General features: G+C 58.6%; 49 protein-coding genes and 1 tRNA gene (1 of these 50 running past the window's edge). 32 read left to right on the top strand and 18 right to left on the bottom strand.

Annotated elements, in window-relative coordinates:
* From AC781_RS04800 to AC781_RS04790, 3 genes are all read right to left on the bottom strand, one after another.
* Positions 1 to 1772, bottom strand: partial view of an autotransporter-associated beta strand repeat-containing protein gene (locus tag AC781_RS04800; protein WP_071133388.1) — the 5' end (the start) only. 4846 nt of this gene lie to the left of the window's left edge; the window shows 1772 of its 6618 coding nt (coding positions 1–1772); its start codon is at positions 1770 to 1772; the stop codon falls past the left edge of the window.
* Positions 1723 to 2352: a S6 family peptidase gene (locus AC781_RS04795; protein WP_067774328.1), complete on the bottom strand. Its 630-nt coding sequence runs from the start codon at positions 2350 to 2352 to the stop codon at positions 1723 to 1725. The genes AC781_RS04800 and AC781_RS04795 overlap by 50 nt, the downstream gene beginning before the upstream one ends.
* 271 nt (positions 2353 to 2623) lie before the next feature.
* Positions 2624 to 3814: a DUF418 domain-containing protein gene (locus AC781_RS04790; protein WP_067774510.1), complete on the bottom strand. Its 1191-nt coding sequence runs from the start codon at positions 3812 to 3814 to the stop codon at positions 2624 to 2626.
* 196 nt (positions 3815 to 4010) lie between these two features.
* Between AC781_RS04790 and AC781_RS04785 the strand changes: the two genes are divergently transcribed.
* The 7 genes from AC781_RS04785 to AC781_RS13655 all read left to right on the top strand — a co-directional run bounded on the left by AC781_RS04785 (position 4011) and on the right by AC781_RS13655 (position 10415).
* Positions 4011 to 6305 (top strand): hypothetical protein, encoded by a 2295-nt coding sequence (locus AC781_RS04785; protein WP_067774325.1) that lies wholly within the window; start codon positions 4011 to 4013, stop codon positions 6303 to 6305.
* 138 nt (positions 6306 to 6443) lie between these two features.
* Positions 6444 to 6899, top strand: a complete 456-nt coding sequence (locus tag AC781_RS04780; RefSeq protein WP_067774322.1) for a hypothetical protein — start codon at positions 6444 to 6446, stop codon at positions 6897 to 6899.
* 13 nt (positions 6900 to 6912) lie between these two features.
* Positions 6913 to 7308 (top strand): hypothetical protein, encoded by a 396-nt coding sequence (locus AC781_RS04775; protein ID WP_067774319.1) that lies wholly within the window; start codon positions 6913 to 6915, stop codon positions 7306 to 7308.
* A 2-nt stretch (positions 7309 to 7310) separates the two neighbouring features.
* The gene (locus AC781_RS04770; RefSeq protein WP_071133389.1) at positions 7311 to 7538 is read left to right on the top strand and encodes a hypothetical protein; all 228 of its coding nucleotides are present in this window, start codon (positions 7311 to 7313) and stop codon (positions 7536 to 7538) included.
* Between the two features lie 30 nt (positions 7539 to 7568).
* A complete protein-coding gene (locus AC781_RS04765) occupies positions 7569 to 8120 on the top strand; it encodes an N-acetylmuramoyl-L-alanine amidase (RefSeq protein WP_067774313.1) in 552 nt (183 codons plus the stop codon).
* The gene (locus tag AC781_RS04760) at positions 8104 to 9414 is read left to right on the top strand and encodes a phage portal protein family protein (RefSeq protein ID WP_083076578.1); all 1311 of its coding nucleotides are present in this window, start codon (positions 8104 to 8106) and stop codon (positions 9412 to 9414) included. The genes AC781_RS04765 and AC781_RS04760 overlap by 17 nt, the downstream gene beginning before the upstream one ends.
* 296 nt (positions 9415 to 9710) lie before the next feature.
* The gene (locus AC781_RS13655) at positions 9711 to 10415 is read left to right on the top strand and encodes a hypothetical protein (RefSeq protein WP_141675754.1); all 705 of its coding nucleotides are present in this window, start codon (positions 9711 to 9713) and stop codon (positions 10413 to 10415) included.
* 83 nt (positions 10416 to 10498) lie between these two features.
* On the opposite strand, the gene AC781_RS04750 is transcribed toward AC781_RS13655, so the two are convergent.
* On the bottom strand, positions 10499 to 10957 hold the full coding sequence (locus AC781_RS04750; RefSeq protein ID WP_067774304.1) for a hypothetical protein: 459 nt from the start codon (positions 10955 to 10957) through the stop codon (positions 10499 to 10501).
* A gap of 176 nt (positions 10958 to 11133) precedes the next feature.
* On the opposite strand from AC781_RS04750, the gene AC781_RS04745 reads away from it, so the two are divergent.
* Positions 11134 to 12690, top strand: coding sequence for a sulfatase-like hydrolase/transferase (locus AC781_RS04745; protein ID WP_218107254.1), 1557 nt, complete (start codon positions 11134 to 11136; stop codon positions 12688 to 12690).
* Between the two features lie 33 nt (positions 12691 to 12723).
* Here AC781_RS04745 and AC781_RS04740 read toward each other — a convergent pair whose 3' ends face one another.
* Positions 12724 to 14814: an alpha-amylase family protein gene (locus tag AC781_RS04740; RefSeq protein WP_141675753.1), complete on the bottom strand. Its 2091-nt coding sequence runs from the start codon at positions 14812 to 14814 to the stop codon at positions 12724 to 12726.
* Between the two features lie 457 nt (positions 14815 to 15271).
* The gene (locus AC781_RS13265) at positions 15272 to 15886 is read right to left on the bottom strand and encodes a heavy metal-binding domain-containing protein (protein ID WP_083076574.1); all 615 of its coding nucleotides are present in this window, start codon (positions 15884 to 15886) and stop codon (positions 15272 to 15274) included.
* Positions 15887 to 16166: 280 nt separating this feature from the next.
* Between AC781_RS13265 and AC781_RS04730 the strand changes: the two genes are divergently transcribed.
* The 6 genes from AC781_RS04730 to AC781_RS04705 all read left to right on the top strand — a co-directional run bounded on the left by AC781_RS04730 (position 16167) and on the right by AC781_RS04705 (position 22443).
* Entirely contained in the window at positions 16167 to 17195 is a 1029-nt protein-coding gene (locus AC781_RS04730) for a tyrosine recombinase XerC (RefSeq protein ID WP_281491759.1), read from the top strand.
* A gap of 119 nt (positions 17196 to 17314) precedes the next feature.
* Complete coding sequence (nadB, locus tag AC781_RS04725) at positions 17315 to 18919, top strand: L-aspartate oxidase (RefSeq protein WP_067774294.1); 1605 nt, start codon at positions 17315 to 17317, stop codon at positions 18917 to 18919.
* A 10-nt stretch (positions 18920 to 18929) separates the two neighbouring features.
* A complete protein-coding gene (locus AC781_RS04720) occupies positions 18930 to 19910 on the top strand; it encodes a hypothetical protein (RefSeq protein WP_067774291.1) in 981 nt (326 codons plus the stop codon).
* A 19-nt stretch (positions 19911 to 19929) separates the two neighbouring features.
* Complete coding sequence (locus AC781_RS04715; protein ID WP_067774288.1) at positions 19930 to 20925, top strand: dihydroneopterin aldolase; 996 nt, start codon at positions 19930 to 19932, stop codon at positions 20923 to 20925.
* Between the two features lie 54 nt (positions 20926 to 20979).
* Positions 20980 to 21759 carry an MBL fold metallo-hydrolase gene (locus AC781_RS04710; protein ID WP_067774285.1) on the top strand — a complete coding sequence of 260 codons (780 nt, stop codon included), beginning with the start codon at positions 20980 to 20982 and terminating at the stop codon, positions 21757 to 21759.
* 30 nt (positions 21760 to 21789) lie between these two features.
* On the top strand, positions 21790 to 22443 hold the full coding sequence (locus AC781_RS04705; protein WP_172801791.1) for a trimeric intracellular cation channel family protein: 654 nt from the start codon (positions 21790 to 21792) through the stop codon (positions 22441 to 22443).
* Between the two features lie 24 nt (positions 22444 to 22467).
* Here AC781_RS04705 and AC781_RS04700 read toward each other — a convergent pair whose 3' ends face one another.
* A complete protein-coding gene (locus AC781_RS04700; protein ID WP_067774279.1) occupies positions 22468 to 23559 on the bottom strand; it encodes a glycosyltransferase family 8 protein in 1092 nt (363 codons plus the stop codon).
* A 177-nt stretch (positions 23560 to 23736) separates the two neighbouring features.
* On the opposite strand from AC781_RS04700, the gene AC781_RS04695 reads away from it, so the two are divergent.
* Genes AC781_RS04695 through AC781_RS04680 form a run of 4 tightly spaced genes read left to right on the top strand, consistent with a single transcriptional unit; the run spans position 23737 to position 29836 of the window.
* Positions 23737 to 25023 (top strand): polysaccharide pyruvyl transferase family protein, encoded by a 1287-nt coding sequence (locus tag AC781_RS04695; protein WP_083076569.1) that lies wholly within the window; start codon positions 23737 to 23739, stop codon positions 25021 to 25023.
* Positions 25024 to 25046: 23 nt separating this feature from the next.
* A complete protein-coding gene (locus AC781_RS04690; RefSeq protein WP_172801792.1) occupies positions 25047 to 26111 on the top strand; it encodes a glycosyltransferase family 2 protein in 1065 nt (354 codons plus the stop codon).
* A 60-nt stretch (positions 26112 to 26171) separates the two neighbouring features.
* Positions 26172 to 27596 carry an adenylosuccinate lyase gene (purB, locus tag AC781_RS04685; protein ID WP_067774270.1) on the top strand — a complete coding sequence of 475 codons (1425 nt, stop codon included), beginning with the start codon at positions 26172 to 26174 and terminating at the stop codon, positions 27594 to 27596.
* A 20-nt stretch (positions 27597 to 27616) separates the two neighbouring features.
* The gene (locus AC781_RS04680) at positions 27617 to 29836 is read left to right on the top strand and encodes an MGH1-like glycoside hydrolase domain-containing protein (protein ID WP_067774267.1); all 2220 of its coding nucleotides are present in this window, start codon (positions 27617 to 27619) and stop codon (positions 29834 to 29836) included.
* 362 nt (positions 29837 to 30198) lie between these two features.
* Here the strand turns inward: AC781_RS04680 and AC781_RS04675 are convergent, their stop codons facing one another.
* On the bottom strand, positions 30199 to 30714 hold the full coding sequence (locus AC781_RS04675; RefSeq protein WP_067774264.1) for a phosphoribosyltransferase: 516 nt from the start codon (positions 30712 to 30714) through the stop codon (positions 30199 to 30201).
* A gap of 125 nt (positions 30715 to 30839) precedes the next feature.
* Between AC781_RS04675 and AC781_RS04670 the strand changes: the two genes are divergently transcribed.
* The 7 genes from AC781_RS04670 (at position 30840) to AC781_RS04640 (ending at position 37659) form a co-directional block, all read left to right on the top strand.
* Positions 30840 to 31562, top strand: a complete 723-nt coding sequence (locus AC781_RS04670; protein ID WP_067774260.1) for a hypothetical protein — start codon at positions 30840 to 30842, stop codon at positions 31560 to 31562.
* Between the two features lie 97 nt (positions 31563 to 31659).
* Positions 31660 to 32619, top strand: coding sequence for a transaldolase (tal, locus tag AC781_RS04665; protein ID WP_067774257.1), 960 nt, complete (start codon positions 31660 to 31662; stop codon positions 32617 to 32619).
* A 23-nt stretch (positions 32620 to 32642) separates the two neighbouring features.
* On the top strand, positions 32643 to 33632 hold the full coding sequence (gene galE / locus AC781_RS04660; RefSeq protein ID WP_067774254.1) for a UDP-glucose 4-epimerase GalE: 990 nt from the start codon (positions 32643 to 32645) through the stop codon (positions 33630 to 33632).
* 160 nt (positions 33633 to 33792) lie between these two features.
* Positions 33793 to 34146, top strand: coding sequence for an arsenate reductase (glutaredoxin) (gene arsC / locus AC781_RS04655; RefSeq protein ID WP_067774251.1), 354 nt, complete (start codon positions 33793 to 33795; stop codon positions 34144 to 34146).
* Between the two features lie 84 nt (positions 34147 to 34230).
* Positions 34231 to 35151: a class A beta-lactamase gene (gene bla / locus AC781_RS04650; RefSeq protein ID WP_067774247.1), complete on the top strand. Its 921-nt coding sequence runs from the start codon at positions 34231 to 34233 to the stop codon at positions 35149 to 35151.
* Positions 35152 to 35409: 258 nt separating this feature from the next.
* Positions 35410 to 36366, top strand: coding sequence for a LamG-like jellyroll fold domain-containing protein (locus AC781_RS04645; RefSeq protein WP_067774244.1), 957 nt, complete (start codon positions 35410 to 35412; stop codon positions 36364 to 36366).
* 372 nt (positions 36367 to 36738) lie between these two features.
* Complete coding sequence (locus AC781_RS04640) at positions 36739 to 37659, top strand: LamG-like jellyroll fold domain-containing protein (RefSeq protein WP_067774241.1); 921 nt, start codon at positions 36739 to 36741, stop codon at positions 37657 to 37659.
* Positions 37660 to 37778: 119 nt separating this feature from the next.
* Here AC781_RS04640 and AC781_RS04635 read toward each other — a convergent pair whose 3' ends face one another.
* Positions 37779 to 38363 carry a hypothetical protein gene (locus AC781_RS04635; RefSeq protein WP_067774238.1) on the bottom strand — a complete coding sequence of 195 codons (585 nt, stop codon included), beginning with the start codon at positions 38361 to 38363 and terminating at the stop codon, positions 37779 to 37781.
* Between the two features lie 42 nt (positions 38364 to 38405).
* Entirely contained in the window at positions 38406 to 39023 is a 618-nt protein-coding gene (locus tag AC781_RS04630) for a hypothetical protein (RefSeq protein WP_067774235.1), read from the bottom strand.
* Between the two features lie 280 nt (positions 39024 to 39303).
* On the opposite strand from AC781_RS04630, the gene AC781_RS04625 reads away from it, so the two are divergent.
* Entirely contained in the window at positions 39304 to 41814 is a 2511-nt protein-coding gene (locus AC781_RS04625) for a glycosyl hydrolase family 95 catalytic domain-containing protein (protein WP_067774232.1), read from the top strand.
* A 124-nt stretch (positions 41815 to 41938) separates the two neighbouring features.
* Here the strand turns inward: AC781_RS04625 and AC781_RS04620 are convergent, their stop codons facing one another.
* The 7 genes from AC781_RS04620 to AC781_RS04590 all read right to left on the bottom strand — a co-directional run bounded on the left by AC781_RS04620 (position 41939) and on the right by AC781_RS04590 (position 49835).
* Positions 41939 to 43942 carry an ATP-dependent helicase gene (locus tag AC781_RS04620; RefSeq protein WP_067774229.1) on the bottom strand — a complete coding sequence of 668 codons (2004 nt, stop codon included), beginning with the start codon at positions 43940 to 43942 and terminating at the stop codon, positions 41939 to 41941.
* A 26-nt stretch (positions 43943 to 43968) separates the two neighbouring features.
* Complete coding sequence (gene fmt / locus AC781_RS04615; RefSeq protein ID WP_067774226.1) at positions 43969 to 44934, bottom strand: methionyl-tRNA formyltransferase; 966 nt, start codon at positions 44932 to 44934, stop codon at positions 43969 to 43971.
* 139 nt (positions 44935 to 45073) lie between these two features.
* Positions 45074 to 45739 carry an outer membrane protein gene (locus AC781_RS04610; RefSeq protein WP_067774223.1) on the bottom strand — a complete coding sequence of 222 codons (666 nt, stop codon included), beginning with the start codon at positions 45737 to 45739 and terminating at the stop codon, positions 45074 to 45076.
* Positions 45740 to 45834: 95 nt separating this feature from the next.
* Entirely contained in the window at positions 45835 to 46113 is a 279-nt protein-coding gene (locus AC781_RS04605) for a DUF167 domain-containing protein (protein ID WP_067774220.1), read from the bottom strand.
* Positions 46110 to 46886: a phosphoribosylformimino-5-aminoimidazole carboxamide ribotide isomerase gene (gene hisA, locus AC781_RS04600; protein WP_067774217.1), complete on the bottom strand. Its 777-nt coding sequence runs from the start codon at positions 46884 to 46886 to the stop codon at positions 46110 to 46112. Before hisA ends, AC781_RS04605 begins: the two co-directional genes overlap by 4 nt.
* Positions 46887 to 46945: 59 nt before the next feature.
* Positions 46946 to 49069, bottom strand: a complete 2124-nt coding sequence (recG, locus tag AC781_RS04595; protein WP_067774214.1) for an ATP-dependent DNA helicase RecG — start codon at positions 49067 to 49069, stop codon at positions 46946 to 46948.
* 85 nt (positions 49070 to 49154) lie between these two features.
* Positions 49155 to 49835, bottom strand: a complete 681-nt coding sequence (locus tag AC781_RS04590) for a peptidoglycan recognition protein family protein (protein ID WP_083076566.1) — start codon at positions 49833 to 49835, stop codon at positions 49155 to 49157.
* A 233-nt stretch (positions 49836 to 50068) separates the two neighbouring features.
* Between AC781_RS04590 and fabG the strand changes: the two genes are divergently transcribed.
* Entirely contained in the window at positions 50069 to 50812 is a 744-nt protein-coding gene (gene fabG, locus AC781_RS04585; RefSeq protein ID WP_067774211.1) for a 3-oxoacyl-[acyl-carrier-protein] reductase, read from the top strand.
* A gap of 20 nt (positions 50813 to 50832) precedes the next feature.
* Positions 50833 to 52035 carry a formylglycine-generating enzyme family protein gene (locus AC781_RS04580; RefSeq protein WP_067774208.1) on the top strand — a complete coding sequence of 401 codons (1203 nt, stop codon included), beginning with the start codon at positions 50833 to 50835 and terminating at the stop codon, positions 52033 to 52035.
* An 88-nt stretch (positions 52036 to 52123) separates the two neighbouring features.
* Here AC781_RS04580 and AC781_RS04575 read toward each other — a convergent pair whose 3' ends face one another.
* Positions 52124 to 53002 (bottom strand): glycosyltransferase family 25 protein, encoded by an 879-nt coding sequence (locus tag AC781_RS04575; RefSeq protein WP_067774205.1) that lies wholly within the window; start codon positions 53000 to 53002, stop codon positions 52124 to 52126.
* A 167-nt stretch (positions 53003 to 53169) separates the two neighbouring features.
* Between AC781_RS04575 and AC781_RS04570 the strand changes: the two genes are divergently transcribed.
* From AC781_RS04570 to AC781_RS04555, 4 genes are all read left to right on the top strand, one after another.
* Positions 53170 to 53254: transfer RNA gene (locus tag AC781_RS04570), tRNA-Leu, on the top strand.
* Positions 53255 to 53595: 341 nt separating this feature from the next.
* On the top strand, positions 53596 to 55635 hold the full coding sequence (locus AC781_RS04565) for a hypothetical protein (protein WP_141675752.1): 2040 nt from the start codon (positions 53596 to 53598) through the stop codon (positions 55633 to 55635).
* Positions 55632 to 56051, top strand: a complete 420-nt coding sequence (locus AC781_RS04560) for a hypothetical protein (RefSeq protein ID WP_067774199.1) — start codon at positions 55632 to 55634, stop codon at positions 56049 to 56051. The genes AC781_RS04565 and AC781_RS04560 overlap by 4 nt, the downstream gene beginning before the upstream one ends.
* Before the next feature lie 229 nt (positions 56052 to 56280).
* Positions 56281 to 57671 (top strand): hypothetical protein (locus AC781_RS04555; protein WP_176712495.1); only part of this gene is annotated, 1391 nt, incomplete at its 3' end.

Below are 57671 nucleotides of genomic sequence, written 5' to 3'. Positions count from 1 at the left end.
TTTCCGGTGAGGGCGACGACGCCTGTGGAGGTGCGGTCGATGATGGGAAGTACGTCTGTGAGGGCTTGCCCGGCTCCGATGTTTTCAACAAGGAGGACGCCTTGTTCCCCTATTTTCCATTTGTTGGTCGAGGTGTCGCCCATGGCGGCGAGGCTGCCGCCGCGGACATAGCCGTTTTCGATTGTTTTGGTGCCGGAGAAGGTGTTGCTGCCCTGCAGGTAGATGCCGGAGCCTCCCGTTTTCAGGAAGTTGCCCTGGCCCGAGATGTTGTTGGCATAGGAGATTTCCGGTGAAGCCGCCGATGTGATGGCGACGTGCATGGTGCTGCCGGAGCCGTTGAGGGTGACGGTGCCCGTGTGGCCGTAGAGGGCGGGGTTGACGGTGCCCGGCTGGCTGCCGTCGACAGATTCTCCGTTTGCGAGGAAGATGCCTTCCGTGAGTTTGAAGGTGCCCTGGTTGACGATGATGTCGGCCGTGACTTTGGCGTGGTCGGCAATGGTGAGGGTGGCTCCGTTGTTGACGGTGATGGTGGAGGTGTCGAGGTTGGCGTAGTGCCAGTCGTTGGGGTTGGTGTAGGTGGTTCCCCCTGCGTGCTGGGTGACGGTGCCGCGGATGGCAAGGGTGCCTCCGTTGACGATGTAGCCGCCGCGGTTGCCGGAGTTGCCCGTGAGGGTCCATGTGGAGTCGGCGCTGCCGGGGTTGTAGATGACGGTGAGGAGGCCGTTGTTCTGCGTTTTGCCATCGAGGAATCCACCTTTATAGGTTTGGTTGCCGCTGCCCGTGAAGGTGAATGCGGTGGAGGAGCTGGTGCCGAAGTTGGCGATGACGGCGCCGTCGTCATGATGGCTGATGCCGTTCCACGCGAGGTTGTGGCCGTTCATGTCGAGGATGCCGCCGCGGAAGCCGAAGGTGAGTGTGCCGCCGATCTGGTTTTCGCCCATGAGGACGAGGGTGGCTGCACCTCCGTTCAGGAGGATGTTTTTGGCGGCATAGCCGTTTTGCCTGTCGAGGATGATCATGCCGGCTCCGCCGAGGTTCAGGTTGGCTTCGTTGTTGCCCGTGCCTGAGATGACGAGTGTGCCGGCACCGATTTTACGCCATTCGTCTCCTGCTTTGCCGGAGAGGCGCGTTTCGACGAGGGCTCCGCGTTCGATGATGAAGCCTGCCGAGTTGAGGGTGAAGGAGGGATCTGCACTGTCGAGGATGTAGTCTCCCTTGAAGGTGAGGGAGCCCGCGCCCATGTCGATGGAGTTTTGCAGGATGATGGTTTGCGGGGACTGGGTGGCGTCGAAGATGAGGTCGCGGGTGGCATTCATCTGGGCGTCGGTGGCGGCTTGCGTGCCGTTGGGGTTCCATCCGATGATGCCGTCGGCAAGGCCGTGGTAGGTCCAGGAGCTGCTGTCCTGCGTGAGGGTGCCGATGCCCTGGCTGTCGGTGGCTTTCCAGAGGATGGCTCCGCCTGTGGGATCGACGGTGATGACCGGGTCTTTGTAGGAGGCGATGGTTTGCATGCTCCATTCCGGCGCTGCCTTGAGGTAGCTGGTTTTTCCGTATCCGGCTCCGGTGCCGCCTCCTGCGGAGTTGGCTGCGAGGTATTCCCATCGGTTCGTTTTTTCATTCCAGGCGAAGACGGGGCTGCCGCTGTCGCCCCCGAGCGTGCCGATTTGAAGGACGTTGTCGGGGTCGATTCCGGGTTCGATGACGAGGGAGAATCCCCAGTTTTTATTGGCATCCATGCCTCCTCCGATGAATTGGATGGTGCCTCCGCACATGACCGTATCCGAGGTAGTCCTGCTGGCCGTATCCGGTGGCAATCGCCGTACCGCCGGCTCCGACGCGAAGGACGAGGCCTTCACCCTTGGCCAGTTTTTGCATGATTTCCGTATCCGTCATGATGGATACCGCTTCCGTTTCCGTGACGATTTTGTTCAGGCGGGTCAGTTTGAAGTCCGTCGAGCTGAATTGGTCGGCGATGCGTCCGTATACGGTGCTGTTGGCATTGCCGATGAAGCGGCCGGAGAATGTCATGTTGTCCGTGTATCCGACATGTCCGGCCGAGGCTGTGAATTGAGGGTCGACGAGGGATGCGAATGCGCCGTCGTTGACGCTGTCGAAGCTCATCATGCGGGGGATATAGCCGAGGATGGAGCCGTCTTTTCCGTATATGGGGACGTTGAGTGCATCGGCTGCGAACTGGCCCCTGTTTTCCGCAAAGTCGCGGTAGGTGACGACGGGTATTTCCGGTTTCATGATGCCGGCGTGGGCATTCGATGAGATGGCAACGAGTCCGGAAGAGGCGATCAGAGACTGCATGAGGCATTTCCGGAGAGGAAGAGGTAAATGGATTTTCATATTAGAGGGATTCTTAATATTGTTGTCCTTGTAAATCTACCCTGAGATGTTGTCAAACTATATAATTACATTTTATCTAATTGTTGGATAGTTGTATACGGGGTTGTTGCCCATTCTTTTTATTACTGAATGGCGTGTGCCGGTTGTTGTGCGGATTGGCGGGTGATATGTCCGCCGTGCTCCGAGATGGAAAAGCCGGACGGCATGAAGTCGTCCGGCTGCAAGAGGGGCAGTGTGCCGCAGGATGGTGTGCGGCGTTTACGGCTGGCGTTTACGGCTGGCGTTTACGGAAGGGTACGTTGAATGTGGTGAAGGTGAGGCATCTCCAGAGCCATTCCAACGGGCCGTAGCTGAAGTGGCGCAGCCAGACGGGTGCGAGCGCCATTTGCAAGCCGAAGAAGAGGATGCCGTACACGAGGCTGAGGGCGACGCCAAGATGGGCATACATGCCGAGGCCGTAGTGGTAGAAGGCGAGGGTGCCGATGATGGATTGGCTGGTGTAGCAGGTGAGGCTCATTTTGCCGACAGGGGCAAGTCTGTTGAGGGCAGGTTGCCAGTGTTTTCCGGCATACAGCAGGATGAATCCGCTGATGAGGACGAGGGTGAAGGCTATGTTGGCGTAGGAGGTGACGATTTTTGTGGCGATGGTGGCGGATGCCTCGGAGAGGCCGAAATCGGGGATGAGGCGGTTGAATTCGAAGAGGGCGGCGAAGGCGAGCAATGAGATGACGATGATTTTCCGGCAGAGGGGAAGGTGGCGTTCGTAATGCTCGAAGAAGCGGGTTCTGCCCAGCAGCATGCCCCAGATGAAGAGGGCGACGATTTGCCATGTGCGGCCGTAGTCGATGTAGAAGAGCCATTTGGCCAGCTGGCCGGACCATGAGTTGTATTGGACGACATCGAGGAAGGAGCCTGTGGAGTAGACCTGGGCTCCGCCGATGAAGAGGTCGATCATCCGGCTTTGGGGCAGCTGGAAGGAAGGATCGGATACGGAGTGGAAGAATTGAGTGATGAAGGGGATTTGCAGCATGCAGGCGGCCGAGAGGGCGAGGAGCCATTTCGTGGGCATGCGGTAGAGGAAGAGGAGGCTGAGGCCGAGGATGGCGAAGACGGTGAGGACGTCTCCGCAGTAGAAGAGGCCGTGGATGTAGCCGAAGCCGAGGAGGATGAGGAGGCGCCAGCCGAAGCGGAGCGTGAAGTCGTTGCCTTTCTGGGCTTGACGGTCCATCTGGATGAAGAAGCTGAGGCCGAACATGAGGGAGAAGATGGCATAGGCTTTTCCGGCAAAGAGGAAGAAGACGGTTTCATAGATGTGTCCGTTCAGGGTGGCGAGCCATGACGGTTCGCCGTTCGGGTACATGTTGAAGTCGAAGTGTTCCAGTGCGTGGACGATGAAGAGGCCGAAGAGAGCGAAGCCTCGCAGGGAGTCGATGATTTGAATGCGGTTGTTGGCGGGAGACATGGTTGCAGGTTGGATGATGTGTCTATTGATACGGCCGAAGGAAGGCGAACCTTTCCACCTGTTTTGCATTGTATGATGGGGGTGGGGTGATTGCGGGAGGAATTAGCCCTCCCGGGCGGTATTGCCTCGCGGAGTGGTGCGTGTCAGGATGGTGTGCATGCGAGGAACTCAATATGATATAGAATCCATATCCGGGATGCGCTACGATTTGCTGGTTACGCTGAAGAGCGATGCCGGCATTCCTCTTGCCGTATCCGATTATGAAATTGCCGGGCATGTCCAGTGTGCGGCCTCACCGCTTGCACTGGATGTGGTGTCTGTGGATGAGGACCGTGTGCGCGTGTCCTTCGGGCCCGTGGAGCAAGGGTATTACCGCTATGATTTGTTTATACGGTACCGCGGTTGCCATGCGGAGTCGCGTCTGCTGTATGGACGCCTGACGGTAGCCGAACGTTTTGGCGACCGGGAGGAGTGTTCCCGCAACGGCGGGGATGAGCTGGAAGTCGTTGTGCAGCGAAGCGGCCAGGTGATCGAATGCAGGCTGATGCAGGTGACGATTGTTTCCGCAGCCGATTGGGCTGCGATACAGGCGTGCGCCGATCGGTCGGAAGAGTCTGCCGAAGAGGCGGAACGTGTGCTGGCTCGGGTCGGCTCGGAGACTGCCGAGGCGGTGCGAACGGTTCAGGAGGCGGCGCAACAGGCGGGTGTATCTGCTGCTGAGAAGGCGAAGGCTGCCATTGCTGCGCAGGCTGAAGAATCCGGCGATACGATTCGCCAAGTAGCCGCGGAGCAAGGTGCATCGGTGTGTCAGTCGCTTGAATCGGCTGCTGCGGTTTTGACTGACGAGTTGCGCCAAACGGAGCAAGAGTCCGTGCAGAGAATTTCCGATCATACGTCCGTGCAGTTGGTGCAGGCCGAGGATATGCTGGCGACCGTCTGCCAACAGGGAGAAGCAACTCTATCTGCGGCAGTGACGAGCGGTACGGGTACGATTCGTGCCGCAGCCGATTCCGGCAAGGTGGCGATTGACGATTATGTGGCTTCTACGCAGGCCGATCTTTCTCGGAAATCGCAGGCCAATATATGGAGCGGTGTGAATACGTTCAATGCACCCGCTGTTTTCAATGCTTCGGTCTCGGTTTCGACGGCGACCCCGCTCGGTGCCGATCCATTCACCGATACGCAACGCCTGACGGGATTGCTCGACGGTCAGCAACTCCAAGCCCTCTACGGCGGCAGGCCGCTCCCCCTCACCTATGAGACGCACGCTACCGATGCCTATTACGATGGTTCCAAGCGTGCCGGGTATGCCTTCATGTTCGGTCGCGCGTCGGCGGTGGGTGCGTGGCGCAGTGCATGGCTCACAAGCCAGCAAGTCATCTCCGGCAACATGTGGGTCAACGTCCCAACCTCCACGGGCGGCACCCGCCGCCAGACGGCCCGCACGGGCACCTATGCCGTCAACATCCTGCCTGCCTCCAGCAACACGGACAACATAACATCCCCTCCCCCCGTCGTCGTCGGGCTCAACACATTCTTCACGGGCCATGCAGCGGGCGACTCCCTGCCGCCCACCAAAAGGCCGTGGGATCCGCATATCATCCAGCAGCCGCATCACGCCAACTGGAATCAGCCCAAGGCTGTGGTATGTTGCGAGGCGCACGGCCACAAAATAGCCACCCTGCACATCTACGTCGGCTATGGCGGCAGCGTCATCGACAAGGACGTAACGCCCGCCTCCATCCGTTACAACTGCATTCCCTGCATCCGGTACAAATCCCCCATTGCCAACGTATCCACCATCACGACCATCTACATTACGGCTGATTCCAATGGGCAGGGCTACCACAACGGCACTACCCGCACCTACATTCAGACCAGCGACGGCCAGCTCGTCTCCGTCATCGGCACGCCGCTGGACCAGCGTTACAACTCCGTGGGAGTCCTCGCCCTCTCCAAGGCAGGCACGCAGGCCGCCGCCTGCATCCGCGACATCGTACACTATCCCAACATACGCCCCGCCAGCTACTACGCTAACTCCGTCCAGTACTACAACCCCGTACACCCCATCGAAACGTGGCTTGAAAGCAACACCACCCACAAAATCCAGCGGCCCGCAAAACCGCTGAAAGAAAAAATATCCATCGCCTACGCCGCCGCCGCCCCGGAAGAATACCCTTGCGACATCCTCAGCGCCAACATAAACGGGGGAGTCATGGACGCCCAGACGCAAGGCAACTACAGCTCGCAACTCCATATCTCCAAGGCCGCGCAGGATATGCAAATCACATGTCCTGCCGGATGGGTTATCGATGTGGATATCTGGTCGGAGGATTGGTGCGTGGCGGAGGGGAATACGCTGCATATTATGCAGAACGATACAGGGGTGGAGCGCTACGTTTCCGTGTGGATTTACGCGCCCAACAATACGAATACGACGGACGGTACGAATGTCGTCTGGGAATACGGTATCAATCAGATGAATAGCTAGGTATGGGCTCACAAAGCGTTTCCGTATTCATGTTTTTCCCTGCATCCGGGCAGCGGTTCCGATCCAGAAGAAATCGTAGCATTCCGGTATGATGCACCTGTATACTTACCCTCGTTTCATTTTCCATTTTTTATTTCGATGAATCCGCAACTTCAAATTACCTGTCCTTCCGGCGATCGGGATGCCGCTCTGATCGTTGCCGCAGGAATTCCGTTCCGCGACAATCTGTTTCAGCCGCGCGGCATCGCGGCCGGCGATTTGCCTCCTGATCTTCTGGAGGTATGGCACGCTTCTTTTTCCCGGCTGGGGGCTCTTGAACCCGGCGAGTGGTTCGCTACTTTCGTGGTGATGGATCCCGGCGAACGGGTGACGGTGGCCTGTGCCCCGAAATCCGTGGCTGTGAAGGAGCCGATTTTGTGCTGTACGGTATCGAGAGCGTATGAAGACGGTTCGCCGTGCGATCCTCTGTCATTCGTTTTGAGCGATGCCGCTTCCTTGCACTTTTTCGAGGTACTGACTTCTCCGGCCTTCTGGGCCGACCGGGGTATTGAGCCGATTCAACAAGGCTACCGCCATTTTCAATTCAACAATTAATATTCAATTTATCATGTCCAATCAACACGAACACGCGCTTGACATCGCCAAAGAGATGTTTTTCAAGTACGCCAAGCTCAAGGGGCTTTCCATCCAATGCTGGGATGACCTCGATTTCAAGGAACAGGCCGCATGGGTAGGCCTGGCGAATTCCGTTCTGCCCATTCTGGTGCGTCATGCGTATGACGATCTCAAGGAGTGTGCCCGCTCCGGCGGCTGGGTCCGGTGGATTCTGGCTGCCGTGAGCGCCGTGCTTGGCGCCGCCGGTACGTTGCTTTTCTCCGGCTGCAGTTCCGTGCCGTCCGGTTCGGTTCAGCAGTGGGACGATGCCCACAGGTTGCTTCACGCAGTGACAGGCACCCGGTGTACTCTGGTACAGCCCGGCCCGGTTACGCAATTTACAAAATGACCATGTGCGACAACGTTAAAACCTATTTTTCCATTCTGCGGGAGTATAAAGCCGAGATTATCATGATGATCGGGTTTGTGCTGACGGTAGGGATTTATCTGGATTTCCGCAATTTCATCGCGGATACGACGAAGATCCAGACGCAGCAGACGGAGGTTCTCCGGACGATCGAGACCCGCCTGACGAACCTCGAACACAGGCAGTCCCAGAAGGATGCTTTCAAACCGTGATTTGACATTTTCAACCAACTACATACGATTATGAATATAGCATTATCCATCGGGCACCATCCGAAGGCCCAGGGAAGCGATTCGGCCGACGGCCTGTTTACGGAGTATTCCTTCTGGAAGGAGCATTTGCCCGAACTCGCGCGAGAGCTGGAGGCGCTGGGCCACACGGCGACGGTGGTGAACCGTTCCGATGCGGGCGGGCGTACCCCATCCTATGCCGCCGCCGCGTGCAACGAGACGTGGGCCGATCTGGCGATCGAGTTTCATTTCAATGCTTCGGAGTCGAAGCATGCATCGGGCACCGAGACGTTTTACTGGTATACGTCCGCACGGGGTAAGATTGCGGCGGAGATGGTGCAGCAGGCGATGGTGGATGTGCTCCATCTGCGCGACCGAGGCATCAAGTCCGTTGCTCGCCCTGCGGAGAACGCCTATGAGTTTTTCCATCGCACGCGAATGCCTGCGATTCTGGTAGAGCCGGCTTTTGCCGGCAGCAATATGGCGGATTGCAACCGCCTTCGCGACAATATCGCTCCCCTTTGCAAGGCTTTGGCCCGGGCGCTCGATGATTTTTCCAACTGAAGCAGCCATGTGGTGGAGCAAAAAAGAGAAGAAGAGCGGTGCGGGGAGCCTTTCCGTGCAGCAGGATGCCGCGTCGAAGCTGAATGATTGGACGGTTTCCGATCTCGGCCCCCGATCTCTGGCCGCATTGAAGGAGTCGACTTCAAGCGGACATGTGGATCAGCTTGAGCAGCTGTTCCGTACGATGTGTGCGGAGTGGGATACGCTGAAGAAGGATCTGAACGATGTGTCGAAAGCCGTTGCCTCTCTTTCATGGAGTGTGGCTCCGTGGGCCGAGTCCGGGCAGGCTCCTTCGGAGGAGGCTCATGAGGCCGCCCGCATGGTGGATGCCGCCTTGTGGCATGCGCCGAGTATTGCACCGGGAGAGTGGAAGCACAATTTCCTCGAATTGGTCGAGTCGGTTGTGTATGCCATGTACCGGGGACAGACGGTGCATGAAATTTTGTGGGAATCTTGCGGAAAGCTCGTGTTCCCGGCGGCCTACGTGCCGATTCTTCCCCAGTTCTTCGGCTGGTCGATCAGCAATGGAGAGCCCGACAGACTGCTTCTGTTCCCGGACGGTATATGGGCGTCCGATTCGGCGCGGCCCTTCGATCGCAACAAGTTTATCGTGGCCATCAATAAATCGGGGATCGACCACCCTTTGTTCAATGCTTCGCTGCGTACGCTTGTTGGCTGGTTCGGTGCGAGCCGCTGGGGGTTGACGTGGCTGATGCAGTATTGCCAGGTGTTCGGTCTGCCTATTCGCCATTTCATTATCGACGATGAAGAGATTCAGCGCAAGCTGGAGGCAGAATTGTCCCGCAAGGGCGCAAGTACGACTATTTTTTCTTCGTCGGCTGCCCGTCTGGAAATCCACGATGCGATGAAGGGTTCCTCTTCGTTGCCGACGGCAACGCTGATTGAGATGGCCGACCGTGCCTGCGATAAGCTCATCCTCGGGCAAACCCTGATCAGCGATACAGGAAAGAGCGGCAGCGGGGCTTATGCCCTGGGCAAGGTGCATCAGGGCATTCGTCTGGAAATCATCACGCATGCCGCCCAGTTCGTGGCGAATGTGCTGAATGCACAGCTTGTGCCGGCGATTGTGGAGCTCAATATGGGCCGCGTATCGTCTCCCTTGCCGGAGATCGTTTTCTCGGTGCCGAATTCCGATATCGACAAGGATAAGCTGGATTTCTACGACGGGATGATCAACCGCCTCGGCATGCGGCTCTCGGAACAGCGAGTGTACGATGCCTTCGGACAACCCATGCCGCAGGAGGGAGAACGGGTTTTCGAACCTCTTCGTTGATATCGTTTCCGTTCGTATGGCGGAATACGGGGGTGCAAATCGGCGTGTGTACGGTTTGCACCCGGATTTTTATGGACGCATGAGATTCATGAAGATAGGTTTAGTGGATGGATATCGGATTTTGAATCCGTTATGCGTGCGTAAAAGATGGAATAACAGCCTCTGCTGAGACTTCCGGAAATTTCATTATGGGCAAAATGTACATTTTCTATTTCAAAAAATAAAAAAAACTTTTAGCGACAATATATTATTCTTTGAAATTGACAACGGATTCAAAATCTGTATGATGCCTGCATATGAGAATCACATTCTTCTCTCTTGCTTGTGTGGCTTCCATGGTTTCCGCGACGGCTTTAGCCGGAACAGTCCAAATATTTTCGCCGCTTGCGACGATAACTGCACGGACTTACGATGCGGGAGGCCGCCTCTGTAATACGAATCTGACGGGCAGCGATGTATCCGGCTGGCTTTCCGGGCAGGCTGATGGATGGTATACCACGACCGGGAATAACGATATACGATGGGGATATGCCAGCATTGATGCAACAGCGCAAAGCCTTTCCCTGCCGAACATGAACGGCACGGCAGGCGTATGCGCCGGGCAGAAGTTGACCGTCAACGGGCTGGATGCCTATACGGATATGACGTTCAGCTTTACCCTGACGCCTCCGGCCAGCACGGGTTCTTCCTATACATGGTCCCTTTGGTACGAGACGACGACGGGTTCGACCGTCCAGCTTGCCAAGGAATCGAAAGGTTCTTTCACGACTCCCTGGAATGTTTCCTATACTGTCGAAGGGACGCAATATGCCGAGATGGCTCAGAACGGTAACGGGAAAATGTATGTCGTGCTCGGAAGCACGGGCGGCCCGAACGGCCCTACGGCTACTATTACCGATCTTTCCCTGATGGCGACGGAAGCCGTCGTGCCGGAACCGGCGGCGGCGACTCTCGGTCTGCTGGGCTTTGCCTCCCTGCTGATGCGCCGCAGGCGTTCCTGAGGCCAGTGCGGCAAAGGATCTTGTTTTCTTTTGCAGATGATGCTTTGCAAGCGACGGTATGCTTCGGGCTGCCGTCGCTTTTCTTATTCCGGATTCAGGGCGGCGGGTTCCCACTGGTCGGCGGTACCGCGGTTTTTGACGTAGCTCGTTTCGGCAGGCAAGCCCTGTATTTCGTAGGATAGGGCTCGGCCCGTTTCATCGAAGAAGATGGAGATGCGGGTTTTGCCTCCCTTCGCCATTTTCATGTCGTAGGTGCGGATGACGGCGTTTTTGGTCGTGCTGCCCAGAATGGAACATCCGGGAAGTTTGGCAAGAATTTCGTGGACGGCGGCTTCGCTCTGGTAGAGAGGCAGGTTTTCCAGAGGTTCCGGCACGAGCTGTTCGAAGGTTTGCCGCTCGTGCAGGTAGTTGGAGAGTACGATGCCGATGGCCAAAATGCCCGTGAGAGCCAAATATCCCCACAGGGAAATGCGTCCCATGGTTTTCAGCCATTGGCGCAGCTTCTCCTTGCCATGCAGGTGGGAAAGGGGGATTTTGTGCATCAGCAATCATGATAGCATGGCTGCCTGTTACTGTCGATGATATAATGCGGCCTTCGCCCATGCTGACGCAATGCATGCATGACGTTGCCGGGCACGGTACCCGGATTGAAAGTTTGACATTTTTTCGATTTGATGTACGTATATCATTCATGCATATTTGTTGTCTTCTTTTTTGTTTGTTGATCGGCCTGCCGTCCCTGGCGGCGCAACCGAGTTCCTTCAGCTCTTCCCGAGGGGCCAAGGACCGGCAACCGAATATCATTCTGATTTATGCGGACGATCTCGGGATGGGATGCCTCGGCTGCTACGGGCAGGAGGTGCTGAAGACGCCCCATATCGATCGTCTGGCGAATCAGGGTATGCTGTTTACCCGCGTTTACAGCAGTCCGTACTGTTGTCCGGCACGGGCGAGCCTGCTGATGGGGGTGCACGATAGCCATTCACGCTCCTATACGCAGACTCCCGGAGGTATGGAGATCGAGATGGACAGGAAGGGTGTTGCGCTGTCCATGCTGGATGAGAATGTGGAAGCCGCCCGCGCCATCAAACCGGGAGCGAACGAGGTTTTCCTGCCGGAGTTGATGAAGAAAGCGGGGTATGTGACAGGACAGTTCGGCAAGCTGGATTGGGGTTTCATGGCGAGTCCGTCGGAATTGAAGCGGCACGGCTGGGATGAATATGTGGGGTATATGGATCATGTGCGTGCGCACGGTTTCTATCCTCCCTATCTTTGGAAGAATGGAAAACCTTTGATTCTGGAGGGCAATACGTTGGCCGATGCGGGCAAGACGCAGGAGCGCTATACGCCGGAGACGACGAAGAAGCGGCGCGGCAACCGTGCGGGCAAGGCGGTCTACGCTCCGGACGTGCTGCTGGAGGAGACGCTGGATTTCATGCAGCGGCACCGGACGCAGCCGATGTTCATTTTCTTTTCGACGAATTTGCCCCACGGCCCGGTCGATGTGCCACCGGCCTATTTGAAGAGTATGGATATGGCTGCCGTGCGGAAGGCCGGGCGTGCCGCCGGAATCCCTGAACCGGAGATCGACGCAGCGGAAGAGTATGCGGCCATGGTGCAGTATCTTGACGATCAGGTCGGCAGTATTGTCGAGAAAGTCAAGGAACTCGGATTGGAGGAGGATACGGTGATCGTTTTCGCCTCGGATAACGGCCATGAATTGTATTACCGCCAGAACAAGGCTCTGGGGCATGCGAACAATTACCATGGCGGCGTGATCGACGGTACAGGAAAGATTTACGATGTCTTTCGCGGCAACCGGGGGACGGTAGGCAAGGGCAGGTCGATGGTGGATTTCGCCAATCTGAAGTGGAGCGATCGCGAAGGAGGCCTGCGCGTGCCGATGATCGTTTGGGCGCCGGGGCGCGTGCGTGCGGGAAGCAGCAGCGATGCGCTGATTGCGAATTACGATCACATGGCAGCTTTCGCCGATCTGGCCGGGGTTCCGTTGCCGGAAGGCAAGGATGCCGTATCGTATGCTCCTTTGCTGGATGGGGGCAATCTGGCTCCGCGGCCCTATGTGGTCGTGAACAAGATGGTGGTCACACAGGACGGATGGAAGCTGATCAAAGAGAAGGGCAAGGAGCTGCTGTTCGATTTGAATGCAGATGCGGGTGAGCGCCGGGATTTGTCCGCCGAAAAGCCGGAAGCGCTGGCCCGCCTGCGTGCCGTTTTCTCGAAGGAAGTAGGCAGCCCCCGCCGGGACAAGGAATGACGGGGGCTGTGCGTGTTTTCTGGGGAAGGCTGTTTACCGGGCCGGTTGGCCGTTCCAGACGAAGACCTCGAAGGGCTCCATCTTCCATGTGACGGGGGTGTCTATGTCGATGGCTTTCCCGGTGATGCCGTCGAGCGGCCGTTGGTCGCCATAGGCATTGTCGAGCCGAAGTTTGCCGTGGACAGTGGCAGGGATGTCCATGATCTCTCTCAATGTGGCTGTGTATGATTGGGGCTCCTTGGAGGAGTTGCGCAGCGTCAGCGTGCTTTTTTCCGGAGTCCAGGCGGCCCATCCGTAGATGTTTCCCGTCTTTTTCTCGCCGTCCCAGGGGTTGCCTCCCACCCAGTGGATGTCGGCAAAGATGCCGATATTGCTCCGGTACCATCGGATGGTCCGGGCGAGTTCATCCCAGAGGATTTCATCTTTTCCGAGCGAGGTCATCAGGGCGTGGTCGATGTATAGTTCCTGAATGCCCGAACCGCAGCCGAAGGCGCAGCGCATTTCGTGTTTGATGCTTTCGATGTCGTTGGGCATGCTTTTGGGAGCCCCACGTTCGGAGAGCATAAGGCCGTGGGTCATGATGGAATTGATGGGGCAGAGCGGGGAGTTTCGAACGAAGGCATTGTAAACGACGCTGTCGCGGTAGGTGATCCATTTTTCCCGCGCGTTGCCTTCTCCGGCCTGTCCATGGTCGCCGCCTTGCCGCCAGATGGAATCTGCATACATGTACCAAAACGGCGAAGCCCATGTGCCGACCGTGCAGTTGATGAAAAGATCGGGCTTTTGCGCCCGCAGAACCTTGGTCAGTTCGAGGATGCCTTCCACATCCTCTTCGCGGCCGGGTGCCGGTTCCTTGGCGCTGGGGTTGGTGCTGATGCCGTCGAACTTGAAGTAGCGCATGTCGTAGTCCTTGACCATTTGGAGGCATCGCCCGCTGAATGCGTCGAAATATTCCTTGTTGGCAAGTTCGAAATTGTTGATTCTGTTTCCGGGGTGCTTGTCGTTCCAGTTTTTGATTCTGGCCGCCTTGGATGCGTAGTATCCTCCGACGGGGCCGAGCCATACGCCTATGCCTGCCTGCTGGCGGCGTGCCAGTTCGTCTGTTTTGCGGAAGCCGTTCGGGAATCCGCCATGGAAGTCCCACAGGCTGTTGAAGTCGTCCCAGCCGTCATCCCAGACGAAGGCGTCGAGGTTGATGCCTCTCTTCCGGTAGAATTTGTCGTGCCATGCGTTCAGTACTTCGACGGTTTGTTCTTCCGTCAAGCGTTTCATGGGGTCCATGTCGTCGTTGCGGAAGATGTTGAGTTCGTACCATGAGTTGTAATGCACGAATGCGCGGTGCGGAACGGCCCGTTCACGCTCGAAGTAGGCAAGGAAGGACCGGCGTTCCTGACCGGGGGCAAGCAACCCGATGACGGACGAGATTTCCCATTTTTGTCCCGGTTGAAGTGTTGCGCGGCGTATCCATTTACCCTCCACGGCCGTTCCTCGATCGGTTTTGCGGAATGCGTTCAGAGCTGCCGGCGTTTCCAGTGCGAAGAACGCATTTTTCCCGATGACGAGGGAACCGCGCGTGTTGCCGGGTACGGAAAGCGATTGTCCATCTGCGGACATGCAGTGCAATGCGGTGATTTCGGCGATTTCTGTCGGCTTCCCGGCGCTGATGGCAAGCTCATGCCGCAGGTAGGAGGAACCGTCTCTCAGGATGGCGCGCCACTGGATGCTCAGGTTACCGTCCGGCGATGTCATCGTGGCGGACAGCGCCTTGCCGGGGTGGCGCAGGGCTGCCTTGGCGGATTGCGGGTCGGCTGGCAGGTCGGAAAATATTGGAGTCGTCGTTTTCATTTCCGAACTGCGGATCGTACGGCCGTTTTTCAATCGCAGGGTGAAAAGGTCGTCGCTGTTCGACACGATTTTATGCTGGCCGGAGGAAACTTCCGTAAGGTGCAGGGCCCCATCGTTGAACACATACGAAGCATGCAGGGTGCTGTTGCCCAAATGGAATTCGTTTTGTGCCGCCATTGTTTCGGCTGTACCTAGCTGGCCGTCCGGATAGGTGATGCCGGAAGCCGAGAGTACGGTTGCTCCAAGAAGCGCGGAGAATATGAGGAGCGATATTTTCATATGGCGTATTTTCATCAGATTATTTATAGTATAAGCGAAAATGAGAAGTATTCTTTCATCTAATGTGATTGCGGGTTGTTTGGTTTCCTGATTTCGAGGGGAAGGGGGGGTGAAAGTGTTCCTGAATGTTCGAGAAAGGCAAGGAGCAGATGCTTTATGCTGGAAGACATGGACAGTTTTTCAACAACAGTGCTCGATGCAGATGGCGGTGCACCTTTATATGCCGTAGTGGTGGCACGAGATTTACGCGACGGTTAACGGCGCGGCGGATGTTCGGAGGATGGAGGTGGATGAATCCTGCGAGGCTTTGTTGCACGCGGATCTGGTGGGGACGCTGGCCGCGTTCCGCACAGGTGCGGCGGCTTGTTCAGGACGAACGCGTCCGGCAGGTGCGGTAGGGTATCTGGAAGGATGATCCCGCCCGCTGGATTGACCTTCTGCAATCCGGGCGACGAAATCAGTCGATGCGCACGGCGGTACCGTAGGCGCATACTTCCGTCACGCTATCGAAAATATCCGCACTCATGAACCGCATGCCAACCACGGCGTCAGCACCTATGGCGCGGGCGCGATCCGTCATACGCTGTAGGGCTTGCGCCTTCGCTTCCTCCTCGAGTCGTGTGTACTCGTCCAGCTCGCCGCCGAGAAGCGACTTCAACCCAGCGATCATGTGTTTGCCCACATGGCGCGTCTTCACGATACTGCCGGAAACGATTCCTAAGACCGCAGAGATCTCACCCTGTGGAAGCGACTCCGTGGTTGTGACGGGGAATTGCCTGCCGGGCGTGGCCGGAATGCCGGCTGGTACCGACGGAGGCCGGGGGACGGAAGGTGCATCATGCGGTACGGAGGGAGGGGCAGGCGGCGCGGGAGGCGGCGGCACCGGAGAAGAGTGCCGAGGAGCCGGTTCAAGCTCGGCGGACAGGGCTTCCCAAGTCGTCCACTCGGTCGCGCCTTCGCGGCAGACCGGCGTTTTCGCGTTGATGGTTCCCTGCTGCACAAGGGCATGGAAAAGCGGAAGCGTATAGGGGCCCATTTGGCGGGCACCATCATAGTAGTAGTAGGTTTGCATGTGCCGTGACACTAAATGGCCGCAGCATTTGAGTCAAGCGAAAACGCGGCAGTTGTTCTTGAAATGTGCGTATCTTCAGACGTGCTACTCGCCGGATGACTGGACCTTTCACGGCCTGACGTGCTGCGCCTGCTCTCGAATCCAGTCGATGGCGAATAATAGAAAGACGAGGATGGAAGGTTTTTTCCATGGAGCCGGAACCGGATGACCGTTGTTATGGAGAGGGCGATGGCAACGGAAAGGTGATGGCGAGTTCGATGTTTGCGGGTGTGTTGCTGGGATGGGTGTTGGTAGGGTGGCCTGTTGCCGTGCTGCCGTGGTTGTGGCTGTGGTGGTGAAGGGGGCATGCCCGGTTTGCGGCTTTACGCGGGGGAGGTTTGAGGTTAAGGTAGCATTGTCGGCTGTTGGGCCGAGTGTCGATATGGATGCGATGGAGCGTTTTTTTGTGTTTTTGACGGCGGAGCGCCAGGCTTCTCCTCATACGACGGCTTCGTACAGGCGGAGTCTGGAGGCGTTCCGGGGGTGGATGGGCGATCGGTTCGAGGGTTGGCATGCTTGCAGCGCGGATGTGTTTCGCGAGTGGCTTTTTGTGTTGTTGAAGGAGGAGCTGGCGGCTTCGTCGATTCGTCAGCGGTTTGCCGCACTGAGGTGTTTTTACGGGTTTTTGATGAAGCGGGAGGGTTTGGGCGTGAATCCTTTGGCTGAGGTGGCCTTGCCGAAGGCGGGCAAGCCGCTGCCTGTGTTTTTGAATGTGGAGCAGATGCTGGGGTTGCTGGAGGTGCCGTTCAAGGTGAAGCTTGATAAGAGGATGCCGGTTTGGCTGCCGTTTCGCGATGCGGCTATTCTGGAGCTTTTTTATTCCTGCGGTTTGCGGTTGAGCGAGCTGGCTGCACTCGATGCGGGGGCGTTCCGAGGGGATGTGGAGTGTTTGCGTATCAAGGGGAAGGGGCGGAAGGTGCGGCTGGTGCCGGTGGGGCGTGCGGCGGTGAAGGCGGTGCGGGAGTATGTGGAGATGGCGGGTTTGCCGGAGGATGGGCCGCTGTTTATTTCGAGGCTGCGGAGGAGGATGACGGGGAGGAGTATCGAGCAGATGCTGGATAAGTATTTGAGGTTTTCGGATGTGCCTTTTCATATTTCTCCTCATAAGCTGCGGCATTCGTTCGCGACTCATTTGCTGGAGGCGGGGGCGGATTTGCGGGCGGTGCAGGAGTTGCTCGGGCATGCGTCTCTTTCGACGACTCAGGTGTATATGCATGTGACGCGGGCCCGGCTGAAGGAGGTGTATGAGGCAGCGCATCCCCGGGCTTGAAGTGGTGGGAGGAGGTCGGACCGGAGCAGGGCGGAGGGTTCCGCGTGTTTCCTCGGCAGGTCGGGTCAATTGTGCGTGACGTTGGCGTTTTTTTATGGTAGAGTTCCGCAGAGGTTATCATGTTTACGACTGATTTTTTAGTGATCGGCAGTGGTGTTGCCGGTTTGAGTTTTGCTTTGCGTGCAGCGGAGTATGGGAATGTGACGGTTTTGACGAAGGGGGAGGCGCTGGATTCGAGTTCGGCGAAGGCGCAGGGCGGGATTGCGGCGGTGATGTCCGCCGAGGATTCTTTCGAGTCGCATGTGGCGGATACGCTGGATGCCGGCGCTGGGCTTTGCGTAGAGCAGGCGGTGCGGACGATTGTGGAGGAGGCTCCGGCGGCGATTGACGAGTTGCTGCACTGGGGGGTGGATTTCGATGCGGATGCGGAGGAGCCGGCCGGGTTCGAGCTGGGCCGCGAGGGGGGGCATTCGCAGCGGCGCATTCTGCATGCGAAGGATACGACGGGGCTGGAGATCAGTTCGAAGCTGCTTCAGGCTGTGCGGGATAATCCACGGATTACGCTGCTGGAAGGTCATGTGGCGATCGATTTGATTACGACGGCGAAGTTGGGGCTGGTGACGGAGGATCGGGTGCTGGGGGCGTATGTGCTGGTGAAGGGGACGGGGAAGGTGGAGATTTTCCGCAGTGATCGCGTGCTGCTGGCGACGGGGGGCGCGGGCCGCGTGTATTTGTTTACGACGAATCCGGATACGGCGACGGGGGACGGTGTGGCGATGGCCTGGCGCGCCGGGGCGACGATTTCCAATATGGAGTTTGTCCAGTTTCATCCGACGTGTTTTTACAATAAGCGGGCGGATGATCGCGCGGGTCAGACGTTTCTGATTTCCGAGGCGGTGCGTGGCGAGGGCGGTGTGCTGATCGGTGCGGATGGGAAGGAGTTCATGCACAAGTATGATCGCCGGGGTTCTCTGGCTCCGCGCGACATTGTGGCGCGAGCGATCGATTCGGAGATCAAGAGGACGGGGAATCCGTGCGTGTATGTGGATATTACGCACAAGCCCGCCGGATATATGGCGGAGCGGTTTCCGCTGATCGACGAGACGTGCCGTTCCTACGGGATCGATCCTTCGACGCAGCCGATTCCGGTGGTGCCGGCGGCGCATTACCAGTGCGGTGGTGTGGCGACGGATACGAATGGGCAGTCGTCGATGCGCGGGCTTTTCGCCGCCGGAGAGGTGGGCTGTACGGGGCTGCACGGGGCGAATCGCCTTGCTTCGAATTCCCTGCTGGAGTGCGTGGTGATTGCGCGCCGTGCGTTGCGTACGATGTTGGTGAAGCTTCCTTTGGCGCATCCGGCGGAGTCGTATCCCATTCCCGAGTGGCATAGCGGGGAGGCGGTGCCTCCCGATGATTTGGCGATTATTTACCATAATTGGGATGAGATTCGCCGTCTGATGTGGGATTATGTGTCGATCGTGCGGTCGAATCACCGTTTGCAGCGTGCGGCAACTCGCCTGCGGATTCTGAGCCGCGAGGTGAAGGAGTTTTACTGGGGGTATTGCGTGACTCCCGAGATTCTTGAGTTGCGCAATCTGGTGACGGTTGCGGAGCTGATTGTGGATTGCGCGATCCGGCGCAATGAGAGCAGGGGGCTGCATTATACGATGGATGCCCCGGAACGGGGGCCGAGTGCCGTTCCGACGACGATTCACCGCTGGTAGTTTTGATGGTATGGTTCGCACGGTTGCCGCTGTTCTGTTGTTGTGGATGGTTCCCGGGAGCGGGGGCGCTGCGGTGCAGTCCGGTGGCGGCGTGTCGATCAGGGGCGGCTCTTCCGGCTCTGTGGAGGTGAGCGGCGAGAAGGAGGTTCCGGCTCCGGCCCAAGGAGGGAGGCTTGCTCCGCCGAATGCTCCAGTTAAGTTTGCGGCGGGAGGCAGGAAGGGGGAAGAGATGCGTTATGCGGATCCGAAGACGACGAAGTTTCCTGCGAAGGTGGGGGTGTATCCCTGGCATTTCGATGTGACGGCGACGGTGTTCTGGATCGGGGAGGCTCCGACGGCGCGTAATAAGACGCCGAATCACAAAAGTTCGTGGGATCAGCTGTGGCAGGCGAATTACGGCGGCTTCGACCATCCGGATACGGAGTTCCGGACGGAGGATTTTTGTCCGAAGGGGTTTGTGCCGCGGTTGAATCCGTTTTATGTGGCGTTGCCGTATAACGATTGTGTGGGTTCTTCCGCTCATAAGCCGGAGGCGGAGCGGGTGATTCCCTGGTTCAAGCGTGATTTCGAGAGGGCCGGTCGTTCGGTGTGCAAGGGGGTGTGGGTGCAGATTTTCTATGAAGGGAGGTATTGTTTCGCCCAGTGGGAGGATTGCGGGCCGTTTACGACGGATGATTGGGAGTATGTGTTCGGATCGAAGCCGCCGAAGAATGCGAATAATAATGCGGCAGGGATCGATATTTCTCCGGCCGTGCGGGATTTTCTGGGGATTCCTTCGGGTTCAGCACGCGTGCATTGGCGGTTTGTGGATTTTCATCTTGTGAAGGAAGGGCCGTGGGCGAAGTACGGGTTGAATAATCCGTTCGTGAATAAGGAGCTGAAGCATGCGCGGCTGAAGGATGCCAGGAGAGGAAAGGGAGGGCGTGTGGCTCCGAAGGCGGTGCCGGCGCCGATGGATCGGAAGGATTGGTCTCCGTATCGTGTTCGGTGATTTTTTCGTTTGTTTTGTTATGTTCAGGAATTTGATTTTCGATTGGTCGGGTACGTTGTGCGATGATTTGGGGTTGACGCTGGATGCGTCCAATCATGTATTCGAGCAGTATGGGCGCAAGCCTCTTTCTCTGGATGAGTTTCGTGCGGAGTTCCAGCTTCCGTATCCGGATTATTATGCGAGGGTGCTGCCTGAGGTGCCGATCGATGAGGTGGAGGATCATTTCAGGTACGGGTTCAAGGTGTCGTGTACACCGGTGTGTATTCTGCCGCATGCGCGGGAGTTTATGCTGTTTTGCCGGAGGAGGGGGATTCGCTGTTTCGTGTTGACGAGCGTGGATGCGAAGGCGTTCGATGAGCAGTGCCGGGAGCTGGGGATGTTCGATTTTTTCGAGGCGATTCATGCCGGGGTGCGGGATAAGGAGGCTTATATCGGTTCGCTGATGGCGCAGCACGGCCTGCGGGCTGAGGAGACGGCGTTTATCGGCGATATGCAGCATGATATGGCGGCGGCTCATTGCGCCGGCGTGATGGCCGTGGGTGTGTTGACGGGGTATAACGATGCGGCGCAGCTTGTGCAGGCAAAGCCGGATTTGCTGGTGCCCGATTTGCGCGTTTTACGGCTTCTTGTCGATAAGGTTCCGTCTGTCCCCCGCGAGGAAGATGTGATTCGGCTGAACGGGCTGGAGCTGGTTTGTTCGATCGGCGTGCCGGATGAGGAGCGGGCCGAGCCACAGCGGTTGACGGCGGATGTGGAGCTTGTGCCGCCGATGTTTTTTGCCGAGGCCGGGGACGATCTGGCGCGGACGGTGGATTACGATGCGCTTTCGAAGAGGCTGATGGCGGTGGCGGCGGCGAGGCCGCGGCGGCTGGTGGAGACGCTGGTGCATGATCTGGCGTGCTGCTGTGTGGAGGAGTTCGGCGCGCGGCGCGCGGCGGTGGAGGTGCATAAGTTTATTCTGCCGGAGATGAGGTCTACATCGGTGCGGACGTGCGTGTGCGGCGGTGCATGCTGATGGCGCGGGGGAGCTCTTGAGGGTTTCGTTGTTTCGTGATAGGGTAACGGGGAGATGATTCGTTTTTCTGTTCTGGCCAGCAGCAGTGCGGGGAATGCTTCGGTGATCAGCGCCGGAGGGGTGCATGTGCTTGTGGATGCGGGGATCAGTGCGTTGCAGTTGAAGCGGCGGCTGGCGGAGGTGGGGCTTGAGCTTGAGGATTTGTCCGCCGTGCTGGTGACTCACGAGCATGCCGACCATACTCAGGGGCTGCACCAGCTTTCAAAACGGGTGCCGGTGCGGGTGTTCTGTACGCGGCATACGGGGATGGAGATCCGGGAGAAGGCGCCGCATGCGGCCTGTTCGTTTTTCGAGGCGGGGCATTCGTTCGAGTTGGGGGATTTGCGGGTGACTCCGTTCGGGGTGGCGCACGATGCGGTGGATCCGGTGGGATTCCGGTTCGATTGCGGGGAGGTGAGTCTGGGGTATTTGACGGATACGGGGCATGTGCAGAAGCATGTGCCGGAGTTTCTGGCGGGGGTGGAGGCTTTGTATCTGGAGTCGAATTACGAGCCGGATATTCTGGCGGCCTGTACGCGGCGGCCATGGCCGCTGAAGCAGCGTATCGCTTCGCAGCACGGGCATTTGTCGAACGGGCAGGCGTGCGAGTTCGTGGAGGCGATCGCGCATCAGGGGTTGCGCCATTTGGTGCTGGCCCATTTGAGCCGGGAGTGCAATGAGCCGGGCGTGGCGCGGGCTTTGATGATGCAGTCGCTGACAAAACTCGGTTTGTCGACGAATTTGTATTGCGCTTCGCCGGTGGATGTTCTACCTTGGATTACGGTTGAGCCATGATGATCGAAGGGAGCGCACGCTATGGAGTTCATGACGATTTGTGAGAATCTGGGGGTTCTTGTAGGAGCCTTGGCAGGGTCGATTGCTTCTTCCCGCGTACGTATGGATTTGTTCGGGGTGGTGACGTGCGGTTCGATTTGCGCCCTGGGGGGCGGTACGGTGCGCGATGTGCTGCTGGGGCACGATATGTACGGCAATACGATTCCGGTTTATTGGACGGTGCCGAGCGGGCTGCCGTATTTGTATGTGGCGTTGATTACGTCGTTTGTGGTGTTTTTCGTGGTGCGGAAGTGGCGGCCTCCGATGGGGACGATCCGCGTGATGGATGCCCTGACGGTGGCTTTGTTTACGATGATCGGTACGCAGAAGTCGTTCGATGCGGGGTTCCCTTCCGTGATTTGCGTGCTGATGGGGTTGTGTACGGGGGTGGCCGGAGGTATTTTGCGCGATCTGGCTACGGGGAATGTGCCGTATGTGTTCCGCCCCGGCGAGTTGTATGCGACGGCGGCGTTGGTCGGGTCGATCGGTTTTCTGTTTTGCAAGTACTGGGAGGTGCCGTCTACGTACGCGTTCGTGATCGGCTTTTTCCTGGTGTCGATCGTGCGGTTCGGCGCGATTGCATGGCGGTGGAGCCTGCCTTCGTACCAGTCTCTGTTCGATTCGTCTGAGAAGAGCGACGAGTGACGCAGCTTCCGTGCGTGGCGCGGTTCAGGCCGCTTTGTTGCGGCGGATGCGTTGCCATTTGGCCGCGATGCGGATGTAGGCGTTCAGAAGGATGCGGAATGTTTTCGGCGCGCCGGGGATGGGGTAGACGGCCCGCAGGCATTGCATCAAGGCGGCGGCGGTGCGTTTGGCCCGTTCGGGGTCGTTGCTGGCGGCCTGTGCGGCGTGTTTGATGTAGCCGGGCGTGTAGGGCGGTTCCTGGGTCCACGGGGTTTCTTTCCGGTAGCGGAAGAAGGTGGCTTCGAGCTGCGTGGGAGGCGGGGAGGTGCTGTCCGGCTTGCTGCCGCCCGCAAAGTGGACGAGAGCCGGGCAGCGGGTGGCTTCGAGGATTTCGGCTGCGCCGTAGGGGATGTGTTTGAGGCGGGTATGGAAGGTGCCTGCGAGGCTTTCCTTTTCAAAGCAGGGCATGATGCACCATTGGTAGGGGATGGTTTTGATTTCGCCTTCGAGGACGATGTTCATAATGTCCTGATCGGGGAAGCGGTAGAGGTGGCTGTGCGTTTCGGCGTAGCGGATGAGGCGTTCCGCCGCCTGCGTGGCGCGCATGCGGTCGAGGTTCATCAGGAGCTGGCCGGAGAGGTAGTAGGGGTGGTCGATGGGGAAGCCGAGGTCTTCGACGATGCGGCTGTGCCGTACGGAGTCTCCGAGGCTGGCAAGGTAGACGTCCTGCACGGCTCCAAGGCAATAATCGTCGAGGTCGGTTTGGAAGAGTTCGCCGCAGTCCTGGAGGAACATGACGTCGGAGTCGACGTAGAGGGCGCGGTGGACGGTTTCCGGCAGGAGGTCGGGGATGAGGAAGCGGTAGTACATGGCGGCGGTGAAGTCGCCGCTGCCGCTGCCGCAGGAGCGGAATTGCTGCCGGAGGTCGTGGTAGCTGATGGTGAAGTCGTGGCTGCTTTTCCATGTGTCGATGACGTCCTTGACGTCGTCGCGGACTCCGCCGTCGAGGACGTGGATGTCGTAGCGGCGGCCCGGCGCAGCATGTTTGAGCAGGGAATGTACGGCGAGGCCGAGCGGCACGGAGAAGTTGCGGTCGGCAGAGAAGACGATGCTCAGGGGGGCTTCGGAAGCGGTCATGGAGTTCAAGAGAGGTGCGCGCCCGTAAGGCGCTTGCTGCCCTGTTGATAGCAGATTTTCCGACTGAGATCAAGCGGCATGTCGTGTTTTGTCGGCAGGGTGAGGATGCGGTCGGATTATTTGTCTTGAGCCGCCTGTTTTTTTGTGATAGGTCTTGCGGGTCTTCTTTCTCTCTGTATGATTTCCCCCTTGCGTTCATCCGGCGTTCTTCTGGTTCATTTTTCATCCCTGCACAATTACGGTACGGGGATGATGGGGATCAATCTGTTGCATCATTTGCGCCTTCGCAGGCCGGGGCTGGATGTGTTCGCCTCGGATTTCGACGGGGAGGAGGATGTCGCGGCCCTTCGCAGCGAGCTTGGTGCGGAGGATGGGTGTATTGTATTCAAGCGGAAGGATTATCTGGCTTTGGAGAGGAGGCTGCAGGTGAGTACGAAGCTGAGGAAGCTGTCGTTCGTTCCCGGTTTGCGGCGGTTTCTGGATGCTCTGCCCGCCCGGCTGGCGTCGCGCTACCGCGATGTGGTGTTTCTGGGTGGCGACGGCCTTTGGGAAGGGTATTACAAGGATGGCGAGGTGCCGCTGCTGAAGTTTTTTCAGGAGGTGGAGAAGCATTCCCGCCTGTATCTGGTCGGGCAGACGATGGCTCCGTTTTCCAATCCGCGGAATGTGGAGAGGATGAGGTCGTTGCAGAATACGGTGATTTATGCGCGGGATGAGGCCGGATGGCGTTATTTGACGGAGGAGATCGGGATGTCTCCGGAGAGGGCGAAGCGGTCGTCCGATCTGGCTTTGCTGCCTTTGCCGCGGCAGGGCGAACCGGGGCTGTGGAAGGAGGTTTCCGGCAGGTACGGGCTGGCTCCCGGGGAGTATGTGACTCTGGTGATGTCCGGCATGGCTTCTTATTATACGAAGAATGTGGAGGATTTCGAGCAGGCATGGGTGGTCTTGATCCGGCGCCTGCTGGCGGAGCGGAGGCTGGAAGGAAAGAAGCTGTGCATTCTGGTGCATGTGTTTTCGGTGTTCGGAGGCAAGCCGGAGAGGGAGGTGGCGCGGACGGTGTTCGGTATGTTGTCCGATGCGGAGCGCGAGCGCGTGGTGCTGATCGATGAGGAGGTTAAGCCGACTCGAGCGCGGCTGGTGCTGGGGAACAGTTTGTTCGTGATTACGTCGCGTATGCATGCATCCGTGTCTTCGTACCAGATGGGGGTTCCTGCTGTGGTGCTGGCATACGGGCCGAAGTATAAGGGGCTCGTCGGCGAGGGGCTGGGGTGCGGCGATTTGCTGGTGGTGGCCGATGATTCAGGGAAGTGGACATCCGGGAGTATTGTTGACGAGGTTATGGAAAAGGCCGATTACGTGCTGGAGCGCAGGGAAGCCTTGTGCGCCCGCATTCGCGAAGCCGCTGCCGCGGAGGCCGGGCATGTGGAGCAGGCGATGGATGATCTGGCCCAACGTCTTGCCTGATGATGAAGGAGAGGAATTCCGATATGCTGCCGAAATTGTCGTATGTGCTGCTTGCCTATAACCGGGAGCAGCACATACGCGCCGCTCTGGAGAGTGCGTTCGCGCAGGATTACGAGGGGGAGCTGGAGTATATTATCAGTGACGATTGTTCGACGGACGGGACGTTCGACGTTATTCGGGAGATGGTTGCGGCGTACAAGGGCGGCCGCCGCGTAGTGGTGACGCAGACGCCTCACAATATGCATCTGGCCGGGAATACGAGCCATGCCGTGCAGTTCGTGACGTCCGACTGGGTTGTGCGTGCTGATGACGACGATGTGTCGCTGCCGAACCGCTGTACACTGCTGGCGCGCGCCATTATGGATAATCCGGGTGCAGCGTGTTTTCTGGCTCCACTGGTGAATGTGGGGGATGCGGGCTGTACGATGGAGTATGCGCGGCGGCTGGTTTCGGATGCCGCGTGGAGGTACGAGGTGCATTCGATTGACGAGTATGTCGATGCGTCGAAGCATTCGGTGCTTCCTTTCATTGCGGTGAAGACGTATGCCGCCAAGATTTTCCGGGAGTGGGGGGGGCTGCCTCTTGATGCGGCGTATATGGATGATGAGACGATGGCGATGCGCTGCCTGCTGGTGGGCGATACCGTGGCTCTGCATGGGCCGCCCGCGATTCTGTACCGCAGGACGGGTGAGGAGATGAGCGGCGCATCAGATGGGGATGCGAGTGTGGCCCGGATTGAGAGCAAGGAGCGGAAGCTGGTCGTTTTCCACGAGAGGACGAGCCGGGGTTATGAGGCCGTGCATAGGGATTTGTTGCGTATTCGCGAGTCGATTGCCTCGCAGGGCGGAGATGCGGAGCTGTTGCGGCGCGCCGGGCTGATGGTGGAGGTGAGCGGGCGCGGGCTGGAGCATGCCCGGCTGCAGCGCGACTGGTGGCAGTTGTCCACATGGAGGAGGCTGCGCCATACGTTTCGCTCGGCGCGGTGGAGGTCTCCTTCCTGGTGGGTGTTTTCCGTGGGCCGTTGTTTGCCTCTTCCGTTGTACGTGCGCTGGTATAGTGCGGTGAAGCGCCTGCAGCGGAGGCGGTGATGCGTCTGCGGCGTGTTCGATCTTGCTTTTGCCGGGCGGGTTGTCTATACTTGCCGGGCAATGAGCGTTATTCCGAATGTGCTGGCCGAGCGTTACGCGTCGGCGGCGATGAAGTCGATCTGGTCGGCCGAGGGCCGTATTGTTCTTGAACGCGAGTTCTGGATTGCCGTGATGAAGGCGCAGAAGGAGCTGGGGCTGGATATTCCCGCCGAGGCGATCGAGGCCTACGAGAAGGTGAAGGATCAGGTGGATGTGGATGCCATCAATGCCCGCGAGCGCATTACGCGCCACGATGTGAAGGCCCGTATCGAGGAGTTCTGCGATCTGGCCGGGTGCGAGCATATCCACAAGGGGATGACCTCGCGCGATTTGACGGAGAATGTGGAGCAGCTTCAGGTGTGGCGTGCGATGCAGGTGATCCGCGATAAGGCGGTGGCGGTGCTGGTGCGCCTGTCGAACCTGTCGGAGCAGTGGAAGGATGTGACGCTGGCTGCGCGTACGCACAATGTGGCGGCGCAGACTTCGACGATGGGCAAGCGCGTGGCGATGTTCGGCGAGGAGATCGTGCATGGTTTCGGCGCATGGGTGTCGCAGATGGATCGCTATGCCGTTCGCGGGCTGAAGGGCGCGGTGGGTACGCAGCTGGATCAGCTTTCGCTGTTCGGCAAGAATGCGGAGACGGTGGCGGCTCTCGAAGAGAAGGTTTGTTCCCATCTCGGGATTCCCGCGAAGTGGACGAATGTGGGGCAGGTGTATCCGCGTTCTCTCGATTTCGCCGTGGTGTCCGGCCTTGTGGAGCTGACGGCTGGTTGTGCTTCGTTTACGAAGACGCTGCGCCTGATGGCCGGCCACGAGCTGGCGACGGAAGGTTTCGCCAAGGGGCAGACGGGTTCCAGCGCGATGCCGCATAAGATGAATGCCCGCTCCTGCGAGCGAGTGAACGGTTTCCATATTATTCTGAAGGGCTATTTGGCGATGATCGCCGGGATTACGGGCGATCAGTGGAACGAGGGCGATGTGTCCTGCTCCGTGGTGCGCCGCTGCGTGCTGCCGGATTCGTTTTTTGCCGCCGATGGGTTGCTGGAGACGTTTCTGACGATTCTCGATCAGATGGGCGTGTATGCCGCTGTGGTGGATGCCGAGCTGCGCCGCTATCTGCCGTTCCTGCTGACGACGACGATTCTGATGGCCGCCGTGAAGCGCGGTATCGGCCGCGAGACGGCTCACGAGGTGATCAAGGAGCATGCTGTGGCGGTGTCGAACGATTTGCGCGCCGGGACGATTTCGCAGAACGATTTGCTCGATCGCCTCGCCGGGGATGATCGCCTGGGTATCGGCCGCAGCGAGTTGCAGTCGATTTTTGATGAGAATGCGAATGATACGGGTATGGCCTCCGAGCAGGTGGCTGTGTTCCGCGGGATGGTGTCGGAGATTGTGGGCCGTTTCCCCGCCGGGGCGGGTTACGTTCCCGGTGCCATTCTGTAATATCTGTAGATTGCATTGCCATGTCGGATTTTTCGCCAGCCGGTTGTCCTGAAGGGGAACGTTTCGTTTACGAGAGCGCGGCGTTCCGCATGACCCGTTCGCGGGTGGAGCAGGACGGCGCGGTGGCGGAGGTGGTGCATCCGGGCCTGATTCGTTCGACATGGCGGCAGCATCGAGATTCTTCGCACGGGGAGGTGCATGAGCATGCCCTGCGCGAAGTGCCTTCGCACGTTCCCCGCTACAAGGGCTGCTTCCCGATTCTGGAAGCGGCCTATAATATGGCGATGAACGAGGTGGAGGACAATCTCAGCCCGGAAGGCCTGTTTTTTTCCGGCGCCAATTGGCACCATGCCTGGACGCGCGATACGGCTTTTGCCGTGCATCTCGCTCTGGCTCTGGTCGATCCGGAGCATAGCATGCAAAGCCTGCGTTCGCGCGTGGCGGATGGAGAAGTGGTGCAGGATACGGGTACGGGCGGTTCGTGGCCGGTTTCGACGGATCGCGTTTCGTGGGCTTTGGCGGCCTGGGAGGTGTTTCTGGCGACGGGCGACCGCGAGTGGCTGGCCTGGTCGGCGGATGTGCTGCGCCGGACGCTGGTGCATGACGAGGAGGTTGTGATCGACCAGAGCGGGCTGATCCGCGGCGAGAGTTCGTTCCTCGACTGGCGGGAGCAGAGTTACCCGGACTGGATGTCGCCCGTGGATATTGCCGAGTCGTTTTCCCTGAGTACGATGGCCCTGCATAGCCAGGCGCGCCGGATTCTTTCGTGGATGTGCCGCGAGCTGGGGCAGGCGGAGGAGGCCGAGGCGTGGGATGAGGAGGCGGACAAGCTGGCGGATCTGTTGAACGATATTTTCTGGATGCCTGCCCGCGGCCAATACGGGCAGTATCTGTACGGCAGGGGCTATCCCGTGCTTTCTCCCCGGAGCGATGCGCTGGGCGAGGCGTTCTGCGTGCTGTTCGGCATTGCGGGCGGGGCGCATGCGGAGCGCGTAGTGTGCCGCATGCCTCACGGCTGTTTCGGGGTGCCGACGTTCGATCCTTTCAAGAGCTCTGTGGGCGATTGCTACCACAATCATGCGGTGTGGCCGTTCGTGGAGGGGTATGCGCTCCGTGCCGCCGCCGAGGTGGGGCATATGGGAGCGGTAGCGCGGAATATGGCTTGCCTGCTGCGGGCCGTGCTTCTGTTCGGCACGAATAAGGAGAATTTCAGTGCGGAATCCGGCGACTGTTTCGATACGGTGCTGAATTCCGACCGCCAGCTCTGGAGCGTGGCGGCTACTCTGGGCATGTTCTACCGCGCTTTGTTCGGGCTGGTATGGGATGGCGATGTTCTGGTGTTCGCCCCCTGTGTGCCGAAGGAGTATTCCGGCGAGCACTGGCTGTACGGCCTGCGCCTGCGTTCGTTTACGCTGGATGTCCATATTCACGGGTACGGCACGGAGGTGTGCCGCTGCATGATCAACGGCAAGGATGCCCCACCGATCATCAGCGCCCGGGCGACGGGGCATTTCGTCGTGGAGCTGGAGGTGAATCCCGTGGACCGCGACGGCGAACCGGCTCTGGCTCCGGCTTCTCCTGCGGATTTGCAGGAGCCCGCATGGGTGGAGGATGAGGATGCTCTTGAATGGCATCCCGTGGAGCGCGCCGCCTATTACCGCATTTACCGCAACGGCATACCGATCACGCAGCAGACGGCTTTGCGCTATGTGCCCGTGGCGGAACCTCATTATGCCCAGTATCAGGTGCAGGCCGTGAGCTACGGTGGCCGCGAGTCGTTCCTGAATGCGCCCCGCGAGCATCTGCTGCCGAATTCGCGCTACTGCGTGCTGCCTCTTTCGATCGGCCGTTATGGGGAATATCCCGTCGAGGGAGGGCAGGCGTGGCTCGATACGCAGCCGCATACGCGCTGCCTGGTGTATCACGATCTTACTTTGGCCGAATCGGGCATTTACCGTGTGGAAGCATGGTTTTGCAATGCGACGGAGAGCCGCCGCGACGGCGATACCTGCGCCATACGTTCGCTGTTCGTGGATGACAAGTTCGAGGGGCATCTGGTGATGCCGCAGACGGGGGAGGCGGGCGACTGGGAGCATTATACGCATACGTCCGCGCTGGAAATGTCTCTGGAATCTGGCACGCACCGGTTCCAGATACGCTATACGGAGAGCGATCGCAATGTGAACGGGGGTACGAATCAGGCGATGGTGCGCCATTTGAGAGTGACCCGCATCGGCTGATGCCCGGCGGGTGATGGGAGGAGCGGCAGAGCCTGCGCCCGGAAACGGAAAAGAGAGCAGAACTCCGGCTCTACTCTCTTTTCAGGATCGAACTTTCCGGGTTCGATCATTTTAAATCGGCGGTTAGCACGTTGGATGGATGTGATGCCTCGGCCTGAGCAGGCGGCCCATCCGGTCAAGGTCTTCCTTCTATGGCCCAGAAGTACCTTCCCTGGAGCTTTTGGACAATGTCGCCCGCTCTACTTATAAAGCAAGCCGGAATGCCGTTTTTGTCTAAATCGGTGTATTTTTTTTGAATATTTTCCCGTTTTTTCTTCCAAATGGGCTTTATGGCCTCGATTTTCGGAGTTTTGCAGGGTTGCCTATAAGGAAAGGCGGCCGATGTAGGGCAGGTTGCGGAACTGGCCCGCGTAGTCCATGCCGTAGCCGACGAGAAAGTCGTTGCCCGCGGTGAAGGCGTGAAAATCGGCTTCGCAGTTGACGAGGCGCTGGCCCTGCTTGTAGACGGCGACGACGGTGTAGACGGCCGCGGCTCCGTTTTCAAGCAGTTTGTTCTTGATGGTGTGCATGGTGAGGCCGGTGTCCAGCACATCGTCGATGATGAGGACTTTTTTACCGGCGAAGGCGGGCATGTTCTGTTCCCAGTGGACGGCTCCGCTGCTGCTGGTGCCCTCTCCGTAGCTGGTCACGCGGAAGCTTTCGAGCCTGTAGTTGCTCGGCAGGTAGCGGAGGAGGTCGGAGGCGAACCAGAGGCCGCCGTTGAGGAGTACGAAGGCGATGATGGTTTCGTCATTTCCCAGAGTGTTCAGTATCTTTTTTGCCAGCATCGGCACGCGGGTAGCGATGGATTCTTGCGAGATGTAGGGAATGATTTCCATGGATGTATTTTAGGATGTTTGCTTCGCTGCGTCAAGGCGGAAGCGCAGTTTCGAGGATTTCGCGGGCCGTTTGTATGAGGCAGGTTGATGTTGCCTTGCGGTTCGTTCTCTGTTATAAGGCTGCCATGTGGAAGTTGTGTGTTCTCGCGGCTGCTTTGTGCCTGGCATCCTGTGCGGACTGGGTGCTGGACAAGGATAGGACGCAGGCAGGCTATTTCGTGGCCCGGGAAGGGGCTTTGCCGGACGATGTGTTTCATGAGAAGAGCCTCCGGGAGCGCGTGGAGGGGATTCATGCGGATTTCGAGAAGGACAGGCGCTATTACGGCCTGCCTGCCGGAGTGAAGGTGTCTACGGATGAAATCCGCATCCAGACGAAGGAGGGCATGGGCGGCGAGACGATGGGTTCCCTGTATGCGGCCGGAGGGCTCCGCAGCGGCCTCGGCGGGATTGAGCCGTACAGTACGGATTTGACGCTGACGGTGGATCGTTCGAAGTTCCGCCGTCCGGGTGTGGGGCGTTCGGTGCTGGATTCGACGCTGGCTCACGAGCTGGCGCATGCGTGGTTCGCCAAGCGTTTCCCGCTGGTGTATGTGAGCGCGCAGTATGTGGATGTGGTGGAGGGGCAGGCGGTTTTTGCCCAGTACCGGTGGATGGCCCGGAATTATCCGCAGATTTCCGAAGCGAGGTTCGAGGAGCACCATCCTTCTTCCTACCGGGGGTATTACCATGCGTTCAAGCAAAAGTTCACGAAGGGCGGTGCGGTGGACTGGCAGCGTATCCAGTCGCTGGAAGATCAATTGAAATCCCGCCTTGTGCGCACAGGTTCTCTGAACGCCGCCGCCCATTGAGCCTGCGAGGAGGAGCGTCGCCCCACCGTCCCGAAATCCGTCTTGCCTTTTGCCGGACGGGCTGCTATACTGGCGCGGCTTTTTCCACCTAACGATTATGGCAAATCAACTCGATCAATTGAAGCAGTATACAACCGTAGTGGCCGACACCGGCGATTTCAAGCTGATGGAAGCTTATGCTCCTCAGGAGGCTACGACCAATCCTTCCCTGATTCTTCAGGCTTCCGAAAAACCTGAATATCGCCATTTGGTGGAACGCGCCGTCGCCGAGTTCAAGGGTTCCTCCCTGTCCGGCAAGGCTTTGACGGAAGCCGTGATGGATCGTGTGATCGTGGCGTTCGGTCTTGAGATTTTGAAGGTGGTGCCGGGCCGTGTTTCTACGGAAGTGGATGCCCGCCTGTCGTTCGACACGGAGAGCACGGTGGCCAAGGCCCGCGAAATCATCGCCCTGTATGAAGCGAAAGGTATTTCCCGCGACCGCATCCTGATCAAGATCGCTGCGACGTGGGAAGGTATCCGCGCCGCCGAGATTCTTGAGAAGGAAGGCATTCATTGCAATCTGACGCTGCTCTTCTCGCTGATTCAGGCCGTGGCCTGCGCCGAAGCGGGCGTGCGCCTGATTTCCCCGTTCGTCGGCCGTATTTACGACTGGTACAAGAAGAATACGGGCAAGGAATACGCGCCCGAGGAAGATCCGGGCGTGATCTCCGTCCGCACGATCTACAATTATTACAAGAAGTTCGGCTACGATGTGCAGATCATGGGCGCATCCTTCCGTTCTACGGGCCAGATTCTCGCCCTCGCCGGTTGCGACCTGCTGACGATTTCCCCCGATCTGCTCGATCTGCTCAGCAAGAGCGATGAGACGGTGGTGCGCCACCTCGACCCTGCCAAGGCCCGCGAAAGCTCGATCGAGCGCATTTGCGCCGATGAAAAGAGCTTCCGCTTCCTCTTCAATGAAGATGCGATGGCTACGGAAAAGACGGCGGAAGGCATTCGCCGCTTCTCGGCCGACATCCGCAAGCTCGAAGAGCTGATTGAATCCATGATGGCCTGATTTCAACCTATTCCTTTGACAATATGAAGATTCTCGTGACAGGCGGCGCCGGCTACATCGGCTCGCATACGGTGCGCCAGCTCGTGAAGACCGGCGCGGACGTGACCGTGCTCGATAGCATGGTGTACGGGCATCCGGCGGCGATCGTTGATCCCGAGGTGAAGCTGGTGAAGGGAGATTTGGGCGACCCGAGCGTCGTGTATCCCCTGCTGCTTCAAGGCAATTTCGATGCGGTGGTGCATTTCGCCGCTTTCATCAATGTGGGCGAATCGGTGACGGACCCGCTCAAGTACTACGAGAACAACATCGCCAAGCCGCTCGTGTTGCTGCGCGCGATGATCACGGCGGGCTGCAAGCGGTTCGTCTTCTCGTCCACCTGCGCGACCTACGGCGTGCCGACCCAGATCCCGATTCCCGAGACCGAGAAGCAGGATCCCATCAATCCCTACGGCGGTTCCAAGCTGATGCTGGAAAAGGTGTGCAAGGATTGCGACCGCGCCTACGGCCTGAAGAGCGTGTTCCTGCGCTATTTCAATGCCTCCGGTTGCAGCGAAGACGGCCTGATCGGTGAAGACCACGAGCCGGAAACGCACCTGATCCCGAATATTCTCCTCGCCGTCAAGGGCGAACGTCCCGTGATCGAGGTGTACGGTACGGATTACGATACTCCGGACGGTACCTGCATCCGCGACTACATCCATGTGGACGATCTGGCGGATGCCCATCTGCGCGCCGTCGATTATCTGGTCAAGGGTGGCGAAACGAACTGGTTCAATCTGGGTACGGGCCTTGGCCTTTCCGTGCGCGAGATTATCGACGCCGCCGAAAAGGTGACGGGCAAGAAGGTGCCGGTGACCTACGGCCCGCGCCGCGAAGGCGACCCGCCCCGCCTGATTGCGGATGCCCGCAAGGCGAAGGATGTGCTCGGCTGGGAAGCACGCTGCAAGGATGCCTTCCACATTGTGGATACGGCCTGGAAGTGGATGACCGGCCCGCACGGCGGCCACTTCTGAAGCGTCTGTGCGCCCTGTTTTTCCAAGAGCGGCTCCATGCGGGGCCGCTCTTTGCATTTGCCGGGGATATGATGACAGGGAGAGCGGGGTCGCGGACGGTTTATGATGTTGCATCGTATCGGAAAATAGGTGAGAATGATTCCAGAAACAAATAGATCCGATGCAGAAAATCACCATTTACCACAATCCGTCGTGCAGCAAATCCCGTGAAGCCCTCAAGAGAATCCGCGAGGCCGGAGAAGAACCGGAAATCGTCCTGTACAAGGAGAATCCTCCCAGCCGCGAAGAACTGGCGGAGCTGATCCGCCAGACGGGGCTGAGCGTGCGCGGCATCATGCGCGACGGCGAGGATGTGTACGGCGAGCTTCATCTGGACGATCCCAAGTGGACGGACGACGAGCTGATCGATATGATGGTTCAGCACCCCATTCTGATCAACCGCCCGATCGTGGTGACGGCGAAGGGCGCACGCCTGTGCCGCCCGATGGAGGCTCTGGACGAGATCATGCCGTGAGCCGGATAGGGAAGGATTCCCGCTTTTCCTCTGGCGGCGCGGAGCCTGCTTGACAAGGCAGGCCCGGCGGGGCATGATGCCTCCATGAAGACTTTTTTCCGTCTTGTTTGCCTGCTGGCATGCTCTGCGCCCGCTTTTGTTTCCGCCTCCGAATCGCCCGAGGCCGTTCGTCCGTCCGTACCGGCCGGGTTGGAAAAGGCTGTCCGGCTGTCCGACGGCAAGGTGGGTTTTTTCGTGCTTGATCTGGATTCCGGAGCTTCCGCCGGATGGGGGGATGAGGGCATGTATCCGATGATGAGCGTGTTCAAGTTCCCTCTGGCCTTGTCCGTGCTGAGCCGTGTGGATGAGGGGAAGCTGGATCTGGATGCGAAATACAGGGTGGCGGGTAAGGATCTGGATCCGAAGACGTGGAGCCCGATGCGCGAGAAGTTCCCGCAAGGCGGCATGTTTACGCTTCGGGAGCTGCTGCGTTATTCGGTGGCGGAGAGCGATAACAATGCCTGCGATTTTCTGTTCGGCCTGATCGGCGGCCCTGCAGCGGCGCAGGCGGATTTGAAGAAGTGGGGTGTGGAGGATATCAGTATTCGCGTGTTGGAAGGAGTGATGCAGGATGATTGGAATGCCATTTATTTGAATGCGGCCCGCCCGTCTGCGATGGCCGGGTTGTTGAAGCTGTTTGCGGACGGCAAAATTCTCCGCGAGGCGACGAACCGCGAGCTCTGGGAGATGATGGCCGGATGCAAGACCGGTACCGACCGCCTGGTGCAGGGTATGCCTGCCGGAGCGGTGCTGGCGCACAAGACGGGGTCTTCCGGCGTGCGGAAGGATGGCCTTGTGGGCGCATTCAACGATGTGGGAATAGCTGTGCTTCCGGATGGCCGCCGATTGGCGATTTGTGCGTTTGTGTCGGATAGCCGCAGGCCTGTGAAGGAGTGTGCGGCTGTGATTGCATCATTGGCCCGCTGGGCATGCTCCGAATGGAGAGCGCCGGAAAAGAAGGAGTGAGGAGGTGGTATGCGTGCATATTTTTGTGGATCCTTGAGCGCCGTGCGGGTTCAGGTCGGGGAGATTCTGTGCGTTCTCCGTGAGCCGGATACACCGAAGATTATGCAATACAATCTAATTTGTATGCGTAAATGGCATTAAAGTAATAATCAATGTATTATGTATGTCAAATTCGATTGCGAATAGTGTTGACTTTCGTGCAGGCATGCGGCATCTTTGCGCCGCCTTCCAGATAAGTTACTGGTGGTTTGATTCAATATGCGCAAAAACATTGTCTATTCCCTGCTTCTACTTCTGTCCAGTGCATCAACGGTATTTGGTGCAATAGCGAAAGATGAGCTTTATGATTATTGGGATTTTAACGTGGGAGCCAACGGAACGTGGAAAATTCCGACCTATACGTCGGGCGGCAACCCAACGGTGACGATCGGCTCAGCCTCTACCTCGAAATGGGATCCAAATTACGGATACGGGTATATTTCCACTCAATATGATTCAGGCAACGGTTCCATGTTCGCCAGTTTCAAGGAAGGAGGCGACATCACCGTGAAGTATGATGGAGCCAATCGGCCGACGTGGACGGATAAAGACGGCATCAGTATTTCCATGCTCCTTTGCAATGGCAATGTCGGTGCGTGGAATTCATCGGCACACGGTTTCTATTTCGAGACCGAATTTTCCAACTCGGAGACGGGGGCTGTGTCCAGATTCTATTATGCTTTCGTACCGGAGGCAGACCACAGGAATATGAAATTCCAGACGAATATGCCGGGAGACTGGTCCGGGGTCAACGTTGTCATGCCTTTGATGCCGCAGGACAAACTGGTTTCTTTTGTTTTGACTCTTTCCGAGGGTTCTCTTTTCATGTATCTGGACGGAGCATTGTTGCTGACTTGTGGTGCAGCTGTCGGAAATGCTTTCGATTTCAATGTGTTGAATTCATTTCAAATCGGAGGCCCGGCTCCAGCAGGAGAAGAATTCGATGGCTTGAGAGTGGGCCAGTCTGGCTGTTTTGTCATTGATGAACTGGCTATCTGGAAGAAGACGCTGAATACGGATGAAGTAACTTTCGTGCGTGACAATGAAATCGTGACGCTTCCGGCTCCTGAGCCATCCTCCGCTCTGTTGTCTTGCGTCGGCGTTGCCGCTTTTGCTCTGCGCCGCCGTCGCCGGGGGCAGGATGATGCCTCTCCGTTTCATGCCGGGCGTGCATGAGGAATAGCTGCAAGCTTCGGTGAAGCAGTGCAGTGTGCAGGCTATGTATGCACCTGCGCCGGGGTCGGCGATTGCCGGTTTGCCCGGCCGGGTTTGTTTCGGATGAGGCGTGCCGGACGGGAGGCGGCGGGAGCGCCATGCGTGCGATTGTCGCGGGATGGAGCTATTCGGTGTTGGGGGAGATTGTGCTGTTTGATGCTCTTTGTAAGTAAGATACTGCAAGTTTTCTGGTTTTTTGCCGGAAAAATATCATGAAAATATGCCATGAAGAAGAAAGCGGCAAAATTCGTTGTTAAATAATGTTGACTATTGTTGGGATGGGTGTATCCTCCGTTTGTTCTTTCGGCTGAGTATCTGCCGATTCGTTTCTGTATGAGCAAACAAATTTTATTTTCCCTGACCATGTTCCTGTTTGGCGCATCGGCTGCTTTTGGCGGTATATCCAAAAAAGACCTTTACGATTACTGGGATTTCAATACGGGGAATAATGGCGCATGGAAAATACCGACCTATTCTTCAGGAGGCAAGCCGGATATTGCGATCGGAAATAATGCGACATCGAAATGGGATCCGAATTACGGATACGGTTATATTCCCAACAAGTATGATTCGGGAAATGGTTCCATGTTTGCCAGCTTCAAGGAAGGCGGAGATGTTACGGTGAAATACACCGGAGACAGCAGGCCTACATGGACGGATAGCGATGGAATGAGTATTTCCATGCTCCTTTGCAACGGCAATGTCGGTGTATGGGATTCATCGTCCCACGGCTTTTATTGCGAGACCGAATTCGCCAATTCGGTGACGGGTGCAGCATCGCGGTTTTATTTTGCTTTTGTTCCGGAGGCGGATCATCAGAATATGAAGTTCCAGACGAATATGCCGGGCGACTGGTCCGATGTCAACGTTGTCATGCCTTTGCCTCCTCAGGACAAGCTGATTTCTCTCGTCTTGACTCTTTCCGAAGGAAATCTTTCCATGTATCTTGACGGTACTCTGTTGCTGACGTGCGGCCAATCTACCGGGCAGGATTTCGATTTCAACGTGTTGAATTCATTGCAGATCGGCGGTCCGGCTCCGGAGGGGTCGGAATTCGACGGATTGAGAGACGGGCAGATGGGTAGTTTCGTTGTCGATGAACTGGCCATCTGGAATAAGGTGTTGAATGCGGACGAGATGGCTTTCGTTCGTGACAAGGAGATCAATACTCTCCCGGTGCCGGAGCCTTCTTCGGTTCTGTTGTCCTGCGCGGGGATGGCTGCTTTTGTCCTGCGCCGCCGCCGCAGGGTATAGCTTTTTCTACACCATTCGTGCCGCGGCGCATGGGATGCGTGCAGCTGATGGTTTCATGCAAAAAAAACTGCCTTCCGTATCGGAGAGGCAGTTTTTTTGCGATATGAATTCGTTTGGAATTAACCCTGCGGTTCCGCACCGGGAGCGAGCTGCTGCACGGTGACGTTGCTGTTCGAGAATTTGCAGCTTTGCTGCGTGGTCTGGTTGGCGTTGTCCGCCGTGCGGCGCACATCGAAGGAGCAGAGGCCGGAGAGGGTGAGTCCGGAGCCGCTGATACCCGGCAGGGATGCATCGAGCTGAACGTTGGTGTAGGTGTAGCGCACGCCTTTGTCGTCCGTGATGTCCATCGTGGAGGTGATGTCGAGGTGCAGGATGACTGCCTTGGTCGTGCTGGATGCGGGTTTCCACGTGTAGGTGCCCTGGGCGATCAGCGTGGAACGGTCGGAGCGGTAGGCCTTGAAGGTGGTGTCGTCGAACTCGGTGTAGACCCAGCTTTTCGCAAACTGCGGAGCGGTGGCGGTCGTGTCGGTGCTGCTGATGAGGTCGCTGTCGTTGAAGAGCCCGGTCGGCGAGATCATCTCATAGCCGTCCAAGGTCTGGTTGACGTTTGTATCCGCACCGGAATCGCTGCTGCTGCTGCACTGGGTGAGGGCGACCGGGCTGCAGAGAGCGGCGCCGAGAAGGAGGAGATGCTGCCATTTCATGACGGAGTGCAAGAAGTGTGTGGTTGATGGGTAAAGAGGCCGTTACTGCGCCAGTTTGGTGAGGGTGACGATGGCGTTCGAGAAGCGGTAGTTGCGCGGGTAGGAGACGCTGCCGCCCGTGGTGGTGGTGGCGGTTTCCGTGTAGGAGCAGATGCCGGAGTAGACATCGCGGTAGGCCATGCGGGAAAGTGCGCCGGAGAGCCTGATGTTGGTGTAGGAATACGTGACGGAGTCGATCGTTTTTTCAAGGTCGGTCGTGAAGACGAGTTCGAGGATGGTGGATTCTCCGGTCGTTCCCTCGACCTTGTTGGTGTAGGTTCCCTGTCCGAGTACGGAGTAATCTTCGCGCAGCGCGGTGAAGGTGTTGCCTTCGAAGCGCGTGTATTTCCATTCGGTGGAGAAGAAGGGTGTCGCATTGGTGGAGGGCAGTTTGCCGCTGGGGCCGCTGATATCATTGCCCTCGCCGTCGATGTCCGCATCCGAGGCGTAGTCTCCTGCGGAGAAGATCCCGTTGACGAAGGTCATCAGGGTGCCGTTCAGGCTGGAGTCGGCCGGCGCTTTGACGAGCGATTCGTTTTCGCTTGAGGAGTTGCACTGCGTCGTGAGAACCAGAGTGCTCGCCAGAGCCGTGCAGAGGAAAAGTATGCGATGGATTTTCATGGCAGAAGTGATGTCGGCGCCTCGAATGCATATGGAGGAAACAAACAGGCGTTCTGTATTCTACTATGAAGGGTTCGGGAAGCAAGCTCAAAGTGAGGGGGCGACGGTTTTTTCTTTCCCCGTTCCGGAGACGTGTGCGTGGATGCGGCTGGCAGCATGGAATCGTCCGGTTTGCGGAGAGAAAAGGCGGGATGTCCAACCGTTTTTTATTGCGGTATGATTTTTTGTGCAGTATGGTCTGGATGCGCCCCGGGGTGCATGAATTTTTACAATAATCAAGATGATATCCGTATTGAAGATCATGGGGAAATGTTGGTGCCTGGGGCTGCTGGGCATGGTGTCCGCAGTTCCGGGACAGGCCTCGGAGAATGAGGCGAAGCAAGGTGTGGCGGATGTCGTGCCGTTCCGAGCCGATTCTTCGTATGTGTCGCGGCATGATATCGTGTACCAGTCTCCGATGAAGGTGCCTGTGGAAGGAGTGCCTTTGGGGAACGGGAAGATGGGCGGTCTTGTGTGGACGCAGGACCGGGGTATCGAGTTCCAGATTCACAAGGATGATATCTGGTCGAATTCCGAGGCGGGCCACAGCGGCCGCGTGCCCCGGCATGCGGCGCGAGTGAGGCTTGATTTCGGCGTACCCGTGTTCAGCTGGATTCATGCGCTGAACAATTTTCAGGGCCGCCTGTCTCTGGAGCGCGGGGAGGCTTCCTTTGCCTCCCAAAGCAATTTCGGCGATGTGCAGGTGCGCACATGGCTGGCGCAGGATCGCAACGTGTGGGTGATCGAGTGCGAGGGGAGTGAAGATGCCGCTCCGGTGACGGCGCATCTGGAGAGGATCGGCAGCCGGGCGTTCGCCTTCTGGTACAGCGGCGGTTTTGACAGGCAGCCCGGCACGGCGCTGGGCGGCAGCAATCCGCAGGTGGCATCGGACGGACGGACGGTGCTTTTGACGGAGAAGGGCAGCGGTATGGATTTCGTGGTCGGTATGCGCGTGGCGGGGAACGGCAAGGCCCGTGCGGAACGCCTCAACCGCTTCAGCGGCGAGGTGTCCGCTCCGTCAGCCAAATGCCGGATTCTCGTGGCTGTGGCGACGGCGGAGGATTCCCCGAATCCCGCCCAGGCGGTGCAGGCTTTGCTGGATGGCGCGGAGAAGGCGGGCGTGGAGCAGATGCGCAAGACGAAGGATGAGTGGTTCAAGCGTTTCTGGAACAAGTCGTTCGTACATCTTGGTGACGATTATCTGGAAAATCTCTGGTATCTGAGGCGGTATCTGATGGGGTGCGGATCGCGCGGAAAATACCCGGTGATTTTCAATGGCGGCCTGTGGCGTTGGAATCGCGATGTGACCAACTGGGTGTCTCCCCACCACTGGAATATGCAGCAGCAGTACTGGGGACTGTGCGCCCAGAACGATGTGGATTTGATGCGCCCGTATTGGGAGACGTACAACCGTATGGCGGAGAAGCCGGGTATGAAGAATCTGGCAGCCGCCCGGGGTGCGAAGAACGATGCGATTCTGTTGGCCGAGATGCACGATTTCGACGGGACGATGGTGGACCAGAACCGGGGCGATATGGTGCATGCTTTTACGCAGGCGGCGCAGGTGGCTTCGCGTTTCTGGGAGGTGTACGAGTTTACGAAGGATAAGGAGTTTTTGCGGAAGACGGCGTATCCGTTCATGCAGCGTGCGGCGAATTTCTATTTGCAGAAGCTGGTGTGGGATGAGGGACGCAAGGTTTTCACGATGAACGGTTCCGTTTATGAGGATGGGAACGGTTTCGGCCCGGCGAAGGAGCCGGAGAGCGATCGCGAGTATATAGAGGATCTGTTCCTTTCCTGCATCGCGGCTTCGAAGGAGCTGGGTATTCAGGGAGAGCATGTGGCGAAGATGCAGCACGTACTCGACCATCTGTGGCCGAGGCTGTATATGAATAGTCCGAAGTATCCGGCAGGTGAGGTCATTGCTCCGACCAACGGAGGCAGGTATGAGCCTCACGGCTGGGCGATCGGAGGTCTGGCCGCATTCCCTTCCGGCAATATCGGCATCGATCAGCGCGAGACGAAGGAGGGCAGGGCCGTGGCGAATTTCGTCAAGGGTACGGAGTCGATGTATTCCCATCATCCTACGCCGGTGATCGCCGCTCGCATGGGGATGGGAGACGATGCGCTGCGCCTGCTGAAGACGGGGGTGCAGACGATGCAGTATTTCCCGTCCGGCCTGATGTTCAACTGCACGGGCTATCCCGACAAGATTTACCAGCTTGACCACAAGACGAATATGGTGGGCCGAATCAATCTTCTGTGGAAGGATTTCTACCAGTGCGGGATGGAGACGACGAGCCTCGTTTCCCTTGCGCTGACGGAGATGCTGCTGCAAAGCAACGAAGGGAAGATTCGCGTGTTCCCGGCGGTTCCGGCCGAGTGGAAGGATCGGGAGATGGCTTTCAAGTTGCTGGCGCGGGGAGGTTTTCTCGTGGCGGCGGATTGGAAGAAGGGTTCCGTCGGCAGTATCGGTATCGCGAGCCGCTTGGGCGGAGAATGCGTGCTGCAGAATCCGTGGCCCGGCAAGGCGGTGGAGGTGCGTCAGGGGGCGAACGGTGCCGCCGTGGCCGTCCGTGAGAAGGGGGCGGATGTGATCGCTTTCGATACCGTGGCGAACGGCCAATACCGGATAACTCCGGCCGGGGTTCCGGCGAATGCCGAGCCGGTTCTGTACCGGTCGACGCCGAATAAGGCTCCGAAGAAGGCCGAATGGGGGCCGCGTACGATCGGTACCGGGCAGAATATGTAACGGAGATCATCAGTTTCCGAACAACCTTCCGAGGCTCTGTGGCCGACGGAAGGTTTTTTTGCGCTGTGCCTGCGGGTGTGGTTCGTCGTCTGTCCGCAGGGAGGCGGGAAGGGATCGGCGGGAATCAGTCTTCGCTGAGCATGTCGCGCAGGGAGTTGAAGAAGCTGGCGGAGTCTTCCTGCGAGACTTCTTCGGACATGATGTCGTCGTATTTGCGGAATTCGATGAGTTCCGGCGGGATTTCGTCGAGGAAGGCGGAGCGTTCGCAGGCGGTGGGGGTGCCGTACATGGTGCGCCGGGCGCAGTAGGTCATGGTGAGGCGTTCCTGCGCTCGGGTGATGCCTACGTAGAAGAGGCGGCGTTCTTCATCGGTGTTGCCGTCGTCGATGGAGCGTTTGTGCGGGAGGATGCCCTGTTCGACGCCGACGAGATAGACGGTGTGGAATTCGAGTCCTTTGGCGGCGTGCATGGTGATGAGGCAGACGCCGGATTTTTTTTCGATGTCGTCGTCGTCGTTGTCCTGGTCGAGGGTGATCTGGGCGAGGAAGTCGGTGAGGGTTTTGCCGGGCTGCCAGTAGGTTTTGAGCGCGTTGCGGATGTCGCCCATGGAGATGAGGCGTTTTTCGCGTTCGACTTCCGTTTTGCAGTTGCGGGTGATGAATTCCTCGTATTCGGTTTCCTCCATGAGTTCGTCGAGTATTTCGGCGAAGTTGCGCTGGCTGGCGGAAAATTCGGTGCCGAAGCGGGTGATGAGTTCGGTGAAGGCGTTGATGCTGTTCTGGGTGCGGGTGGAGCATTCCGCGAGGAAGGAGAGGTCGCACAGGGTGGCCCAGACGCTTTTGCCGTGTTCTCGGCTCCAGTCGATGGCGAAGGAGGCGGTGTTGGAGCTGATGCCGCGGGCGGGAGTGTTGAGGATGCGGAGGAGGTGGAGGTCGGCGTCCGGATTGTCCATGACCTGCAGGTAGGCGACGAGGTCTTTGATTTCCTTGCGGTCGAAGAAGCTTTGCGCGCCGATCATGCGGTAGGGGATGCGGTGTTCACGCAGGGCCATTTCGACGGGGCGGCTCTGGGTGTTGGCGCGGAAGAGGATGGCGAAGTTTTCCCAGGGGTGTTTGTGGAGGCGGCGTTGTTCTTCGATGTCGTCCACGATGTACTCGGCTTCTTCCTGAAAGCCGGGCATGGCGATGAGGCGTACGGGTTCGGTGCCTTCCTTCTGGGAGCGGAGCGTTTTTTCGCGGCGGCCTGCATTGTTGGCGATGAGGGCATTGGCGACGTCGAGCACCTGCCGCGTGCAGCGGTAGTTTTCTTCGAGCTTGATGACGGTGGGATCGGGGAAGAAGCGTTCGAATTCGAGGATGTTCGAGATCTGTGCGCCGCGCCAGCCGTAGATGGACTGGTCGTCGTCGCCGACGACGCAGACGTGGTGGCCGGGGCCGACGAGCTGCCGGAGGAGGCTCATCTGGAGGGAGTTGGTGTCCTGGAATTCATCGACGGTGATGCGGGAGAAGCGTGTGCGCCATTTTTCCCGGATGTCGGCATGGTTGCGGAGGAGGTGTTCGGTGAGGATGAGGAGGTCGTCGAAGTCCACGGCATTCTGCGCGCGGATGGCGCGCTGGTAGGCTTCGGCGACGGTGGAGATGAGGTTGTCCTTGATGTCGGCGATGTTCTGCCCGTTGTTGCGGACGCGGCTGAGTTCGGTGAGGACGGCGCCGGGTTCGAGCTTTTCCTTGCCGCCGCCGTGCTGCATGATGAGCTGGCGGAGGAGTCCTGTCTGGTCGCTTCCGGTGTAGATGGTGAAGTTTTCCTTGTAGCCGAGGCGGCCGATGTCCTGCCGCAGGATGCGGACGCAGAGAGAGTGGAAGGTGCAGATGGTCATGGCGCGGGCCGCTTTGCGGGAGACCATGGCGGCGGCGCGGTCGGCCATTTCGTTGGCGGCCTTGTTGGTGAAGGTGAGGGCGAGGATGCCTTTGGGGTTGATGCCCTTGTCCACCATGTGCGCGATGCGGCAGGTGACGGTGCGCGTTTTGCCCGTGCCGGCTCCGGCGAGGATGAGGACGGGGCCGTTGAGGGTTTGCACCGCCTTTTTCTGCGCGGCGTTGAGGCTGTCGATCGAGAAGGATTCGGCCATGGGTCGGGTGTCGCTGCTCGCCGGGGTCAGAGGGCTTTGCCGAGGATGGCGCCGGGGTAGAGGGCGTGCCCGGAGAAGAAGCTTTCCGCGCTCATTCGGCGGCCGCCTTCCGGCTGGAGGGTGGAGATGCGGATGGCGCCCTTGCCGCAAGCGACGATGAGGCCGCAGCCGTTGCTTTCGAGGACTTCGCCCGGTACGGTGTTGGCGGGGAGGTCGCTGATGGGGATGAGGTCGACGGGGGGGAAGATTTTGAGGTTTTTCTTGCGGTCGCGGCGGACGGAGGGGTAGTCGGTGTAGGTGCCGGGCCAGGAGTGGTAGGCACGGATTTTGCGGGCGATGATGTAGTCCGGCTGCTTCCAGTCGATGAAGCCGTCTTTGCGGAGGAGTTTCGGTGCGTAGGTGGAGAGCTGTTCGTCCTGCGGTTCGCGGGGGGCGGTGCCGTCGCGCAGCTGGTTGATGACTTCCAGAAGGGCTTCCGGCGTGATGGCTGCGAGCGTGTTCTGGAGGTCTTCGGCGGTTTCCGTGCCCCGGAGGGGGATGCGGCGGTGGGTGATGATGTCGCCCGCGTCGAGCCGTTTGACGACGTGCATGATGGTGACGCCCGTTTCGGAGTCTCCGGCGTCGATGGCGGCCTGGATGCAGGCGGCTCCCCGGTGGCGGGGCAGGAGGGAGGCGTGTGCGTTGATGCAGCCCATGCAGCCGAGAGCGATGACTTCTTCGGTGAGGATTTGCCCGTAGGCCATGACGACGAGGAGGTCGGGCTGCATGGCGGCGAGTTTCGCGACGGCTTCGGGGGCGCGCATGCTTTCCGGCTGAAGAACGGGGATGCCCGCTTCGACGGCGTGAAGCTTGATCGGGGGGGGCGTGAGATCCTGATGGCGGCCGACCGGGCGGTCCGGCTGTGTGACGAGTGCGACCAGTTCCCCGCTTTCTTTCAGGGCGTGGAAACTGGGAATGGCGATATCACCTGTGGCCATGAGGACGATGCGCATACAAGAAGAAAGTGCCCTGATTGGACGTTTTGGTCAATCTTGAAATGCTCCGGGCGGCGTTTTTTTTGATGGAAGAAGGTAAAAAAAGCCTGTGTGCGAGGTGCACACAGGCTTGATGGTAAGGTTTTCGCGGTCTTTTTTAGAAGGTGACGCCCACACCGACGCTGAGTACGTGCTGGGTGAGGTTCGGATCGACGTACATCTTCTGGAATTCGTATCCGAGGTTGATCTGGATGGATTCGGAAGCGATGAATTTGAAGCCCGCGCCGATGGAGTAGGTGAACTCGCTCTTGGTGTCGGAGTCCGTGCGGGTGCTGTACGTGTTGAAGTTGCCGGGCTGGCGAAGGGTGATGTTGTCGGTGTTGTCCTGATTCCAGATGACGACACCGGCCTTGCCGCCGAGGTAGAAGAGAACATTGTCGGTGATGGCGATGTTCAGGTTGTAGCCGAGCATGATCGGCATGGCGAACTGGTCGCCTTTCCAGTCGTGCGTTTCCGTGCCCGTACCGATGGTTTCGGTGAAAGTCTTGGTCTTGTCTCCCCAGAGGGCGGCGACGCTGAGGTTCCACTGGTGGCGGAAGTCGGCGTTCTGGTTGTTGTAAAGGTTGAGTGCGAGACGGGGTCCCATCATGTCGCCGTAGTTGTCGCTGTTGCCGCTGATGGCGTACACGAAATCAAGGGAGTAGGTGGGTTGCCAGTCGTAGCTGGTGAGCGCTCCCGGTTGAGGAGAGGGCAGCACGTACGGAGCGGCATAGGCAGGAGTGAGGAATGCGAGGATTCCGACTGTTAAGAGGAGCTTTTTCATAACCGAGAATGTCTATATCAAATCCACGGGGGTACTTCAAGCTTTTTTCTGCGGGGGAGGGGTGAACGGTGCGTTTTTTTCCTCGCGCCGCCGGATCAGGGCTGAGGATGGGGGAGTTGTGCGAGTTTTTGCTGTGCGGAGTCGGGCACTTCAACGAGTTTGATGCGGCCGGAGGTACCGTGCAGGAGGGTGATTTCGGATTTGCCGAGGCCGAGAAGTTCCGCCAGATAGGCGATGATTGCGCGGTTGGCTTTGCCGTCCACGGGCGGGGAGGCTATTTTGAGTTTGAGTACGGTGCCTGCCTGCGGGTGTTCTTCCCAGCCGAGGCATTCGTTGCGGCGTGCGCCGGGGGTTATTTTGAGAGCCAGTTTCATGGCTGCGCCTGTTGTTCGCGGGCGACGAGGTCGGCGTATTTGACGCCGGAGCCGCCGAAGAGGTCGAGCGAGCTGCCGACGGTGGCGTCGATGCTGCCGCCGCTGAGGCGGTCGATGAGGTCGAGGTCGGCCATGGTGGCGATGCCTCCGGCATAGGTCATCGGGCGGCCTTTCCACGAGCCGAGGAGAGCGACGAGTTCTTCGTCGATGCCTTGGCAGAGGCCTTCGGCATCCGCCGCGTGGATGAGGAATTCGGCGCAGTGTTCGGCGAGGGAGTCGAGGGTGTCGGTGGTAATGCGGAGGGAGGTGATGGTTTGCCAGCGGTTCATGGCGACGGCCCAGCCTCCGGCAAGCCTGCGGCAGCTGAGGTCGATGACGAGGCGGTTCGCGCCGACGGCGGAGACGAGTTCCTGCAGGATGTGTTTCTGGAAGATGCCGTCGCGGTTGAAGAGGCAGGAGGTGACGATGACGTGGCTGGCTCCGGCGGCAAGCCATGTTTCGGCGTTGGTGGCGTCGATGCCTCCGCCGATGTGGAGGCCGCCGGGATGGGCGGCGAGGGCGGCGCGGGCGGCTTCGTCGTTGCCGGGGCCGAGTTTGATGACGTGGCCCCCGGTGAGGCCGTCCCTGCGGTAGAGGTCGGCATACCATTCCGCCGGCTGCGTGGCGACGAAGTTGGTGCGGAGGGAGTTTTCGTCGTGGTCGTTGAGTGAGGAGCCGACGATTTGTTTGACGGCTCCGTGGTGGAGGTCGATGCAGGGGCGGAAGCGTGTCACGCGGGAGAGTATAAGGGAAGGCGGTGCGATTTCAAGGTTTTTTGCACAGGGTTGGGGTGCTAGGAGGTGGTGGGTTCGGCGGAGTCATCGGCGATGAGGTCGCGCAGGGGGGCGTGCTGCGGGAGGTTGAGGCCGGGGTCGGTTTCGAGGATGGCGGTGGCCATGTCCCTCCCCCGGTGGATGAGGCGGGTGTCCGAGAGCCATTCCATGAAGCGGACGCGGCCGAATCCGCTTTGGGCGGTGCCGAGGACGTCGCCGGGGCCGCGGAGTTTGAAGTCTTCTTCGGCGATTTCGAAGCCGTTGATGGTGCTGCACATGACGTCGAGCTTGCGGCGGTTGTCGTCTCCCGCTTTGGCATCGCTGAGGAGGATGCACCAGGAGCGGTGTTCGCCGCGGCCGATGCGTCCCCGGAGCTGGTGGAGCTGGGAGAGGCCGTAGCTTTCGGCATTGTTGATGATCATGACGGTGGCGTTCGGGACGTCCACGCCGACTTCGACGACGGTGGTGGCGACGAGGATGGCGGTTTCGTTGTTCCGGTATTGCTGCATGACGGCGTCTTTTTCTTCCGGGCTCATGCGGCCGTGCAGGAGACCGACGGAGATGTCCGGGAATTGCTGCTGCCAGTAGTCGTATTCGGCGGTGGCGGAGGCCGTTTTGCGTTTGTCGTTTTCTTCGATGAGAGGGGAGACGATGTAGATTTGCCGCCCGGCTTCGATCTGCTCGCGGAGGAAGGTCTGGATTTTGTCCAGCGCCTTGCGGGGGCGGAGGACGGTGGTGATTTCGCCGCGCCCCTTCGGCAGTTCGTCGACGAGGGAGACGTCGAGATCTCCGTAGAGGGTGAGGGTGAGGGTGCGCGGGATGGGGGTGGCGGTCATGACGAGGACGTCGGGCGCGTTGCCCCGGCGGACAAGTTTTTCGCGCTGTTCGACGCCGAATTTATGCTGTTCGTCGATGACGGCGAGTCCGAGGTTGCCCGGCGCGTTTTTTTCGTAGAGCAGGGCATGGGTGCCGACGATGATTTTCGGTTCTCCGTCGTCGGGGCCTTCGATGTCGATATGGCTGTCGTCGCGGCGGTCGGAGGTGCGCAGGGAGAGGCGTACGTCGAGCGGGGCGAGGATGCGGCGGAAGTTGTTGTAGTGCTGTTCGGCGAGGATTTGCGTGGGCGCCATGAGGACGGCCTGTTTGCCGCTTTCGACGGCGAGGAGCATGGCGCAGAGGGCGACCATGGTTTTGCCTGAGCCGACGTCTCCCTGTACGAGGCGGTTCATGGGGTGCGGCTGTTTCATGTCGCGGTAGATTTCGCGCACGCACCGTTTCTGGGCTTCGGTGAGGGAGAAGGGTAGGCTTTCCGCGAGTTCCTGCACAAGGTGGGAGGTGGTGGCCGTGATCTGCCCCGGCGTGCGGCGGGAGTGGTGCCGCTTCCACAGGATGCGGAGCTGCTGTTCGAAGCATTCGGCGAGGGCGAAGCGCATGCGGGCTTTGCGGACGAGCGGGGTTTCTGCCGGGAAGTGGATGTCGCGCAGGGCCTGTGCGTAGGGGTATTGCGGGGCGATGTCGTAGCCGGGGGAGGGCAGGTCGTCCGGCAGGCTGTGGACGACGGTATGCACGATGGTGCGGAGTCTGCGCGCCGGGATGCCGGAGATAGAGGGGTAAACGGGGACGATGCGTTCCATGTGGATGCCTGCCGGAGCTTCGGCGGCAGCGGGAGCAGGAGGGAGGCTTCCGCCGAGGGAGGCTTCGGCAAGGCGGAGGCCTGCGGATTCTTGTTCGATGATTTCGAATTCGGGGTTGACGATGCTGTAGCTCGATCCGTATTTTTTCGGTTTGCCGTAGATGACGAGTTCCTGCCCGGTGGCGATGATTTTGCCGACGTAGGGCATGTGGAACCATTTGAGGGAGAGGCGGGCTCCGGGTATGCCCCGAGAGTCTTCCACATCGGCCTGGAAGTAGCGCATTTTCGGGATGAATTTCCAACCGGTGTCCGTGACGCGGACTCGGAGGCAGACAGGTGCGCCGCCGCTGAGGGAGTCGAAGCCGTCGAACCGCCTGCGGTCTTCATGGCGGCGCGGCAGGTGCATCAGGATGTCGCCCGCCGTGCGGAATCCCGCTTCCGCCAGAATGCCGAGTTCGCGAGGTTCGATCGTCGCGCAGGAAGCGAGCGGGGTTTGCAGGGTCGTGGTCATGGGGGCGGGAGCCGGAGACGAAAAGAGGGCAGGGTTTCGGCCCTGCCCCCCCCGGTCGGAAAAGTGTCCGGCTGCAAGGTGCGCTTCAGCCGAGGTTGGAACGTCCGTTGTTGATGCAGCGGTAGTAGTAGTCCACGCGGGATTTGAACCATGCCCATTTGTAGCCGGGGCGGCCTCCTTCGAGCAAGGGTTCGGGGCAGTTCTTGCGGGTCCAGAAGTAGTGAGGGACGACGTTGCGGAGGGAAATGTCGTACTCCTTCATCAGCGTGGCGGTGAGTTTGGCGGCGCGGTCCCAGGTGCGTGGGTAGTTGCGGCCGCGGCTTTCGTTTTCGCACATTTCGATGCCGATGGAGTAGCGGTCGCCGGGGCCTCCCTTGTCGGCATGGCGTCCCGTTTCATTGAGAGGGATATTCTGTACCGCCATGTACTGATCCACCGTGAAATGCCAGTTCAGCTTGCCCAAGGCTCCGTTTCCCAATGCCTTGCGGTGCTGCATGGCTCCGGCAGTCCGATTGGCGGTGCTGTGGATGGTGATGAAGCGGGGCTTCATCGGCTTGGAATGGCGGCGGGCATAGCAGCCCGGGGACATGAATTCGCGGCGGATGCGTACTTCGCTCTTCATTTGCGAGACGGAGCGGGGACGCACCTGCTGGGTAGACGGTTTGAAGGCGACCATGGGAGGACGCGGGCCGTTCTGCTGGGAGCAGCCGACCATGAGAGCCGCCATGCATACGGTGAAAATGAGGGCAATTTTCGAGCGGGCCATGTGCGCAGTATTACACTTTTTGCATGGGCTGGCAAGTGCAAATCGGGCGGTTTTTGAAAAATATGTTCAATTTCCATAAGAAAAGTGATGTTCGTTCTTACGGGGAAGCTGTTTTCAAGATGTTAGCCTTTCCTAATTCATCTGGTTTTTCCACTGGTGGAAAAAAGGCCGTCCCCGCGGGTGGAAGCTTTGTTCTTGTGTTTGTGCTGCCAAGCAGGTAAGATGCGCGCACCATGAGACTTCAAGGAAAGACTGCTATCGTCACCGGTGCCGGCCGCGGTATCGGCAATGCCATCGCCCAGCGCTTCGCCGAAGAAGGTGCGAAAGTGATCCTGATTAGCCGCAACCCGGAAAGCTGCCAGGGTGCAGCCGATGCGATCAACAAGCTCGTGCCCGATTCCTGCGTGGCATGCCCCTGCGACGTGTCCGACTACGCTGCCGTACAGGTCGCCGTGGCGGAAATCTCGGAACGTTTCCCCACCATCGACATTCTGGTGAATAATGCAGGTATCACCCGCGATACGCTGCTGCTCCGCATGAAAGAGGAAGACTGGGACGCCGTGATGGATACGAACCTGAAGAGCGCATTCAACTTCGTCAAAGCTCTCCAGCGCGTACTGATGAAATCCCCTGCGGGCCGCATCATCAACATGAGCTCCGTCGTCGGCCTCACCGGTAATATGGGGCAGGCCAACTATGCCGCCTCGAAAGCGGGCATCATCGGCTTCACGAAATCCGTCGCACTCGAACTGGCCTCCCGCAAGGTCACCTGCAATGCCATTGCTCCCGGCTTCATCGCCACGGAAATGACGGACGCCATTCCCGAAAAGGCCAAGGAAGCCATCCTGAGCAAGATCCCCCTCGGCAGCATGGGTGAAGTGCAGGATATCGCCGCGTTGACTGCCTTCCTCGCATCGGACGAAGCCCGCTACATCACCGGGCAGGTCATCACCTGCGACGGCGGCATGTCCATGTAACCCTTACCGGAGCACGGGCTATGGAACATACATGGAGGGCATGCGCCCTTGCCGCCATTCTGCCCGTGCTCTGCTTTGCCGCTTGCGACGCTCCGCACGAAGCGGACGACGAAGCGCGTCGCATTATGGATTCCCGGCTGTGGGCGGAAGAACAGGCCGCCGCAGCCGCGCGCATGCAACCGCGGCAGCCGGTAGCGGCCATTGTTTTGCCGGATGATTTGCCCTCGCCGGAACTCTTTGAAACGACTCGGCAAATCTACGCCGAACTCGAAAAAAATGCGGGCGACACCGCCTTGCAGCCCTATGCCGAGCAAATCCCGTCCATCGGCGGTACGCTTCGCATGGTGCCGGTACCTGCGGGAGAATTCACGATGGGCAGCCCCGACACGGAACCCCTTCGGGAAAAAAACGAAGGTCCCCGGCGAAAAGTGGCTCTGCCTGCCTACTGGATATCCGAAATCGAAATACCGTGGGAAATCTACACCGCTTTCATGCAGAACGGAAGGCCGCGAGCCAAAGACGGCAAGCTGCTCGAAGAACGCCCGGATGATGAACTATGGGATCTGGTGGCCCAGCCGACGGCTCCCTACGCATCCATGAACCTCGGCATGGGGAACGGCTATGAAAACGGCATGCCCGCCATCGCCATGTCCCACTACGCCGCCTCGAAATTCTGCGAATGGCTCAGCGCGCAGACAGGGCACTACTACCGCCTGCCGACCGAAGCAGAATGGGAATACGCATGCCGCGCCGGAAGCGATGCCGCCTACTGCTATGGCGACGGCGAAGAGAAACTTGAGGAATACGGCTGGTACTGGAACAACTCGAACGACCGCTACCAGAAGGCAGCGACGAAAAAGCCGAATGCCTGGGGCATCTACGACATGCACGGCAACGTGGCGGAATGGGTGCTGGACACTTACCGTGACGACGCCTACTCAGGCGAAGCGGACAAAACCCTGCAATCACCTCTCGTGCTGGAACCCGGCAAACCGGGGCATGTCGTCCGAGGAGGCTCGTGGGAAGACGATCCGGACAGGCTCCGCAGCGCGGCACGCCGCCGCAGCCGCGCCGAATGGAACATGCAGGACCCGCAGAACCCCAAAAGCCTGTGGTACCTCACCAACGGAGGCATGATCGGCTTCCGCGTCGTACGCCCTGTCACACTGCCGGATATTCTGACTGTCCACCGCCTGTGGAACGCCTCCAAGGGGCTCTATTGAACCGGGAGCGGACGTGAAGAAGGTCAAGGTCGGACAGGGGCGGAAGAGCCTGTCCGGGAAGGTGCGGGGCCTGCCTGCACGGTCGGATTCAATCTTCGGGAGCGTCCTTGCTCTTCCTGTTTCCCGGAAAACCATGCTGGCGTGCCCGGCGCAATGTGCGGAAGGAATTCAGCTCGATCTTCATGCGGTGCAGGGGGGCGGTCATGCGGCACAGCAGGCCGCCGAGACTGCGGATGGAGCGAGGCTTCTCGCCGGCATGGCACAGGCAGGTGTAATCCACCTGTTCCTGCCCGAGGTCGGACCACGAAGGTCGCTGGTAAATCCACGAAGGAGCCAGGCCGTAAACAGACAGTCCCGTATCGTGGCTTAAGTGGTCGCGGTAATAATTGTCGATCGCGCGGAAGCGTGCCAGCCAAGGCCAAATCGTCCTCTCCGTCGGCAGATGAGCGAGCAGGGAATCCCATGACTGGCTGGAAACGACATAGGCATGGGCGGCGATCACTCCGGGCAGCTTCCAAAGCTCGTACCCTCCCTCTCTATCCTGCAAACTGCCGAATGGAGGCATGCCATGGAACCCGGCATACAACAGCCCCCAGCCTCCCGGATCATGCTCCAGAAAACGGGCGAGCAGATTCGACGCGCCGTCGTCTGCATGGAAGGCAGCGTCGTCCTCGAGAATCAGAGCGTAGGAGCAACCGTCCTGCTTGGCCGACTCGATCGCCTTTCGGTGGGAAAGCGTGCAACCGCCGACTCCTGCCCACTTGGTGGACCGTTCTCCGGTACGAGCGGTAAACCATGGGGCTTCGCCATAGCCGGGCAGGTCGACCCCCACCACACCGGAAACGCGGCGCAGCTTCCCCTCGGGAATCATGCCGGAAGTTTCCTTCACAAGTTGATCCCATCTGTCGGGGCGGTAATCCATATTGATGGTGTACACGCCATCGATCCGGTCCCAGAAATTCTTCACACCCTCAGCTTACACCTTGGCATGAAGGGATGCAATCGAAAAGGCGGATTTCCGTGTCTTGACCGCCCGGAATGGATGCATGAAAAAAAAGACGGCTTTTTGAAAAAAAAGCTTGCGATACATGCGGCGTTGGGCTAAACTCCGCCCGCAGCCAATGCACAACATCTGCTCGGATGGCGGAATTGGTAGACGCGCTAGACTAAGGATCTAGTGGAGCGATCCGTGGGGGTTCGAGTCCCCCTTCGAGCACCAAACATAAGGCCTCATGAATCAATGATTTGTGAGGCCTTTCCTTTTGTACGAATTCTCGTATCCAAGTACCTGTTCATTGCGAATCGGGGTTTTGAAGAATGGAGAGATGAGTTACTTTATCCGGTTGTTTGGTAGAGGGTAAAAGACGACAGCATGCCAAAAGGGAGGATTTAGCCCCAGCGCAGGGAGTTGCAGGAAGGGAAAATATTTGTGATAAGAAAAGCGGTGTCGGACGATCGTGAACAGGGCATTTAGTTTGCCCAACATTACAGATCATATTTCAGACCGTCGTCATCGCTTATTGAAAATAATACAATCATAAAATTCAACCTGATTTTACAATGTCTCCTATCACCCATCACATCCCCGTTACGACGGGGCAGGCTCACCACATGACACTGCGCCTCGTGCAATCATACGGCGCGCCTGCGGCTCTGTCCGACTACACGGTCTACGGCAGCATCCTGCAGGACGGAGAAACCGTCCCCGTCTCCGCCACGGGAGCGGATGCTTCCGGCATCCTCTTAACCATCCCGCCGCTTTACCCCGGCAGTCATCCCTACAACCTCCACCTCAAACACAACACATCCGGTACCGACTACCTCTTCCTTCAGGGCAACTGCGACGTCTCGGAACTCATCGGCCCCGACACGCTGGACAACACGGCGGTCGAACAAATCACCGTCGCCTTGAAAGACGACCTTTCCGGCGTGACCGTCACCGTGCAGATCGACTCGGAAACGACCGCCGCCGCATGGGAGGAGATCGAAGCCGTCGCCCGCAAAACGGAAGGTTTGCAGGAAACCATCTCCAACCTCATCCCCGAAGCGCGCATCGAAATTGCCCAAGCGACCGGAATCGCCAAAAACGACATTGCAACCGCTACGGCAACCTCGCTGGAATCTATCACGCAAGGAGCCACGAGTGCGGCAGAAACCGCCGTCACGACCGTCACCGTCGAATCTGCCAACATCGTCCAGGCATCCAAACAGGATCTTGACAACTATACTCTCGTAGAGAAACAGGTGCTGGTCGCTGCCGCAAACAAAGGAACTCAGGACATCGCTACAGCCGTGACCACGGGCACGGGAACTATCAACAATGCGGTTGCTACCGGCAAAACATCCATTGACAATTACGTTGCGGTGACGCAGGCGGATTTCGTTCGCAAATCCCAGGCCAATATATGGTCCGGAGTGCAGACTTTCAACAACAATGTCGTCCTGAACGGAACAACCACATTGACCTCTACCAACATCGCTGCCCAGTCGGCCATCCCGGCGCAGTATGGGGGGATATCTCCGTACCTGCGCACAATAGATGGATCATGGGTGCCTATGCTGCTTACATACCAGTCATGCGCCAACCGCGCCTATCGCCCCGTACGGCCCGGAGATGATGCTGGCACAGACTTGCTTATCTACCGATGGGCAGAGCGCGAAGCATACAACGGCTTCGCCAGCTGGGGGCTGATGCTTGGTGGTTACCAATACGTCGGCGGCCCCAACACATCTTCATGGTACATCCATATCACGGAGCGTGGCGATACTGCCTCTGTTCTCGCCTCGCGCCCCGAGGTAGGACTGGAGGTCATCTGCGGCCTGCACGTTGCTGCCCACTGGCAGTTCCACAGCGCGGCCGGAGGAGCTGCTCGCAGTAGCTACTACACCCGTATCCACCTTCCTATCAATGTTCTGAATGTAAGAGGAATAGCGTGCATCAACTACCACAAGTCGCTCGACTGGTGGGCAGGCTTCCATGGCTATCTCATGGTTCTAGCAAAGTCGGGAGAATGGTATCGTATCGGTCATTACTGCGCGTGTTATGAGAATACAAAGTTTGTCAACAAGTCTCGCCGTTCCTATGTCAGCCTCGGAACTCTGGCATTGTATCCTGCCATGAAATTCAACGGTGGTATTGTGACAAGCTCTATCACGGAATATTATCAGAGTCCTCCTCTCCCCAATCAGGTACAGGGCTACAACGGACTCATGGGTGGAACGCTCCGCATCTCTCGCCCCTCCATCCGATGTACATCCATAGACGCCCCGGGAGACGTCATCGATGAGGGGCTGCTTTACGGTTGCACCATTTCTCTTCCTGCGGCGGGTGGCAGCATTACTGCCGTTATGGCCTGCTCTACCAGCAGCATCAGCACATCCACACTTTGGACGGATGCTGCTATCAACTGGCAAACCGCCATCTCGTCGGCTGCCGCTACCATCAATCTTTCGGCGCTGACCGGATCCGCCACCACCGCCACAATCGTTGTCCAACCCAACGCCACGGGGGCGGCGCTTACGATACAAGTAGCCTTTTATAGTTCGGACAAAACATCCACCATTTACATCATTACCATTAACCAACCCGCACAATCATGAACCCACAACTGCAAATCACATGTAATCCATCCGACTGGGATGCATCCGTCATCACCGCCGTCGGCGTACCGTACGAACAACGCATCCTGCAACCGCGCACGATCGAGGCACACAACCTGCCGTCCGAACTGTTCGCCATCTGGCGGCAAGCCGTCCAATACTTCCGAACACTGGATCCAACACCGGATGGCTGGACAGCCATGCATATCACCGCCGAAAAAGAGGAAATCATCTTGCAACTGCCGGATGAAGAAATCGCAGCACAGCACATGCAGCTTCGCTGCTCCATTGACCGTATCTGGGTAGCGGACGGCACTACGGCACCGCCCATCACACAATGCCTGGACACAGCCGAAATGCTCGCCTTCTTCGACACGTTGACGGCTCCGGCATTCTGGATGGTTGACACTCATTAACACAGCATTCATTCCACATAATCACCCCCATCTTTGCGGGTGGTATTTCTGCACGAGGTCAAGGCCTTGTAACGTGATATTACCCGGAAAAACCCATAAAACACACATTTTTCGATTAAAAAACAAGAAAAATAGACAAAAAAGCCTACGTCGCCTGCTTTACAGGGTAGAAGACATCGCTTCTCCCGGCAGGCGCCCCGGCAACAAAACCTCAACACACATACACAACATGTCTTCACAACAATCCCCCCTCCATCCTTCCCCTGACTTCGTCGAATCCGAAGCCGACCTCGCCATGAACGGCTACCTGCCCGAAGGCTGGGCTCCCTTTATTCCCGGCGACGCGAATACCGCGGCATTCGCCTTGACCGAACATGCTGCCGACAGCTCGTCCTCGGACAGTGACTCCTCCTCCAGCAGCGACGACTCGTCATCCAGCGACTGGGACGATTCTTCCTCCAGCGATGACGACTCCTCGTCCAGCGACTGGGACGACTCCTCCAGTGACGACAACGACAAGCCCGACACGGAAAACGACCAGTTCTGCAACACCTGCGCCTGCACCTGCGCCTGCGGCAAAGACAACGTCGCCAGCGAATCCTTCTTCACCGAAAACCACCTCGGCAGCACGCAGGACGTCGCCATGAACATCGTCTTCGGCATCGAACCGGACATCGCCGGCTGGTGCCCGGCCACCTTCCAGATTCTGGATCTCAACCCCCATTCCACCAGCTGGCACGACCCGGATATGCCACTGATCTACCGGCTCGGCTTCGTCTTCCAGCACGTCACCGAATGGAGCATCCAGCACGACCCCTACTCGAAAATCATCACCGTCGTCAAACCTTCAGGCAAAACGCTGCATTACCAATATGCCGGCGGCAAGGACACGGCGGAACGCGTCGGAGACACCCGCCAGTACTCCTCCCTCGTCCAAATCCTCAATGCAGACAAGACCCCCTGCAAAACAGGCACACCCGTCTATGCGGACTTCACCACGGCAGACGGAGCCTCCATCCGCTTCAACGTCCCCACAGCGACTGAGATCGGCAAACCTGTTCAACTGGTCACGGCCGACCGCGTCGTCGTCGACCTGGCCGCCTACGGCAGCAAAATGCGCCTCAAAAAAGACTTCGGCCTCATCAGCGGCATCTGGCACCACCTCGACGGCCTGCTGAACATCCGTGAAACGGAAATCCCTGCCGGGAACGGCACAGCCGCATCCTCGCGCATCGTCCTCGAATGGTACCCGAAAAACCAGGTCACGCCTTCCGGCGACTGGTACGCCACCACCGGCATGCCGGGCAAAACATGGACTCTGGAGGAAAACAACGCCACACAGGAAGGCAAAACCTACCGCCATCTCGCGATGACCGCCGTTCGCCCCGGCTCACCCGTCACCCGCGTCGACCGCTATCTCGCAGCCGACGAAACCGTCATCGACATGCCGACGGGCGAAGGCGACCGGCGCATCCGCTACTCCAACGTCCGCACCATCCAGTCCGACGGCACATGGGAACACCTGACGACCCGCCGCATGACGAGCGGGGACACAACGCCTACCTCCAGCACACGGCAGATCTACAAACTGATCGACGGCATCTGGCAGGAAACAAGCCG

The sequence above is a fragment of the Neoakkermansia glycaniphila genome, assembly GCF_001683795.1.
Lineage (GTDB): Bacteria > Verrucomicrobiota > Verrucomicrobiia > Verrucomicrobiales > Akkermansiaceae > Akkermansia > Akkermansia glycaniphila.
Note: the sequence above shows the minus strand (reverse complement) of the source record. Positions and strands in the feature narration are given on the sequence as shown.

Bases quoted from the DNA above. Each gene is read 5' to 3' on its own strand.
- AC781_RS04795 (WP_067774328.1), bottom strand. From the start codon at position 2,352: ATGAAAATCCATTTACCTCTTCCTCTCCGGAAATGCCTCATGCAGTCT.
- AC781_RS04790 (WP_067774510.1), bottom strand. From the start codon at position 3,814: ATGTCTCCCGCCAACAACCGCATTCAAATCATCGACTCCCTGCGAGGC.
- AC781_RS04785 (WP_067774325.1), top strand. From the start codon at position 4,011: ATGCGCTACGATTTGCTGGTTACGCTGAAGAGCGATGCCGGCATTCCT.
- AC781_RS04780 (WP_067774322.1), top strand. From the start codon at position 6,444: ATGAATCCGCAACTTCAAATTACCTGTCCTTCCGGCGATCGGGATGCC.
- AC781_RS04775 (WP_067774319.1), top strand. From the start codon at position 6,913: ATGTCCAATCAACACGAACACGCGCTTGACATCGCCAAAGAGATGTTT.
- AC781_RS04770 (WP_071133389.1), top strand. From the start codon at position 7,311: ATGTGCGACAACGTTAAAACCTATTTTTCCATTCTGCGGGAGTATAAA.
- AC781_RS04765 (WP_067774313.1), top strand. From the start codon at position 7,569: ATGAATATAGCATTATCCATCGGGCACCATCCGAAGGCCCAGGGAAGC.
- AC781_RS04760 (WP_083076578.1), top strand. From the start codon at position 8,104: ATGATTTTTCCAACTGAAGCAGCCATGTGGTGGAGCAAAAAAGAGAAG.
- AC781_RS13655 (WP_141675754.1), top strand. From the start codon at position 9,711: ATGAGAATCACATTCTTCTCTCTTGCTTGTGTGGCTTCCATGGTTTCC.
- AC781_RS04750 (WP_067774304.1), bottom strand. From the start codon at position 10,957: ATGCACAAAATCCCCCTTTCCCACCTGCATGGCAAGGAGAAGCTGCGC.
- AC781_RS04740 (WP_141675753.1), bottom strand. From the start codon at position 14,814: ATGAAAATATCGCTCCTCATATTCTCCGCGCTTCTTGGAGCAACCGTA.
- AC781_RS13265 (WP_083076574.1), bottom strand. From the start codon at position 15,886: ATGCAAACCTACTACTACTATGATGGTGCCCGCCAAATGGGCCCCTAT.
- AC781_RS04730 (WP_281491759.1), top strand. From the start codon at position 16,167: ATGGGTGTTGGTAGGGTGGCCTGTTGCCGTGCTGCCGTGGTTGTGGCT.
- nadB (WP_067774294.1), top strand. From the start codon at position 17,315: ATGTTTACGACTGATTTTTTAGTGATCGGCAGTGGTGTTGCCGGTTTG.
- AC781_RS04720 (WP_067774291.1), top strand. From the start codon at position 18,930: ATGGTTCGCACGGTTGCCGCTGTTCTGTTGTTGTGGATGGTTCCCGGG.
- AC781_RS04715 (WP_067774288.1), top strand. From the start codon at position 19,930: ATGTTCAGGAATTTGATTTTCGATTGGTCGGGTACGTTGTGCGATGAT.
- AC781_RS04710 (WP_067774285.1), top strand. From the start codon at position 20,980: ATGATTCGTTTTTCTGTTCTGGCCAGCAGCAGTGCGGGGAATGCTTCG.
- AC781_RS04705 (WP_172801791.1), top strand. From the start codon at position 21,790: ATGACGATTTGTGAGAATCTGGGGGTTCTTGTAGGAGCCTTGGCAGGG.
- AC781_RS04700 (WP_067774279.1), bottom strand. From the start codon at position 23,559: ATGACCGCTTCCGAAGCCCCCCTGAGCATCGTCTTCTCTGCCGACCGC.
- AC781_RS04695 (WP_083076569.1), top strand. From the start codon at position 23,737: ATGATTTCCCCCTTGCGTTCATCCGGCGTTCTTCTGGTTCATTTTTCA.
- AC781_RS04690 (WP_172801792.1), top strand. From the start codon at position 25,047: ATGCTGCCGAAATTGTCGTATGTGCTGCTTGCCTATAACCGGGAGCAG.
- purB (WP_067774270.1), top strand. From the start codon at position 26,172: ATGAGCGTTATTCCGAATGTGCTGGCCGAGCGTTACGCGTCGGCGGCG.
- AC781_RS04680 (WP_067774267.1), top strand. From the start codon at position 27,617: ATGTCGGATTTTTCGCCAGCCGGTTGTCCTGAAGGGGAACGTTTCGTT.
- AC781_RS04675 (WP_067774264.1), bottom strand. From the start codon at position 30,714: ATGGAAATCATTCCCTACATCTCGCAAGAATCCATCGCTACCCGCGTG.
- AC781_RS04670 (WP_067774260.1), top strand. From the start codon at position 30,840: ATGTGGAAGTTGTGTGTTCTCGCGGCTGCTTTGTGCCTGGCATCCTGT.
- tal (WP_067774257.1), top strand. From the start codon at position 31,660: ATGGCAAATCAACTCGATCAATTGAAGCAGTATACAACCGTAGTGGCC.
- galE (WP_067774254.1), top strand. From the start codon at position 32,643: ATGAAGATTCTCGTGACAGGCGGCGCCGGCTACATCGGCTCGCATACG.
- arsC (WP_067774251.1), top strand. From the start codon at position 33,793: ATGCAGAAAATCACCATTTACCACAATCCGTCGTGCAGCAAATCCCGT.
- bla (WP_067774247.1), top strand. From the start codon at position 34,231: ATGAAGACTTTTTTCCGTCTTGTTTGCCTGCTGGCATGCTCTGCGCCC.
- AC781_RS04645 (WP_067774244.1), top strand. From the start codon at position 35,410: ATGCGCAAAAACATTGTCTATTCCCTGCTTCTACTTCTGTCCAGTGCA.
- AC781_RS04640 (WP_067774241.1), top strand. From the start codon at position 36,739: ATGAGCAAACAAATTTTATTTTCCCTGACCATGTTCCTGTTTGGCGCA.
- AC781_RS04635 (WP_067774238.1), bottom strand. From the start codon at position 38,363: ATGAAATGGCAGCATCTCCTCCTTCTCGGCGCCGCTCTCTGCAGCCCG.
- AC781_RS04630 (WP_067774235.1), bottom strand. From the start codon at position 39,023: ATGAAAATCCATCGCATACTTTTCCTCTGCACGGCTCTGGCGAGCACT.
- AC781_RS04625 (WP_067774232.1), top strand. From the start codon at position 39,304: ATGATATCCGTATTGAAGATCATGGGGAAATGTTGGTGCCTGGGGCTG.
- AC781_RS04620 (WP_067774229.1), bottom strand. From the start codon at position 43,942: ATGGCCGAATCCTTCTCGATCGACAGCCTCAACGCCGCGCAGAAAAAG.
- fmt (WP_067774226.1), bottom strand. From the start codon at position 44,934: ATGCGCATCGTCCTCATGGCCACAGGTGATATCGCCATTCCCAGTTTC.
- AC781_RS04610 (WP_067774223.1), bottom strand. From the start codon at position 45,739: ATGAAAAAGCTCCTCTTAACAGTCGGAATCCTCGCATTCCTCACTCCT.
- AC781_RS04605 (WP_067774220.1), bottom strand. From the start codon at position 46,113: ATGAAACTGGCTCTCAAAATAACCCCCGGCGCACGCCGCAACGAATGC.
- recG (WP_067774214.1), bottom strand. From the start codon at position 49,069: ATGACCACGACCCTGCAAACCCCGCTCGCTTCCTGCGCGACGATCGAA.
- AC781_RS04590 (WP_083076566.1), bottom strand. From the start codon at position 49,835: ATGGCCCGCTCGAAAATTGCCCTCATTTTCACCGTATGCATGGCGGCT.
- fabG (WP_067774211.1), top strand. From the start codon at position 50,069: ATGAGACTTCAAGGAAAGACTGCTATCGTCACCGGTGCCGGCCGCGGT.
- AC781_RS04580 (WP_067774208.1), top strand. From the start codon at position 50,833: ATGGAACATACATGGAGGGCATGCGCCCTTGCCGCCATTCTGCCCGTG.
- AC781_RS04565 (WP_141675752.1), top strand. From the start codon at position 53,596: ATGTCTCCTATCACCCATCACATCCCCGTTACGACGGGGCAGGCTCAC.
- AC781_RS04560 (WP_067774199.1), top strand. From the start codon at position 55,632: ATGAACCCACAACTGCAAATCACATGTAATCCATCCGACTGGGATGCA.